Source organism: Agromyces agglutinans (assembly GCF_009647605.1).
GTDB lineage: Bacteria > Actinomycetota > Actinomycetes > Actinomycetales > Microbacteriaceae > Agromyces > Agromyces agglutinans.
Window position 1 is genome coordinate 507039 of the sequence record NZ_WJIF01000001.1, and the last position, 57671, is coordinate 564709.

Genomic DNA, 57671 nt, shown 5'->3' on the forward strand with positions numbered 1-57671 from the left:
ATGCCCCGGCGGATGCCCCGGGCTCGGGCGACGACTCCGCAGCCGCCTTCGCAGCAGTCAGCGCCTCGATCTCGCCGGCCACGTACGGGTCGTCGGGCTTGGCACGCGCGAGCTCGCGCTGCAGCTCGAGCGCCTCGTCGGTGCGGCCGAGCGTGCGCAGCGCACGTCCGACCGACCAGCGCGTGACGTGCTGCTGGTCGACCGTGCCGTAGCGGTCGGCGAACCCGACCGCGAGCTCGAACTGCTCGAGCCCCGCCGCGGCGTCGCCGCCGTCGTGCAGGGTCCAGCCGAGGTTGTGGTGCAGGGCGACGCCCCAGCGCAGCACGCGCGGCTCGCGGTCGGCGCGCAGCACCTCGAAGCCCTGCTCGGCCCACTCGCGCTCGTGACCGGTGTCGGTGAGGGCGAGCATGTGCAGCGCGTCGAGCACGAGGAACGTGCTGCCCGCGTGCGCCGCCTCGCGGACCGCTCGCGTGAGCTCGGGCACGGCCTCATCGGGCCTGCGCGCGGACGCGAGCAGCCGGCCTCGCTCGAGCGCGACCCGGGCGCGCACCTCGGCCGCCTCCGCCGCATCGGCCGCGTCGGCCGCGTCGGCCGGGTCAGCGACACCGGCCTGGTCAGCCGCTCCGGCCGCTCCGGCCGGGACCTCGGACTCGCCCGCCGCCTCCAGCTCGGCGCTCACCGCGTCGAGGACCGCCAGCCCCTCGTCGAACCGGCGCTGGATGCCGACGGCGCGCGCCAACTGCGTGGCCATCGCCTGCCGGATGTGGTTCGAGAAGGTGTCGTCATCGGCAGCCGCGCGGAACCGCTCCTCGCTCGCAGCCGGATCGGAGAAGTCCCACAGCCGGTCGATGACGTGCTGCTCCTCCCGCTGCGGGTGTCGGGACGGATCGGCGGGCACGGGGTCGGTCGAGGCATCCACCTCTCCATCATGGCAGCGCCCCCGGACGTGTCGCTGCCGGGGCGTAATAGGCTGCCGTGACCATGACTCGCATCATCGCCGGCTCCGCCGGGTCGCTCACCCTGCAGGTGCCGCGTTCGGGGACCCGCCCGACGAGCGACCGCGTGCGCGAGGCCATCTTCTCCGCGCTCGAGGCCCGCGACGCGCTCGACGACGCCCGGGTGCTCGACCTCTACGCGGGTTCGGGTGCGCTCGGCCTGGAGGCGGCCAGCCGCGGGGCATCCGACGTGGTGCTCGTCGAACGCGCCAAGCCGGCGGCCGAGATCTGCCGGCGCAACGCCGACGCGGTCGCGCGTGCGATCCGCCGCGGCGCGCCCCATGGGTCTGGCCCCCGGGTCCGGATCGCGGCACAGAGCGTCTCGGCGTACCTCGAGCACGCGGTCGGCCCGTTCGACCTCGTGTTCATCGACCCGCCCTACGACCTCGGCGAGCGCGAGCTCGCGCGTGAACTGGCCGCGCTGGCGCCGCTGCTGCACCCCGAAGCGGTCGTCGTCGTCGAGCGCAGCTCGCGCTCGCCCGAGCCCTCGTGGCCCGCGGGCATCGCACCGGAGCGCCGTCGCGACTACGGCGAGACGACGCTCTGGTGGGCGTCGCCGGATGAGCAACCGGATCAGCCCGCCCGGCCGTCCCAGCCCGAGTAGGGGTCCCAGCCGAGCGCGTCCGCGGCGACGCCGTCGACCCGCACGACGCCGGCGCCCTCGACCACCCGGCCGACCACCTCGAACGGCTCGGGCGGCACCGTGCCGGCGGGGAATGCCGCGAGCAGGCCGTGGTCCTCCGCGCCCGCCAGCGCGACCCGAGGATCGGCGCCCAGCCGGGCCGAGTCGAAGTCGAGGTCGACGCCGCTCGCGCGCGCGATGCGCAGCGCGTCGCGCGCGAGCCCGTCGGAGACGTCGAGCATGGCCGTCGCTCCGGCCGTCGCGGCGATGACGCCGGCCGAGACGGGCGGTCGCGGGGCGAGCTGGGCGGCGACGAGCACCGGATGCTCCGTGCGCACGCGTTCGGCGGCGGCGGCATCCGGTTCGCCCGTGGCATCCGTCGCCTCGTCGAACAGGAGCGCGAGCCCGCGAGCGGCGTCGCCGCGCGCGCCGGCGTGCGCGAGCACATCGCCCGGGCGCGCACCCGAGCGCAGCACCGGCGGCCGTCCCTCGAGGTCGCCGAACGCCGTGACGGCGATCGTCAGCACCGACGAGGCCGACAGGTCTCCGCCGACGACGCCGGCGCCCGGCGCGAGCTCGGCGAGGGCCTCGCGCAGGCCGTCGGCGAAACCCTCGAGCACGGCGACGGGCGTCGCGGGCGGCGCCGCCAACGCCACGACGAGCGCCGTCGGGCGCGCGCCCATCGCGGCGACGTCGGTGAGGTTCGTCGCGGCGGCCTTCCAGCCGAGGTCGAACGGCGACGACCAGGCCAGGCGGAAGTCGGGCCCGTGCACCATGAGGTCGGTCGTCACGACGTACCGGCCGTCGGCCGCGGCGAGGACGGCCGCGTCGTCGCCGGGCCCGATGAGGGCGGCGTCGCCCGACCGCAGGCGCGGCAGGATGCGCCCGAGCACCGCGAGTTCGCCCAGTTCGCCGACGGTCGCGTGCTCAGCCTGCTCCATGCCTCTCACGGTAGCCTGATCCGGATGCCTCACCGCCCCGCCTCCGCGCCTGTCCGAGCCCGTCGCGTCCGAGCTCGACGGGTCCGGGGCATCCGGCCCGTGCGACGCGCCGTCGCCGCCCTGTTCGCCGTCACCGGCGCGGTCGCGCTCACCGCCTGCGCGCAGACCGTCTCGCTCGAACGCGCCGAGGCCGGCACCGACGTGGCCTGCGCCGACGTCGTCGTTCGACTGCCCGACGCGGTCGCCGAGCTGGAGCAGCGCGACACCGACGCGCAGGGCACCGGCGCCTGGGGCTCCCCAGCAGCCGTGCTGCTGCGCTGCGGCGTCGAGCCCCCCGGACCCACTGAAGATCGCTGCGTGTCGGTCGACGGCGTCGACTGGGTGATCGACGAGACGGATGCCCCGCGTTACCGCTTCACGACGTACGGGCGCACGCCCGCCGTCGAGGTGATCGTCGACAACGACGTGGTCTCTGGCACGACCGCGATCACCGACCTCGCGCGCGCGGTGTCGGTGATTCCCGCCGAGGGCGCGTGCACGTCGATCGACGAACTGCCGGAGACGAGCGCTCCCGAGGCGACCGCGCCCGCCGAGTGACCGGCGGCGCTCGGCGCGGCTCGGCAGCGCACCTCAGCGGCTGCCCAGCGCGCCTCAGCGGCTGCCGCGCGCGACGCCCGACTCGATGAGCTCGGTGATCAGCTCGGGGTAGCTGAGCCCCGAGTTCAGCCAGCACGTCGGGAACATCGAGATCGGCGTGAACCCGGGCATGGTGTTGACCTCGTTGACGACGAAGCCCTCGTCGGTGAGGAACACGTCGACCCGCGCGAGCCCCTCGCCGCCGATCGCCTCGAACGCGCGCGCCGCGACGCGCTGCAGCTCGAACGTCTCGCCGTCGCCGAGGTCGGCCGGGCAGATCAGCTCGACGCCCGGGGCATCCAGGTACTTGGCCTCGAAGTCGTAGAACTCGCGCCCGGTGACGACGACCTCGCCCGCGACGCTCACGCGCGGCGGCTCGCCCGGCCGGCCCTCGAGCACGGCGCACTCGATCTCGCGACCGGTCATGGCACCTTCGACGAGCACCGTGCGGTCCTCGGCGAACGCGACGTCGAGCGCCGCGTCGAGTTCGGCCCAGTCGGCCACCCGGCTGACGCCGACCGACGAGCCCGCACGTGCGGGCTTCACGAAGACCGGCAGGCCGAGCGCCTTGACCCGACGCTCCCAGAGCTCGCGATCGGCGTCGAGCGCCGCACGGCTCACGGTCACCCAGGGCGCCACGGCGAGCCCGGCGCCCTCGAGCACGGTCTTCGTGACGTGCTTGTCCATGCCGATCGCCGAGGCGAGCACGCCGTTGCCGACGTACGGCAGTCCGACGAGCTCGAGCAGGCCCTGGATCGTGCCGTCCTCGCCGAAACGGCCGTGCAGGATCGGGAACACCACGTCGATCTCGCCCAAAGAGCGTTCGCCCGAGGCATCCGTCACCCGGAGTTCGCGCGACGCCGCCGAATCGGGCCAGCGCACGCGCGTGCCATTGTCGACGACCTCGGGCAGGTGCTCGGGGTCGAGGCCGAACCGGCTGGGCTCGTCGGATTCGAGCACGAACGCACCGTCGCGCGTGATCCCGACCGGGATCACGTCGAAGCGGTCACGGTCGATCGCGCCCAGCACTCCCCCCGCCGTTGCGCAACTGATCGAATGCTCGCTGGAGCGCCCTCCGAACAGCAGAGCCACCCTGAGCTTGTCCATGCTTCGTCCTTTCGCCCTGGGGCTCGTCGTCGGTCGTGAGGTGCGGGGCGATGTCACGCGGGTCGAGCGTGCCGGCGAGCACCTGGCGCACCTGCTCCACGATCGGCATGGCGACGCCCTTCGCACGGGCGAGTTCGAGGACCGGCCCGACGGACGCGAGCCCCTCGGTCGTCTGCTGCATCTGCTTGGTCACGTCGTTCAGCCGGTAGCCCTGCCCGAGCAGGCGACCGGCGGTGTTGTTGCGCGAGAGCGGCGACTGGCTCGTCGCGATCAGGTCGCCGAGGCCCGCGAGCCCCGACAGCGTCTCGGGGTGAGCGCCGTGCGCGACCGCGAAGTCGGTCATCTCGACGAGGCCGCGCGTGATGATCGAGGCCTTCGTGTTCTCGCCGTACCCGGCGCCGTCCACGATGCCGATCGCGACGGCGATGAGGTTCTTCAGCACGCCGCCGAACTCGGTGCCGATGACGTCGGTGTTCACGAACGAGTGGAAATAGCGGTTGCGCGAGACGGAGGCCACCGCCTGCGCCGTCTCGAGGCTCGACGACGACACGACGGCGGCCGTCGGCTGCTCCTTCGCGATCTCGAGCGCGAGATTCGGCCCCGAGATGACGGCGATGCGCTCCTCTTCGACGCGCAGCACCTCGTGGATCACCTCGCTCATGCGAAGGCCCGTCGACTTCTCGACGCCCTTCATCAGCGAGACGACGGATGCCTCGGCGTGCAGGTGCGGGGCGATGATCTTCAGGTTCTCGCGCAGCGACTGGCTCGGTACCGACACGAACACCTGCTCGGCGCCCGCGAGGGCGAGGTCGAGGCGGCTCGTGGCGCGCAACGAGATCGGCAGATTCACACCGGGGAGGTAGTCGCTGTTGCGCTTGCCCTCCTGGATCTCGCGGGCGAGTTCGGGCCGCCTGGCCCACACGACGACGTCGGCGCCGCCGTCGGCCAGGATCTTCGCGAACGTCGTGCCCCAGCTGCCCGCGCCGACGACCGCGACGCGCTTGCCGTGGCGCGCGGGCTGCCGGCGGCTCACGGCGCGCCGTCCTCGAGCCGGCCGGTCTCCTTCTGGCCGTGCACGACCGGGTCCCAGCGCTCGGCCGGCGGCTCCTCGCCACGGAGCTCGCCGACGAGCCCGGCAATCGCGTTCATCACGTCGTTCGTCGCCGCGGTGAGCACCGACGGATCGAGCGGCAGGCCGCGGTACGCCGACAGGTCGACCGGGTCGCCGACGATGACGTCGATGGTCTTGCGCGGGAACGGATGGATCTTCTTGCCGTAGCGCGGCATCAGCTCTTGCGTGCCCCAGTGCGCGACGGGGATCACGGGGATGTCGCCCTCGAGCGCGATGCGCACCGCACCGGTCTTGCCGCGCATCGGCCAGAGATCGGGGTCGCGCGTGAGCGAGCCCTCGGGGTACACCACGACCATGCGGCCGTTCTCGGCCAACTCCTCGGCGGCGCGGAGCGCAGCATGGCTTCGGCTGCCCGCGCGTTCGACCGGGATCTGCCCCGACGTCCGGAGGAACCAGCCGACGACCGGCACCTTGAACAGCGACGCCTTGGCGAGGAACCGCGGCAGCCGCTTCAGCTTCCACGACGCGACGCCGATGACGAGCGGGTCGATCTCGCTGTAGTGGTTCGGGGCGAGCACGAACGCGCCCGTCTTCGGCAGCGGTCGACCGTGGAAGCGGAACTTCACGGCGAGGCTGAACGGCGGGATGATCAGCGCCGCGAGCAGCCAGAAGAACGAGGGGCGGCTCGTCTCCGAGCGGACCTTCACGGGCGGCGTCGGAGTGGAGTCGTCGAGTGGCACTCCCCCATTATCCTTCGAGCTCGAAGTCCGCCCCGAGCAGTTCGAGCTTCGTGATGAAGTTCTCGTACCCGCGCGCGATGATGCCGACGTTCGACACCGTCGAGCGTCCCTCGGCCGTCAGCGCCGCGATCAGGTGGCTGAACCCGCCACGCAGATCGGGCACCTCGATGTCGGCGCCGTGCAGCTGCGTCGGCCCCGAGATCACCGCGGAGTGCTGGAAGTTGCGCTGGCCGAACCGGCACGGGCGACCGCCGAGGCACTCCTTGTGCACGTCGATCGACGCGCCCATCTCGACGAGCGCGTCGACGAAGCCGAAGCGCTGCTCGTACACGGTCTCGTGCACGATGGAAACGCCCTTGGCCTTCGTCAGGGCCACGACGAGCGGCTGCTGCCAGTCGGTCATGAAGCCGGGGTGCACGTCGGTCTCGATGATGACCGGCTTCAGCTCGCCGCCGGGGTGGTAGAAGCGGATGCCGTCCTCGTGGATCTCGAACGCACCGCCGACCTTGCGGTAGACGTTGAGGAAGGTCAGCATCTCGGCCTGGCGCGCGCCGCCGACGAACACGTCGCCCTCGGTCGCGAGCGCGGCGGCCGCCCAGCTCGCGGCCTCATTGCGGTCGAACAGGGCGCGGTGGGTGTAGCCGTCGAGCTTGTCGACGCCCTCGATGCGGATGACCCGGTCGGTGTCGACCGTGATGATGGCGCCCATCTTCTGCAGGATGTTGACGAGATCCATGATCTCGGGCTCGATCGCGGCCCCCGAGAGCTCGGTGATGCCGTCGGCGAGGACCGCCGTCAGCAGCACCTGCTCGGTCGCGCCCACGCTCGGGTACGGCAGCGAGACCTTCGCGCCGTGCAGGCCGTTGGGTGCCGACATGCGGATGCCGCTCGGCAGCTTCTCGACGATCGCGCCGAAGTTGCGCAGCACCTCGAGGTGGTAGTCGATCGGGCGGTCGCCGATGCGGCAGCCGCCGAGGTCGGGGATGAACGCCTCGCCGAGCCGGTGCAGCAGCGGTCCGCAGAAGAGGATCGGGATGCGGCTCGAGCCTGCGTGCGCGTCGATGTCGGCCATGTGGGCCGTCTCGACGGCGGACGGGTCGAGGATCAGCTCGTCCTCTTCACCCTCGGTGACGGTCACGCCGTGCACCTCGAGCAGGCCGCGCACGATGCGCACGTCGCTGATGTTCGGCACGTCTTTCAGGACGCTCGGGGTGTCGCCGAGGATCGCCGCGACCATCGCTTTGGTGACGAGGTTCTTGGCTCCCTTCAGCTCGATCCGACCCTGAAGGGGCTTCCCGCCGTTGATCGTGATCCGGTCGACCGAGAGGCCGACCGCCGATCCGTGCTGCTTGGCGTCGTCCACGAGTGTGTTCACAGGCTCCCTGGTCTCTTACTGCTGCCGGCGGACCGGAAGCGTCTTCGGCCGCCAGGCCTCACGATGAGTCTCGAATTCGGCGATGGCGTCGGCGTCCCGGAGGGTCAGACCGATGTCGTCCAGCCCCTCGAGCAGCCGCCACCGAGTGTAGTCGTCGATGTCGAAGGCCACCGTGAGCGACCCGGCGCTCACCGTTCGTGCAACCAGATCGACGGTCACGGCTATTCCCGGGTCGGCATCGACGACGTCCCAGAGCCGCTCGATGTCCTCGTACGCGACCTGGGCGGCCAGGAGGCCCTGCTTGCCCGAGTTGCCGCGGAAGATGTCACCGAATCGGGACGAGATGACGACGGCGAACCCGTAGTCGCGCAGCGCCCACACCGCGTGCTCGCGGCTCGAACCGGTGCCGAAGTCGGGCCCCGCGATGAGCACCCGTGCACCCGCGTAGGCGGGATCGTTCAGGACGAACTCGGGGTCCTGGCGCCAGCCGTGGAACAGTGCGTCCTCGAAGCCGGTCTTGGTGACGCGCTTGAGGAACACGGCCGGGATGATCTGGTCGGTGTCGACGTTCGAGCGGCGCAGGGGCACCGCGACGCCGGTGACGGTCGTCAGCTTCTCCATGGTCAGTTCCCCTCGGTGGTCGCGCCGACGGACTCTCGCGCGGGGTCCTGCTCGAGGTCCCACGGACTCGACAGCGTGCCGCGGATCGCGGTCGCCGCGGCAACCAGCGGCGAGACGAGGTGCGTCCGGCCGCCCTTGCCCTGCCGGCCCTCGAAGTTGCGGTTGGACGTCGACGCGCAGCGTTCGCCCGGCGCGAGCTGGTCGGGGTTCATGCCGAGGCACATCGAGCAGCCCGCGAAGCGCCACTCGGCGCCGAACTCCTCGAACACCTTGTCGAGCCCCTCGGCCTCGGCCTCGAGGCGCACGCGCGCGGAACCGGGAACGACCATGACGCGCACGCCGTCGGCCTTCCTGCGGCCCTGCACGATCGACGCGAACGCCCGGAGGTCTTCGATGCGGCTGTTGGTGCACGAGCCCATGAAGACCGCATCGACCGGGATCGCCTTCAGCGGGGTGCCTGGCTGCAGGTCCATGTAGTCGAGGGCGCGCTCGGCCGCGGCGCGCTCGTGCTGGTCGGCGATGGAGGCGGGGTCGGGCACGTTGTCGCTCAGCGACACGCCCTGGCCCGGGTTGGTGCCCCAGGTCACGAACGGCTCGAGTTCGTCGGCGTCGATGAAGACCTCGGCGTCGAAGGTCGCGCCCTCGTCGGTCGCGAGGGTCTGCCAGTACGCGACCGCTTCGTCCCAATCGGCGCCCTCCGGCGCGTGCGGGCGGCCCTTCAGGTAGGCGAACGTGGTCTCGTCGGGGGCCACCATGCCGGCGCGCGCGCCCGCCTCGATCGACATGTTGCAGATCGTCATGCGGCCGTCCATCGAGAGGGCGCGGATCGCGCTGCCGCGGTACTCGAGCACGTAGCCCTGGCCGCCGCCGGTGCCGATCTTCGCGATCACGGCCAGGATGATGTCCTTCGCGGTCACGCCCGGGCGGAGACTGCCCTCGACGTTGATCGCCATGGTCTTGAACGGCTTCAGGGGCAGCGTCTGCGTCGCGAGCACATGCTCGACCTCGCTCGTGCCGATACCGAACGCCATCGCGCCGAAGGCGCCGTGGGTGGAGGTGTGCGAGTCGCCGCAGACGACGGTGATGCCCGGCATCGTCAGGCCGAGCTGCGGCCCGACGACGTGCACGATGCCCTGCTCGGCGTCGCCCAGCGAGTGCAGGCGGATGCCGAACTCGGCCGCGTTGCGGCGGAGGGTCTCGATCTGGGTGCGGCTCGTGAGGTCGGCGATCGGCTTGTCGATGTCGAGCGTCGGCGTGTTGTGGTCTTCGGTCGCGATCGTGAGGTCGGGCCGGCGCACCGGGCGGCCCGCCAGCCGCAGGCCGTCGAAGGCCTGCGGGCTCGTGACCTCGTGCACGAGGTGCAGGTCGATGTAGATCAGGTCGGGCGTGCCGTCCTCGCCCTTCTTGACGAGGTGGGCGTCCCAGACCTTCTCGGCCAGCGTGCGCGGACGAGCGGTGGCTGCGGGGTCGGGGGTCGCGGTGCTCGCGGGGATCGTGCTGTTCGCGGGCACTGCGTCGTTGGCGGGATCTGCGGCGTTCATGCGGGATTCTTCCTCGGGATCAAGTCGGGTTCAGCCGTCGACGGACTCCGCGGCGGGGAAGGCCTAGGACGAGGCCCCGCCGCGGCACCGAAGGAGGAGTCGACGCGCGCGCATGCCCTACAGGCTACACCGTCGGCCGAGTCGCCCCGGCCACGAGCAGCCGGAACTCCCCCAGCAGCAGGGTGTCGTTCGCGGCGACCTCGGTGGGCGTGCCGGGGCGCAGTTCGCGCGTGCGACCGTCGGCGTACTCGATGCGCACGCCGTTCGTCGAGCCGAGGTCGGTGACCAGCAGCACCGCCGAGGCGGGCTCGACGAGCGCGTGCGTCTTCGAGACCGTGCGGGCCGGATCGTCGACGGCCACCGCGCGTGCGGCACCGGGTACCGCCTCGGCGTGCGGCGCGCGACCGAGCACCGTGCGGCCCTCGACGTGGACGACGGCGCCCGCAGCGTCGAGGAGCCGCCACGATGACGCCGCGGTCGGCGTCGGCGACGTGACGGCCTGGGCCGGCGGCACAGCCGGTGGCTTCGGCGGCACAGCGGGCGGGCTCGTCGGCACGGCCGCGGGCTTCGGCGGCGCGGCGAACGCGGGCGGCGTGAACGAGGGCAGCGCACGCTCGACGCGCTTGGGAGCCTGCCGCACGGTCGCCGCCGGCGGTGCTTCCGGAGTGCCGCCGGGGATGAGGCCGGGCGGCGGCTCGATGAAGTCGGACCCGTTCACGACCGACACTCTACCGAGCGTCGCGCCGGCCCGCCCGTCGCTCGGCACGCCGCGTCGCACGTGCGCGCCGTGAGAGCCGGTACCGGCTCACGAACCGCCGGATGCCACCCGCGGCCGACGCGATCGCCGCCGCCGCGGCATCCGCCTCGCTCCACCGGCGCTCGACCGTCTCATCGGCGACCTGCGCGCCCGAGAACACGTCGTCGTCCACGTCGACGGCCAGCGGCGCGAGCTGCCGCGCCGGATCCGCGAGCCCCTGCTCGACCGCCTGCCGCTCGAGGGCGGCCGCGATCTGCCGGCGGCTGCCGATGGTCGGCGGCTCGAACCCGAGCTCCGCGTATCGGTCGACGAGCTCGTCCCACGCGCCGGCGGCGCTGCGGTCGGCACCGGCTGCGAGGCGCCGCTTGCGGCGCGACGCCTTGATCAGCGAGACCACGAGCATGGGCAGGAAGACGATCGCGAGCGGGATGCCGATGCTGCCGGCCAGCACCCAGACCCAGCCCGGGATCTGGAACGGCCGGTCACGATCGTCGTCGTCGGTGTCGTCGATCTCGACGGTGGAGAGCAGGTCGTCCTCGACGGACTCGTTGCGGGGAGGCTGGCGCACCTGCGGCTGCGGCTCGCTCTTCGGCTTGGGAGTCTGCTCCTGCGGCACGTCGACCTGGTCGGGCGTCGGGCGGAAGCTCACCCAGCCGACACCCTCGAACGGCACCTCGACCCACGCGGTGACGTCGCCGCCGAGCACCTCGACCTCGTCCTGGCCTTCGGAGATCTCGGGCGCGAAGCCCATCACGACGCGCGCCGGATAGCCCAGGTGCTCGCGCACCATGAGCGCCATCGCGGCGGCGTACTGTTCCTCGTCGCCGACCATCTCGGACCTCGTGAACAGCTCGATGAGACGGTCGGCGCCGTGCCCGGCGCGCGAGGCGACGGCGTCGGACGCGAGCCCGTGGCTGAGGAATCCGTTCGTCTTCAGCCCCTGCTCGATGGCGCGGATCTGCTCGATCGCGCTCGCGGCGTCGCCCACGTACTCCTCGGCCTTCGCCGTGACGACGTCGGGCACGTTCTGCACCGACGGCAGGTCGACGTTCGCGACGGGCACGTCGACGAGGGCGTCGTCGTCGGGTTCGCGCTGCATGCGCGCGGTCAGTTCGTAGTGCGCTCCCTCGCCGAGTCCGCTCGTGAGCACCGCGGTGCCCGTGTCGGCGCTGTAGCGGAGGTCACCCGCGCGGGCGGCGGTGTCGGCGTCGAGCAACCGCAGCCGCTCGCCGTAGCCGACGGTCGGCACCCACACGTCGTCGTAGGCGAGCACGTCCACCTCGATGGTGCGCTCGGAGCCGAGGTCGGCCAGCGAGGGCTGCGGCAGGGTCTCGCCGACGATCGCGTAGCCGCCGTCGGCGGCCTCCTCGGGGCCCGCGACGGTCCAGAGCCGGCCCGAGTACGCGTCCATCGACGCGAGCCGGATCTGGTCGCCCGGTTCGAGCCCGGACACGGTGAACACGGGCTCCTCGACGAGATCCTTCGTGTAGTTGCGGAAGCCCGCGAGCGGACTCGGGAACTCGCGCGCGTCGAACGGGGGCACGACCTCGTCGCGCAGCACGAACCGGTCGGATGCCGCGGGCGCCCACGCGAGACCCGCGACGGCGCCGACCGCCACGGCGCCGGCGACGACGGCGGATGCCCCGCCGAGTCGCCGCACGGCGAGCCGTCGGTCGGGGGTGCCTGCGGTCTCGATCGTGCCCGAGCGCCGCCAGGCGAGCCAGACCAGCGCGATCACCGCGAACGCGATGCCGCGGACGGCGGCGAGGTACGCCTCGTCGGTGCCGAGCAGGATGCCCGAGATGTAGAGCACCACCGGGCCGATGAGCAGCACCGCCGCCCGCAGCGGCGAACGCCGCGAGGGCAGCCAGCGGAGCGCGAGCATGCCGCCGACGAGCGAGACGACCCAGGTCGCGACGTACGGCACGGCGGCGACGTAGTACGGGGCCTCGACGGGAGTGCCGATGGTGACGATGTCGGCCCAGCCGTACACCGCGCCGAGCGCGAGGCCCGCGAGCGAGGCGAGGCTCGGCAGCACGACGAGGATGCCCTGGTCGGGCATGGTGAACGGCGTGCCGAGCAGGAAGTACGCGGCGAAGCCGACGAGCACCGTCGTGAGGACGCCGAGGCGGAAGAGGGTGCCCACGACCGCCGCGGCCGTTCCGACGATGAGGCCTCCGATGGCGGCGAGCAGGAAGTCGGCGTCGCCGAAGCTCGTCTCGTAGCCGGCGACGGCCAGCAGCGACAGCACGGAGAGCACCGCGAGGTCGCCGACGCTGCGCATGGGGATGCGGTTCACGGCTTCACCCGCCTGACCACGGCCGGCAGTTCGCCGAGATCGCCGATCGTCGCGACCTGGGTGGAGCCGACGCGGGCGATGCGCGCGTCGGCGCCGCGGTCGACCCGGAAGGCGAGCAGCTGCGCCTCGGCGGGCAGGACCGTCTCGACCGCGCGGATCTCCGCGAGCGGGAGTTGCGAGCCGACGACGGCGAGCACGACGCTCGCCCCGGGCGTGCGGCGCAGCACGTCGCGCGCGAACTCGCGCAGCACCGGCGTGGACTTCGCCGGCTCGATCCGGCAGGTGTCGTCGAGCAGCGCCATGGTGGTCGCGGTGCGCAGTCGATGCTCTTCGGTGACCGCAGTCGCCGTCGTGCCGTCGCGGACGACCTGCACGCCGAGCGAGGCGAACACCGAGACGCCGAGTTCGAACTCGTCCTCGTCGACGTACTCCTCGGCGGCCGTCGCCTGCAGCAGCACGAGCTCCGACCGGCGGGTCTCCTCGTACTGGCGCACCATGAGCTGGCCCGTGCGCGCAGAACTCCGCCAGTGCACGTTCCGCAGCGGGTCGCCGGGTTCGTACGCGCGGAGGGCGTGGAACGAGATGTCGTGGTCGGTGATCGTGCGGGTGACCTCGCCCTCGAGGTCGCGCACGAGCCCGGCCGCCGACGGCTTCAGGCGCGCGGTGCGCGGGTGCACGAACAGCTCCACGGGCTCGCTCCATCGCACCGTGCGGCGCAGGAGCCCGAGCTCGTCGCCGCGCACCGAGATCGCGGGCCCGGCGACGATGACGGCGCGGCGCTCGGTCGGTACGGCGAAGAGCTCCTCGTGCTCGGCCGACGGCTCGATCGAGGGCAGCGGGAACACCGCGAGTCCGTCGCCGACCGGCAGCTCCATGCGCGAGGGCAGCGACGACGAGCCGCCGTCGTTCACGACCGAGAGCCGGCCGAGCGCCCGCTCGCCCGCGACCACGCGGCGGGGCTGCAGCTCGACGCCGACGCGGTACTTCATGCGACCGAACACGAACGGGATGGCGATGAGCACCGCGCCGACGAGGGTCGCCGCGAGGAACGCGAACTCCACCCAGTCGAGCACGAGGGCGAGGATCGCCGACCCGAGCGCGGCCGCGAGCACGAGCCATCCGATCGGGGAGATCACGCTCGTCACCGGCGCGGCGAACGCGGCGACGCGAGAGCCGGCGCCGGTCGCCCGTTCGCCGAGCGCCCGTGCCGTGCGCGCGGTCGAGCGGCCGATCGTGCGGAGCGCGATGCGCCCCTGCGAGACCGGCGCGGGGGTGCTGCGCGCTTCGACGCGCGTCATGCCGCCCGGTAGGCCGGCGGGGCGACCTCGGCGATGGCGCGCTCGACGATGTCGGTCGCGGTCGTGCCCGTGAACTCGGCCTCGGGGTCGACCAGCACGCGGTGCGAGAGCACGGGCAGCGCCAGTTCGCGCACGTCGTCGGGCGTGACGTACGTGCGGCCGTGCGCGATGGCCCAGGTCTTGACGGCGCGCGCGAGCGCGAGGGCGCCGCGCATGCTGACGCCGAGCGCGGCGTCGGGGTGCTCACGGGTCGCCGTGACGAGGTCGTTGAGGTACTCGACGACCGCGGGGTCGACGTAGACCTCGGCGGCCAGCGCCGACATGGTGGTGATCGAGCTCGAGGCGATGATCGGCGTGATGCCCGCGGCCCGCGAGCGGTTGGCCGAGTCCATGAGCACCGCGACGGCGGTCTGCCGGTCGGGGTAGCCGAGCGAGGTCTTGATGAGGAAGCGGTCGAGCTGCGCCTCGGGCAGCGAGTACGTGCCCGCCTGCTCGATCGGGTTCTGGGTCGCGACCACCATGAACGGCGGCTCGACCTCGTAGCTCACGCCGTCGACCGTGACGCGGCCCTCCTCCATGACCTCGAGGAGTGCCGACTGCGTCTTCGGGCTCGCGCGGTTGATCTCGTCGGCGAGGACGACCGAAGCGAAGATCGGGCCGCGGTGGAACTCGAACATCCCCTTGCCCTGGTCGTAGATCGTGACGCCCGTGACGTCGGAGGGCAGCAGGTCGGGCGTGAACTGGATGCGCGAGTTCGNGACGACCGAAGCGAAGATCGGGCCGCGGTGGAACTCGAACATCCCCTTGCCCTGGTCGTAGATCGTGACGCCCGTGACGTCGGAGGGCAGCAGGTCGGGCGTGAACTGGATGCGCGAGTTCGTGCCGTCGATCGTGTTCGCCAGGGCCTTGGCGAGCACCGTCTTGCCCGTGCCGGGCACGTCTTCGAGCAGCACGTGACCGCCGGACAGCATCGCGGTCAGCACGAGCGAGATCGCCTCGCGCTTGCCCATGATCGCCTGGTCGACGTTGTCGACGAGCTTGCCGAAGGCGTCCTGGAACCAGGCCGCCTGCTCTTGGGTCACTGCCATCTGTCTGTCCTCACTCGATTGCTCCGTCGGCCGCATGCGGCCGCGTCATGCTCACCACGGCCCGCCGGGCACGCCGTCGACCGTGACCCGGCCGACGTCGCCGCAGAAGCTCTGCGGGTTGCCGCCGCTCCAGCCGCCGACGTACCGGCCGGTGCCGTTTCCGTCGACGTGGATGTCGTAGCGTCCGCGCAGCGTGGTGCTGTTGCACTGCGGCACGACGGTCACCGTCGACCCCGGTGCGAAATTGTGGACGGTCACGTCGAAGAAGTAGCACGTGCCGTTGCAGTTGCCGTAGGTGCCGTGGTACGGACCCATCGCCGGGCCGCGCCGGAGCGTGACTGAGCGCGGGGGCGGCGGCGGGTTGGCCACCGAGATGGATGCGCGGTCGACGGGTCCGACGTTGCCACCGCCGTTGATCGCGCGCACCTCGACGGTGTGCGTGCCGGCGCCGACGCCGCCCCACGATTTCGCGCTGCCGGACACGTCTTCCCAGCCGTTGCCGTCGATCCGTGCCTGGTAGCGGATGCCCGGGCCACCGGTCTCCGAGGGCGCACTCCAGTCGGCGCGAATCGTCGTCGGCGCGTCGCCGCCCTTCTGCAGGCTGAGGCCGCGCGGCGCCGTCGGCGTGCCCCACGGCGTGACCGCAGCCGACTGGCCCGAGACGTCGCCCGCCCCGATCTTGTTGATCGCGCGCACCTGGAACCGGTATGTGGTGCCGTTGGCGAGGTTGTCGATCCTGTGGTTCTTCCCGGCCGCGTCGGCCGCGAACGACCTGGAGCCGCCGTTCCAGGTCACCTCGTAGCCGGTGATCGGCGAGTTGTTGCTCGCCGGGGCCGCCCAGCTGATGACCGCGGAACCGTCGCCCGGCGACGCCGAGGGCGCGCTTGGCCGGTCGGGCTTGTCGCGCACGACGATGTCGATGCGACCCTGCGCCTGGCGGGCCGGGTCCTTCGTGCCGTCCTCGATGCGGTAGATCACGCTGAGGTTGCCGACGAAGGCGGAACCGGTGCGAACGGTGACGTTGGACGCGGTGAACGTCGCGCTCGCACTGGATCCGACGCTCGCCTGGTCGATATCGGCCGCGATCACACGCAGCGGCACGCCGTCCTGTTGGAACGGGTTGAAGTCGTTCGCGAGCACGTCGACCACCTGCGAATCGCCGCGCGTCATCTCGATCTGGCCCGTGTTGGGGTCGTCGACCGCCCGCGGCTTCGCCCGCGTCGAAGACACGACCTTCACATCGACGTATCCCGGCACCGTGAACTCGTTGAATCCGACATCGAACGTGATGCGGGTCGACGCGCCCGGCTGCACGCCCAGCGGGGCCGAGAGCTGCAGCGTCGCTCCGTCGACGATCTGCGCCTTGATCTCGGTCGTGCTGCCGCCGAGGTTGGTGTAGGTGACCTTCTCGATGTTGTCGGGGTTCGGCTGGTCGGTCATGCCGCGGAGGTCGATCTCGCGCGGCGCCTCGCCGGCCTCGATCGTCTCGCTGCGCGGTGTGAACGTCGGGGGCACGTCGTCGAACTCCGGGTCGCCGACGGTGATCGGGATGGTGAGCACCGACTTGCGGCCGACCGGGTCGTCGGCGCTCTTCCCGTCGGTGACCTCGAACGTGAGCGTCGCCGGTCCGCGGAAGTCCTTCGCGGGCTCGTAGCGCAGCTGGGTCGCGCTCACGAACGGCTGCGAGCGAACGTTGGTCGCCGACGCCGAGAGGATGGTCGCCGGCTGCCCCGACGGCACCTCGACGAGTTCGTCGACCGACCACGCGATGCTGCCGTTCATGGGCACGATGATCTCGCCGAGGTCCTTCAGGTGCGGAGCGGGGAACTTGGCGCGTTCCTCGGCTTCCAGCTCCTCCTTGGTCTTGGGCCGCTGGGTCTCCTCGGTTGCGGGGTCGTCGTCGCCAGCCGGCACCGGCGGCACGATGACGAACGCCATCGCGGAGAGATCGTCGAGTTCGTTGGTCAGCCGGAAGGCGACGGCGTAGCGCTGACGGCCGGGCTCGACCGAGATGGTGCCGTCCGAGGCCACATCGGCACGGTCGGCATTGGGCCCCTCGGCCGTGACCACGAGGTCTTCCACGAGGCCGCCGGGGTTGGTGGCATCCTTCAGCGCATCGACGACGATCGCCTCGCCGGACGCGACCTCTTCGGGCTCGATCACCTGGTCTTCGGCGGTCGGCGGATCGATGACGGCGTCGTCGCTGACGGCGACCTGCAGGAACGCCGAGTCGGTGCCGCCGTGCCCGTTCGTGATGTCGTAGCGGATCGTGTAGGCGCCCTCGCCGTCGGGCGCGCTGACGACCACGCGACGCTTGTCGCGGATCTCGGCCTCGATGCCGTCGTCGACCTCGGGCAGGTCGGCAACGCTCAGCGGGTAGCCGTTGGGGTCGGAGTCGTTGAGCAGCACCTCGACGCCGACGGTACGGCCCGGCTTCATCTCGATGACGTCGTCGACGGCCGTCGGCGGCAACTGGGTCGCCGGCCGCGGCACGACGCCGATGCGGATGGTGCCCGTCGCGGTCGCGCCCTGCGCGTCTTCGACCTCGTAGTCGAAGGTGTCGGTGCCCGTCGAGCCGTCGAACGCCTGGTAGGTGAACGACGTGCTCGTGCGCTCGATGATGCGCCCGAAGGCCGGCTCGCTCACGATGTCGCGCAGGCGCACCGAGTCGCCGTCGGGGTCGAGTCCGTCGAGCGGCACGTCGATGACCACGGCCGAGCCGGCGAACGTGCGCGAGGTGAGCGGCAACGGCTGCGGCGGCCGGTTCTCGCCCTCGGGGCCGACCACCGTCAGCGTGAGGCTGGCCCGGGCGATCTGCTCGAAGTCGTCGGTGAGGGTGTACACGACGGTTTGGTTGCCCGGAGTGGTCGGCGCCTGGAACCGGATCGATTCGCCGTCGACGAACGCGAGGCCGCCCTGCACGCCGGTCTGGTCGAGCTCGGGCGAGAGGTGGAGCGTCGAGGCATCCGGGTGGTAGTCGTTGTCGAGCACCGGCACGGTGACGATGTCGCCCGCGCGCACGATCGCGGTGTCGTCGACAGCGACGGGCGGCTGGTGCTTCACGAGCGGCGGCACGGGCACGACGGTGACCGTCGCGGTCGACGTGTTCACGCCGTCGGAGACGGTGTACTCGAACTGCAGCTGGCGGTCGAGCGCCTCGGATGCGCTCACGCGCGTGACCGTGTTCGTCAGCAGCTCGACCGAGACGAGCCCCTCGGTCGCGGTGTCGTCGATCGACTGGACCGCGAGGACCCGACCCGATGGCGAGACGTCGTTGGCAAGCACCGACACGGAGACCGGTTCGCCGGGCCGCAGGTACGCCGTGTCCTTGACGGCGATGGGCGGCGGCGCGTCGTCGGGTGGCTCGACGACCTGCACGCGCACGAGGCCCTTGCTGACATTCGCGCCCGCCCCGACGTCGTAGAGGAAGATGTACTCACCGGGCTGGCTGCTCGAGAACGTGATCGTGCCGCGCTCCGTGTTCGCGGTGACCTCGGCGTTGTCGGGCGGCTCGGGAACGCCGAGCAGTTGCAGCGGGGCGCCCGACGGGGTCGTGTCGTTCACGAGCGGCTCGATCACGACCGACTCGCCGCGGAAGGCCTGGACGTAGTCGGGCGTTCCGACGGGATTCAGCGATCCCGCGGTCTTCACGTCGACCGTGAAGGTGCCGGTGGCGCTCGTCTGCCCGTCGGAAACGGTGTACGCGACCTCCTTCAGGCCGAGCTCCGCCGACTTGTGCTCGAACGTGATGTACCCGTCGGGGCTCGAGCGCACGACGTCGCCACCGGTGGGCGACGCGTCGATGAGGTACAGGTCGTCGCCGTCGGGGTCGTTCCAGTCGGCGAGCAGGTTGTAGCCGATCTGCTGGCCCTGCTCGACCGAGACCGCGCCGTTGCGCAGCGCGATCGGTGCCGCGTTCTCGGTCTCGGGCACGATGCGCACGTTCACGGATGCCTCGGCGACGCCGCCCCGACCGTCGTCGGCCGAGTAGCGGAACGAGACCGTGCCCGCCGCGCCGTCGCTCGGGGTGAACTGGAGTGCGCGCCCGCCGTCGATCAGCTCGAGCCGCCCCGCCGCCTCGGAGACCCCGGTCGTCGAGGCGATCGTGAGGACGTCGCCGTCGGGGTCGGTGTCGTTCTCGAGCACCTCGATCACGGTGCTGCGGCCCGGGCGCACGCCGTAGTCGTCGTCGCGTGCGGTCGGCGGCCGATTCTGGTCGGTGCGTTCGGCGAGGGTGTCCTCGAAGGTCTGCTGTGAGCTCTTCTCCTCGCCCTCCTGCTCGTCGCTCTCTTCGGGAGGGGTGACCTCCTCCCAGTTGTCGACGAGGCGCATGTCGGAGTCGATGAGCCAGGCGTCGCCGTTCGCGAGGTTGTTCAGCGCGATCACGTCCCGGTTCACCCGGAACTCGAGCCGCCCGCCGGTCGTCGACTGCTCGAGGTCGACCCCGCGCGGCTCCTCGCCGTCGCAGGCGGCCAGGTAGCGGCCGGCATCGGCCCACGCGCCGTGCGCGCAGTCGCCGAGGCGCACCGGCGCGGCCGGTCCGCCCTCGCCGGTGCCGGTGCCCTCGTGCGGGATCTCGCGGACGTCGCCGCCGAACGAGACCTCGAGCAGCGCGGATTCGGTGGCGACGAGGGCGTCGTCGCGCTCGGGACCCGACTGCTGCAGCCGCAGGCCGGGCGAGGGCAGCTCGACGGCCTTGCCGTCGACGCGCAGCACGTTCTCGTCTTCATCGAGCACGACCGCGCGCTCGCCCACCGCGGCGAGCTGGTGTTCACCGAGTTCGACGCCGAGCTCGGTGCGCGTCGGGTCGTCGGCGTCGCGCAGCAGGGTGACGAGCTCGCCGTCTTCGGCGTTCGTGGCGAACACCGTGCCCTCTTCGCTGACCGCGACGCGGCTGTCTTCGCCGACCTTCGCGACCGGGTCGGTGCCGCGCCAGTCGAACGAGAGCTCGCCGCCCGCGGGCACGCGCCACAGCTCGCCCTTCGGGGAGAGCACCGCGAGCACGTCGTCGCCGTACGCGATCTGCGAGGCCGGCGGCACGTCGACGCGTTCGACCAGCGTCGTGAAGGACGGGTCGATGCGCTCGACGGCCCCGCCTGATGGGTCGTAGAGGAAGACGTCGTCACCGTTCTGGAAGACGTCGGTCTCGCTCGAGGTCGTCGCGACCGCCGCGTCGAGCTCCTCGATCTGCCGGTTCAGACGACCCGCGAGCAGGTCTTGCGCATTGGTCACCCAGACGTCGCGGACGCGCAGGTCGGGGTCGGTGACGGGGAATCCCTGGTGCAGGATGGCGATGCTCAACGGGACGCCGGCAAGCACCGCGATCGCGGCGCCCGAGGCGATCGTCTTGCGCGCGGGAATGCGAGACGTGAAGGTCCCCATACGTCTCCCCAGTTCCGTGTGCGCGCGTCGTCGGCCGGAACACGCCGACCGGCCAACAAACTAACATGCTGGGCGCAAGCCCTAAAACGGGGAGCACTCCCCATGTGATTCGTCCAGCGGACTCCCGGCGTTCACTCAGGAGGCGTCGCCGGCATCGCCTTCGGAATCGAGCATGGGCAGATCCTCGGCACTCACCAGCCGCGTCGCGACCGCGTACTCGACCAGCCGGGCCCGGCGGTTGGTGGCGAGCTTGCCCCGTCCGCCGCGAAGCCCCTGCACGCCGATGCGGTCGAGCTTCTCGCACACGTTGTCGAGCTTGCGGTTGAACGTCGTCATGCTCCACCCGAGTCGCGCGGCCGCGTCGGCCGAGGTGGGCACGGTGGCCCGGCCAGCCGAATGCTGCAGCAGGATGGGCTCGGCCAGCGCGAGCACGAGCAGCCGCTGCCCGGTCGTCAGCGTCACGGGCATGATCGTCGTGCCGGCATCGGAGGCCGAGTGCGAGAGCGACGACGCGTAGTAGTCGGTCTCGGCGTGGATGGAGAAGTCGTACGTCGTCGATCCGGCGCTGAACATGACGTGCATCGTCTGGAAGACGATCGGCAGTCGCGCGCCCGGTGCGAGCCACGCCTGCACGCCGCCGGCCGTGTCGGCGACGGTCGCCGACAGCAGCTGGCCCACGTTGTGCAGCCACCAGAGCCCGTGCTCGGCGCTCAGCGTGAGGAACGTGCGGTGCAGGTACGGGTTGTCGTCGATCACGAGGTCGCCCTCGCGGCCGATGCCGAACGGACGCCCTGGATCGACGTCGTACCATTCGCCGCAGAACTCGACCTTGAGGGGCGTCATGCGGTGCACCCCCTCACCGGTTCGGAGGTCTTCGTCCCCCGCTGCACCGTGACGTCGACGCAGACCGACTGGCCGGGCGCGAGGCCGGTGACGACGACGTCGGGCCCCTTCGAGAGCTGCGTGTCGCCGATGCCGTCGACGCGCTTCCAGCGGTAGACGTCGCCCTCCTCCGCAGCGTCGTGCGAGACGGCGAACGTCGCCGACGTTCCGTCGGGGGCGACGACGCCGGGCGCCACCGTCGGCATGGGAATCGCCTCCTCGACGACCGCGTCCTCCGATTCGGATGCCTCCGGCCCGGGGTCGTCGGGCGACGGCGACGAGAGGCTGAGGGCGACCGCCACCGCGACCACGACGGCGACGATGCCTGCCGCGACACCCGCGACCACGACACCCACCCGCGTCCGGCGCCGCGCGGTCGTGGCGGCGGCGGCCTGCGCCGGGTCGGGCTTGGTGCGGATGACGGTCTCGTCGGTGACGCCGTGATGCGCCTCGTGCGTCGTGCCCGGCGGCCGGATGACCGTGCGATCGTCGACGGCCGGCTGCTGCGCCACGACCTGCTGCGGCGCGCGGTGCCTCGTCGCCTCCTCCTGCGGCTGCTGGGCCACGACGGACTGCACCGAGCGTGCCCGGGTCGCCTGGGCGTCACCCGGCTCGGGAGGCGCGATCGCGCCGCCGGCGTCGCCGGGCGCAGCCTGCTCCTCGACGAGCCGCGGCACCTCGATCGACGTCGTGGCGTAGCCGAGCTCGAGCTCCACGCGCTGCAGGGCCCGCGCGAAGTCGACCGCACTCGCGTAGCGGTCGTCGGGCCGCACGGCCATGCCCTTGCGCAGCACCTCGACGAGGCTCCGGGGCAGGTCGGTTCGCGTGAACGGCGTGATCGCGCCGCGCTCGATGCGACCCATCAGGTCGAGCGAACCGTTCGGCCGCCCGGCGATCTCGAACGGCGAGCGACCCGCGAGCAGGGTGTGCACCGTCGCCGCGAGCGAGTACACGTCGCTGCGCACGTCGGCGCGCGCCTCGTCCTCGAACAGTTCGGGCGGCGACCACGGCACACTCAGGCCCACCGCCGACTGCCCGGTGCTCGTCGCAGCGTCGCCGGCGCCGCGCGTGAAGGTCATCGTGTGCACCGGCAGCTCGCCCTCGAGGTTGCTCGAGATGCCGAAGTCGCTGAGCGCGGGCCATCCGTACGCGTTGGTGAGCACGTTCGCCGGCTTGATGTCGCGATGCAGGATGCCGGCGGCGTGCGCCGTCGCGACGGCGCCCGCGAGCCGGATGCCGGTGCGCAGCGCGTTCTCGACGCCGAAGGGCGCCTGCTTCAGCTGCGCCGCGAGGCTCGGCCCCGGGCAGTACTCCATCACGAAGTACGGGCGCCCGTCGCCGGCGACGTCGGCGTGGAAGATGGTGACGATGTACGGATGCGCCGACAGCTGCGCCATCAGGTTCGCCTCGGCGACGAACTGCGACCGGGTGTCGCGCGAGAGGTCGTCGGCGAGGAGCACCTTGACCGCGACCTGGCGGCGCGGCAGGCGCTGCTCGTAGAGGAAGACGTCGGCGAAGCCGCCGGATCCGAGGATGCCGACGTGCCGGTAGCCCGGGAGTTCGGGCGGCTGCGAGGGGGCGCGGCGCATCAGTCGCCCTCCTCGACCTTGACCGACCAGCCGCCGCCGAGGTCGATCACGGTGCCGACGAGGACGGGCGTGTCCTCGCCCGCGCGCAGCCGCACCGGCGGGCGCCCGGGTTGGATGATCACCGTGCCGTTGCGCGAGTCGAGGTCGGTCACGACGACCGTGCCGCCGTGCAGCCCCACCTTCACGTGGCTGCGCGAGATGTCGGGATCGCCGGCGCCGATCGTCACCAGTCGAGGCAGTCGCCCGCCGACCGCGCGGGTCACCCCGGGCGAACGGCCCAGCACGATCTCGCCGGTCAGCGCCTCGCGCGCCTGGCCGGGCAGCGCGAGATGGATGCTCGGCGTCGACGCCGCGCCAGGTGACGACGTCGGTGCCGATGCCGATGACGTCGCGGCCGGCATCGCCGCTGCGTCGATCGTCTTCGCTCCGCCGCCCGAGGCGGTCCCGCGCTCGCGTCGAAGGCGCTGGATCGACGGCAGCGCGATCGTGCCGTCCTCCTCGAGGGAGTCGTCGGCGACCGGAGCGGGCTTGGCGCCGCGGGCGATCACCACGGTGCGGTCCTCGACCTCGTCGTCGACGGAGAGCAACGTCTGCTCGGGAATGAGCGTGGCCTCGACCGGCGCGGTCACGGGTGCGACCGCGGCGGGCGGGTTCGCGGAGGTCTGGTTCGCAGCAGGCGGCTTGCCGCCGGCCGGCGCGTCCGCGCTCGGCGCTGCGGCGACGGCCGGGGCTGCCCCGGTCGGCTTCACCGCTTCGGCGGCGGCCTCCGGCTCGGGAAGGGCCTCCGCGGCGGCGGCGGGGGCATCCGGTTCGGATGCGGTCTTCGCCGCAGGCGTGGCATCCGCCGCCCCGGTGGCCTCCGACCCCGTGGCATCCGAACCGGCGGCGCCCGCGGCGGGCGACGCGGTCGCCGCGCGCTCGCCGACCCGCACGCATCCCGTGGCGACGACGCCCTCGACCAAGCGCCATCCGGCGCCTGCGGCGCGGGCGAACGGGGCGACGACCTCGAACGAGCCGTCGGTCTCGAGCACGTGCTCACTCCAGGTCGACACTCGGGCACCCGTCATCGCTTCGCCGCTGCCCCGCACCCGGAACCCGCCGCGCACGACCGCGTGCACCTCGGTCGCGCCGACCGGGACGGCCAGCGCGAACTGCGGCGCGTCCTGGATGCCGTCGCGCGTCATCACCTCGAGCACGGCCGGCACGGGCTCGGTCGCGGCCACCGCCTCCCAGAGCGCCTCGATGAGCGGAGAGGAAGCCGAGGGCACCATGAGCACCCGTCCGCGACGCACGACGCCGATCCACTTCGAGCCCTGGTCGGGCACGTACTCGATCACGCAGCTCCTCCATCGCGCGGTGCGGTCTCTTCCGGGAACCGGCCGTCGCGGTCGCGGGTCGTCTCGCCGTCGTCGTCGATGCCGGTGTCGGATTCGACGAGCACGGCCGTCACGTTGTCGCGACCGCCGCCGGCCAACGCCGAGGCGATCAGCTCGTCGGCGCGCCCGCCCTCGGCGAGGATGCGCGAGATGTCGTCGACGCCGACCTCCTTGGTCAGCCCGTCGGAACACACGAGGAACGCCTGTCGACCCCCGACCGGCAGGATCCACACGTCGGGTTCGACGTACTCGTCGGCACCGAGGGCGCGCGTGATGACGTTGCGTTCGGGGTGCCGCTCGGCCTCGGCCGCCTCGAGGAGGCCCGCGTCCACGAGCTCCTGCACGGCCGAGTGATCGACGCTCACCTGGATGAGCCGACGGCCGTCCCACGAGTAGACCCGCGAGTCGCCCACGTTGAAGGCCATCCACTTCAGGCCCTGGCCCGCGCCCGCATCGATGAGCGCGACCCCGGCGAGCGTGGTCCCGGCTACGGCCACGCCCTCATCGCCCGCCTCGCTGAGCGCGCGGACCGCGTCGTTGGACGAGTGGATGGCGTCGAGGACCTGCTCGGGCGTCGAGGCCTCCCCCGTGCCGAGATGGCGACGGAACGTCTCGACGACCGCTCGGCTGGCCGCGTCGCCGCGGGCGTGCCCGCCCATGCCGTCGGCCACCAGGAACACGGGCGCCTCCGCCAGGAACGAGTCCTCGTTCACCTGACGCACGCGGCCGACGTCGCTCGCCGCGCTGTGCACCACGACGACCGCGGAGTGGCCGTCGTGCGCGAGCGTCTCTCTGCCGTCAGCCGACACGTGACTCCTCGATGGTTCCGAAGGCGGGCTCGCGCCCGGGCCCCTCATCGGGGCCGGACACCCACGCTAGCAAGGCACGAGGCCGCGTTTCAGCCCCGCGGCGTCGACGCGGCCCGTGGACGGCATGCGGGGTCGGCCCGCCGGTGGCCGGCCCCGACCGGCTCAGCCCTGGCGCGACGACGAGTCGTCGGTGAAGTGGGGCACCTCGTCGAGCAGCTTGTGGCCGCGGGTCTTCGCGTCATGGCGGGCCTTGATCAGGCTCGCCACCGTGGCCACCGCCATCGCCGCGAGGATCACCCCGAGCGACATCCACGTGGAGATCTCGGGTGCCCACTCGATGTGCTCGCCGCCGTTGATGAACGGCAACTCGTTCACGTGCATCGCGTGCAGCACGAGCTTCACCCCGATGAAGGCGAGGATGAACGCGATGCCGTACTTGAGGTACTCGAGGCGTTCGAGGAGGCCTCCGAGGAGGAAGTACAGCTGACGGAGGCCCATGAGCGCGAACACGTTCGCGGTGAACACGATGAACGGGCTCTGGGTGATGCCGAAGATCGCGGGGATGGAATCGAGCGCGAACAGCAGGTCGGTCGTGCCGATCGCGATGAAGACGATCAGCATCGGCGTGAAGAACCGCTTGCCGTCGATCGTGGTGCGCAGCTTCACGCCGTCGTACTCGTCGGTCAGGTTCACGCGCTTGCGGATCATCCGCACGACGAAGGTCTCGCTGTCTTCAGCTTCGTGGTCGCCGCGCACCTGCTGGATGGCGGTCCACACGAGCCACGCGCCGAAGATGTAGAAGATCCAGCTGAAGTTCTCGATCAGCGAGGCGCCCAGCAGGATGAAGATGCCGCGAAGCACGAGCGCGATGATGATGCCCACCATCAGCACCTCCTGCTGCAGCTTCCGCGGCACCGAGAACCTCGCCATGATGATGACGAACACGAAGAGGTTGTCGATCGAGAGGCTGTACTCGGTCAGCCAGCCGGCGAGGAACTGGCCGCCGTGCTCAGCATCGCCGAGCACGAACATGAGGCCGGCGAAGACCAGGGCGAGCACTACGTAGAAGACGACCCAGAGGGTCGACTCCTTGAACGAGGGCACGTGCGGGCGCTTCAGCACCAGCAGCAGGTCGCCGATGAGGATGAGCGTCAGGACGACGAGGGATCCGACTTCGAACCAGACGGGGAGCTCGAGCACAGGCTGCCTTTCGGGGAGAACATGGAAAGTGGGTACGACAGGACCCGAAAGTCTCTCCCCTTCGCACCGATGGTGCTCGGCCACGCCCGGAGCGGCTACTGCGGCGCTCGTACTGACGATCGTGGCCCGAGGCTCCTCGCCCCGCGGGATACTCCCCTTCGCTCCCGGAAGTCTAACGGATGGTGCCGCCTAGGCTGGAGGCCCGCATCCGAAGGAGAACCGTGAGCGCCAAGACGACGCCCCCACCCGCCCCGACGACCTATCGAACCGCCCCGTGGTCACGCGCCGTCGGCGGACTCATCTTCACCAGCCGCTGGCTGCAGGCGCCCCTGTACCTGGGCCTCATCGTCGCCCAGGTGATCTACGTCGTGGTCTTCGTCATCGAGCTCGTGCACCTCGCCGAGACGGTGCTGCACGATCCGACGCACATCGACGAAGCCGACATCATGCTCGCCGTGCTCGGCCTGATCGACGTCGTGATGATCGCGAATCTGCTCATCATGGTGATCATCGGCGGCTACGAGACGTTCGTCTCGCGCATCCAGGTCGACGGGCACCCCGACCAGCCCGAGTGGCTGAGCCATGTCAACGCCAACGTGCTGAAGGTCAAGCTCGCGATGGCCATCATCGGCATCTCGTCGATCCACCTGCTGAAGACGTTCATCGAGGTCGGCGACATGACCGACGGGCGGGCCGCAGGCACCGAGACCGGGCAGAGCTACACGTGGGACGGCGTGCTCTGGCAGGTCGTCATCCACTCGGTCTTCATCCTGAGCGCCCTCGCGCTCGCCGCGATCGACCGCATGTCGTACCACAAGGTCGCCCCCCACGAGGTGCACGACGGGGTGCCGGTGGCGTACCCGAACGCCCGCCAGGGGCTCGGCGACGACCCGTCGGATCTCCCGGAGCGGGCGCCCGCGACGCCACGCGCCTGAGCCGCTGCGAACGTGCGAGCCCGGTCGAGACACCCGGCCGGGCCCGCGCCGCGCAGGGATGCGAATCGGCACCGACTGCGCGACGTGCGACGCGGCGCCGAATCGACCCGTGAAACGACGAACGCCCCCGCGATCGCGGGGGCGTTGCGCCGTGTTGCCGTTGGTGACCCCAGCGGGATTTGAACCCGCGCTACCGCCGTGAGAGGGCGGCGTCCTAGGCCGCTAAACGATGGGGCCGTGTCGTTCGGAATCTCGTTCCGTTTCCGGCAACTCGAAGAGTATGACACATCTCGCGGGGCGTTTCCAAATCGGGCGCCGACCGTCCGCGCACGGCTCCGAGCGCCCGGAGACGGCCGCTCAGACGAAGACCGACAGCGCTCCCGGCACCACCTCGATGTCGACCGGGAGCGCCCCGAGACGCTCGCCGTCGGCGAACGCGACGACGTCGGATGCCTCGATCCGAACCGACCTCGCGCGCACGAACTCGACCGCGGGATGCTCGACGTGGGTGCCCGAATAGACCTTCGGGAACACCCGCAGCAGGCCGACTCGGCCGAGCGGGTGGACGATGAAGACGTCGAGCGCGCCGTCGGCGAGGTCGGCGTGCGGCACGATCCGCATGCCGCCGCCGATCGACCGGTTGTTCGCCACGGACACGAGCATCGCCCGTTGCTCCCGCCGCACGCCGTCGATCGTGATGACGTACGCGCGGGGGCGGAAGATCAGCAGCTCGCGCACGAGCGCGAGCGTGTAGCGGCTCGGCCCGCGAGGGCGGAGCATCCGGTTCGCCCGCTCGTTGACGACCGCGTCGAACCCGGCCGACAGCACCCCCGCGTACCAGGTCGTGAGCGCACCGTGGCGCACGCGCGCGGCGTCGATGCGGCGCGGGGCGCGGCGCAGGGCGTCGACGAGCACCTCGATCGACAGCGGCGGGTCGTCGAACGGCAGGTCGAGCCCGCGCGCGAGGTCGTTGCCGGTGCCGGCGGCGACGATGGCGAGCGGGATGTCGGTGCCGGCGACGAGGTTCACGCCGAGCGACACCATGCCGTCGCCGCCGACGACCACGAGGCCGTCGGTGCCGAGCGCGACCGCCTGCTCGGCCTCGCGCCGCAGCAGTTCCACGTTCGCCTCGCGGAGCATGGTCACGTCGTAGCCCTCGCGGGTGAGTCGATCGACCACGGCTGGCCCGACGGCGCGGTTGCGCCCGAAGGATGCCGCCGGGTTGACGGCGACGGCGAGTCGCTTCGGGGTTCCGGTCACCCTGCGATTCTGGCAGTCGCCCAGTGCACATGACGCCCGATGCACGTGACGCACGGTGGGCCCGTGCCATCGGCGGCGCCTGCCGCACGCAGGGCCTTGCCATCGGAAGGCCGGCTCGTGTTGGCTCGAGACATGCGACTCACCAAGCTCGAGCACTCCGCCCTCGTGATCGACGACTCGGGGGCCCTGCTGTTCATCGATCCCGGCAAGTTCACGACGCCGATCACCGAGGCCGCGGGCGCGGTGGCGGTCGTGATCACGCACCAGCACGACGATCATTGGACACCCGAGCAATTGCGCCGCATCGGCGACGTGAATCCCGACCTGCGCGTGTTCGGGCCGGCCGGGGTCGTGCGCGCGGCCCGCGAGCAGGGCATCGACGTCGAGGAGGTGCACGCCGGCGACCGGGTCGAGGTCGGGCCGTTCCGCCTCAGGTTCTTCGGCGGGCAGCACGCGGTGATCCACGCGTCGATCCCCGTGATCGACAACCTGGGGGTGCTCGTCGACGAGAAGCTGTACTACGCGGGCGACTCGTTCACGGTGCCCGAAGGAGTCGAGGTCGACGTACTGGCCGTGCCCGCGGCAGCCCCGTGGATGAAGATCGCCGAGGCGATCGACTACGTGCTCGAGGTCGCACCGAAGCGCGCCTTCCCGACCCACGAGATGCTGCTCTCACGCGCGGGCAAGGACCTCTCGAACACCCGGCTGACGTGGGCGGTCGAGCAGGGCGGCGGCACATTCGCGCCGCTCGAACCCGGCGACACGCTCGACTTCTAGTCGGCTCAGCCGCCGCCGCGACCTCCGCCACGGTCGCCGCCGCCGCCGTCACCGCCACCTCCACCGCCGCGGCCACCACCACCGCCGCCATCACCGCCCGGGCCATCCCCGCCGCCGCCGCCGAAGTCACCATCGCCGCCGCCGTCGCCCCAGCCGCCGTCGGCGGGCGGATCGACCTGCGCCGGTGCCGGCTCCGGAGTCTCACTCTGAGGCTCGTCGAGCGGCGGCGTCGGCGTACCCGGACGCGAGACCACCGGTCCCGGCCCCAGTTCGCTGAAGCCGTCGCCGCCGTACTTCGCCGATGCAGCGGACATCACGATCGGCCACATGCGATGCCGTGCGGTCGCGGCCGAGCCGCTGTCGAACCTGACGGCCCGCTGGTTCGCCTCGCCGGTGACGCTCACGACGCCCACCGCGGTGGCGACCTTCGTGCTCGCACCCACCATCCACGTGTCCTTCGCGCCGTCCGTGGTACCGGTCTTGCCGATGAGCGGCACCGACGGAACGGTGTTGCGGTTGGACTCGCCACCGGTGCCGCTGGTCATCACGCGCCGCATGCCGTAGTGCATGCCCGCAGCCACCTCGGGCGAGACGGCCTGGGTGCAGGTCGACTTCGGCGGCGGGACCTCCTGGCCGTCGCTGCCGGCGATGCGGTCGATCGCGACCGGCGAGCACGACAGGCCGTTGTTCGCGATGCCCGCGAACGCGACCGCGAGGCTGAGCGGCGCGACCTCGTTGATGCCGAGCACCGCCGACGGGTACTGCACGAGCGGGTTGCCGTCGGCCCGGTGCACGCCGAACGCCTCGGCCGTCTTCGCGATGCCGCACTGGTCGAGCAGCTTCGCCATGCCGAGGAAGCCCGTGTTGATCGACCCGATCGTCGACTCGAGGGCCGTGTAGTTGGCCCCGGGCTCGTTGGCGTCGTTGCGCGGGTTCCATCCGGGATCGGCGTACTGGGTGCCGAGGCAGCTGTCGCGGAACGCACCCCAGTTGGACTTGCGCCGCGAGTCGACGCGCTCGCTCAAGCCGTGACCCTCGTTCAGCCACTGGGCCAGCGTGAACACCTTGTACGACGAACCCGGCTGGAACCCGCTCGAGCCGCCGTAGTCGTAATCGGTGTTGTAGTTGATGCCCGTGTACTGCGGTTGCCCGTTCACGACCGCCGGATCCTGGCTGTAGGACTTGTTCTGCGCCATCGCGAGCACGCGCCCGGTTCCCACCTGCACGCTCGAGACGACCCCGCCGACGTCCCAGCCGGGATAGGTCTGCGGCACGTTCTCGGCGATCGCGCGCTCGGCGGCGGCCTGCAGGTCGAGGTCGAGGGTCGTGTAGATCTGGTACCCGCCGCGGCGGAAGTTGAGCATCCGCTCCTCGGGGTCCTCGCCGAAGACCGGGTCGTTCTGCAGGATGTGGATGACGTAGTCGCAGAAGTATGCGGCACCGCCGGCGGTCTGGCATCCGGTACTGGGTTCGGTGATCGCCGGTTGCACCGGCGTCGCGATCGCCTCGTCGTACTGCGCCTGCGTGATCTTCTTGAAGTGCAGCATCCGCTCGAGGATGTAGTCGCGGCGCCCGTGGTTGGCGGCGTACCCGTTCGCCGCTCCGTTCTCGGCGTCGTCGGGCCGGTCGAGCTGGAACTTCACCGGGTTGTTGACGATCGCGATCAGCGAGGCCGCCTGCGCGAGCGTGAGGTTCGCGGCCGTCGTCGAGAAGTAGTAGTTGGCCGCAGCCTCGATGCCGTAGACCGTGCCGCCGAAGCCCGCGATGTTGAGGTATCCGAGGAGGATCTCGTCTTTGGTGTATCGCTTGTCGACGCCGATCGCGAGGCGCATCTCCTTCAGCTTGCGATCGATGGTCGTCTCGGTCGCGGAGTCGTAGCAGGCGAGCTTCTCCTCCTCGATGAGCGCGAACCGCTCGTCGGGCGTCAGCGCCGTCTGCTCCTCCTCGGTGAGGCGGCCGAGCGCGACGGAAGCGGCCTCGCGTTCGCACTCCTGCACCCGCACGTTCTTGACGTACTGCTGCGCGATCGAGGAACCGCCCTGCGTCTCGCGGCCGGTCGCGGTCGTCACCGCGGCGCGGAGCGTGCCCTGCAGGTCGATGCCGCCGTGATCGTAGAAGCGCGGATCCTCGCCGGCGACGGCCGCGTCCTTCGCGAACTGGCTGACCTGGTCCCAGCCGACCATGATGCGGTTCTGGTCGTAGAACGAGGCGAGGTGCACCGGCGTGCCGTCGCTGCTCGTCGCCCAGATGTCGCTCTTCTCGGAGAGATCGCCGATCTCGAGGTATCCCGGGAGGTTCTCGAACATGCCGATCGTGCTCGACGCGGTCACGCCGACCACCGAGAGCGCGGGCGTCGCCGCCGTGACGACCAGCGCGCCGGCCGCCACACTCGCCACGACGAGGCCGAGGAACCCGCCAAGCACGCCCGCGGGCGTTCGCGTCTCCTCGAAGTCGCGGGCCCGCTTGTTGCGGAAGCGCCCCGGCTTCACCTCGCCGTCATGCTCGGCATCCATCTGCAGACACCACCCCCAGTTCGCGTTGCGTGTTCAATCGAACCTCAGCGCGACGGAGATGTCCAGCCACCGCGGCGACGACGGGACTGACGAGGATGCCTCGATTCGAGCCGTCTCGAACGGGCGGGCGACGTCGCGCGGCGAGCCGGCGTCACCCGCGCGGCGCGACGTGCGTCGACGGCGCCGGCTGCGGCATCCGTCGCACCGTGCCGGAACGCTCCGCGAGCGGTGCGAGCACGAGAGGCCTCGCGAGCACCCACCCGGCGACCATCACGACCAGCGACCCGGCGAAGACGGCGAAACCGATCCAGTCGTCGGCGTCGCGCGACGCGTACATGTGGTTCAGGTTCCGCAGCGCCCCCGTCGTCAGCACGAGCACCACGTGCACGAATGTGAAGAGCAGGAAGAACAGCATCGTCGGGAAGTGCACCGCGCGCGCCGAGCGCTCGCTCGGCAGATTCGCCCAGCGACCCTGCATCGGCCAGGTCGGCGAGAGCCGCAGGCCCGTGATGATCGCCACGGGCGACGCGATGAAGACGACGGCGAAGTACGCGAGCACCTGGGCGTCGTTGTACGACACCCAGGAGTTCTCGACCGGCCATTCGAGCGAAAGGTACTGCAGCACCACCGAAAGCGCGTTGGGCACCACCGACCAGTCGGTGGGCACGATGCGCACCCAGTGACCGGTCGCGAACAGGAGCACGACGTAGACGACGCCGTTGAGCACCCAGAGGGCGTCGACCCAGAGGTGCAGCCACACCGAGATGCCGAGCCGCCTCGGCGTGCCCTTGGTGCGCGGGAAGCGCGAGGTGTCGCGGGTCCAGAAGGCGGGCGGGCGCTGCTTCGAACGGATGATGAGGCCGGTGCGCACGATCATCACGAGCAGGAACGCCGTGAAGAAGTGCTGCCAGCCGAGCCACGCCGGGATGCCGACCGGCGCTCCCTCGGGCAGGTCGCTGTGGCCGGGGTACTCCTCGATGAAGTCCTGCACGGCCGTCAAGCTGCGCAGGCCGCGCGCGGCGAGGACCGCGACGGCGAGCAGCACGAGCGCACCGACGACGAGCCAGGCGAGCCGTTTCCACGAGACGTTCTGGAACGCGGGGCGAAGGGGCGACGGCACGCCCTCAGCGTGACAAACGGCGGCTGCCGATGCAACTCGACGGATGCCCCGGTGTCGCGAGGTTACCGGCGGTCAGCGCTCGTCCCGGAAGAACTCCCCCAGTGCGGATGCCACGTCCTCGGGCGCCTCTTCGGCCAGGTGGTGACCGGACTCGATACGGCGGCCCCGCACCTCGTCGGCCCAGTCCCGCCAGATCCGGCGGGGGTCTCCGTACAGGTCCTCGAGGTCGTCGCGGCTCGACCAGAGCACGCAGACCGGCATCTCGAGGCGTCGACCCGCGGCGCGGTCGGCCTGTTCGTCGCGAAGGTCGACGGTGAGCCCGGCCCGGTAGTCCTCCAGCATCGCTCGAACGGTCTGCGGATCCCGCACCGCGGCCATGAGTTCGGCGTGGTTGGCGGCGCCCATCTTCGCCGGGTCGGCCTTCGGCCGGTACCACGCCTCGGGATCGGCCGTGATGACGCGCTCGGGGATCTCGGGTTGCGCGAAGAAGAACCAGTGCCACCACGCGGTGGCGAATCGGGCGTCGGCCCGAGCGAGGTGCTCGCTGATGGGGATGGAGTCCATCACGGCCAGGCGCTCGACGAGGTCGGGATGGTCCAGCGCGAGCCGGAACGCGACGTAGCTGCCCCGATCGTGCCCGGCGAGGAGCATCCGCTCGTGGCCCAGTGCTCGGGCGACCGCCCGGATGTCGGCGGCGACCGCGCGCTTGGAGTGCGGTGCGTGGTCGGCGGCGGGAGCCGGACCGCGCGACCGGCCGTACCCCCGCAGGTCGGGGCAGACGACGGCGAACCCCTGCTCGAGCAGCAGCGGTGCCACGCGATGCCAGGTCGCCGACGTGCGCGGGTGCCCGTGCAGCAGGTACACCGCCGGCCCGTCACCGGCGTGGCGCACGAAGATCCGTGCCGCCCCGGTGTCGACCTCGGTGGCGTCGAAACCCTCGAACACGCGCTCGCCCCGGGCGTATCGGCTCAGGGCGTCGGCTTGCCGCCCGTGACCCCGAGCGTCTCGCCGGCGACGTAGCTCGACTCGGCCGACGCGAGGAACACGAATGCGGGCGCGAGCTCGGCCGGCTGGCCCATGCGGCCGAGCGGCGTGTTCTCACCGAACTCGTCGAGCTTCTCGGGCGGCTGCCCGTCGGTGACCTGCAGCACCGTCCAGACCGGGCCCGGCGCGACGGCGTTGACCCGGATGCCCTTCGGCGCGAGCTGCTGCGCCAGCGCCTTGGTGAACGCGTTGATGGTCGCCTTCGTCGAGGCGTAGTCGACGAGGATCGGCGACGGCTCGTAGGCCTGGATCGAGGTCGTGTTGATGATCGTCGAGCCCGGCGGGAGGTGAGGCACCGCGGCCTTCGTGATCCAGAACATCGCGTAGACGTTGGTCTTGAACGTGTCGTCGAACTGCTCGTCGGAGAGGTCGGCGATCTCCTCGACGTAGACCTGCTTGCCGCCGTTGTTCACCACGAGGTCGAGCCCGCCGAGCGCTTCGACAGCGCGCTCGACGAGGTCTCGGCAGTAGGCGGGATCGCGCAGGTCGCCCGGGACCGTGACCACCTGCACGCCCGCGTCCTGCGCGATCGCGGCGACACGCTGCGCGTCGGGCTCCTCCTCGGGCAGGTACGACATGACGACGTCGGCGCCCTCGCGCGCGTACGCGATCACCGTCGCCGCGCCGATGCCCGAGTCGGCGCCGGTCACGAGCGCCTTGCGCCCCTGCAGCCGGCCGCTCCCCCGGTACGTGTCCTCGCCCAGGTCGGGCTTCGGGTCGAGCTTCTGGTCGAGTCCGGGCTCGGGCTGGTGCTGGCGCTTCGGGTCGTACCCGGCGTACAGCTTCGACGGGTCGGTGAACGTGTACTGGTCTCGCGTCTCTCGCGTGCGGTCGCTCATGCGACGACCGTAGATCCCTCCGAGGGCGGCCGGCAGGGCCTTGCGCGGTGCGGTGATCGGGGTTAGCGGATCGCTGGACCCTGGGCCCTTCACGCGAAGCGGTCCGGCATCCGACCTGGTCGGATGCCGGACCGCGGAGTGTCGGCTCGCGCGTCGATCAACCGCGAGTCGACGTGGGCGCGGCGGTGCCCGCCGACCCGCCGCCCGAGGCGTGCTGCTGTGCCGCCTGCTGCGCTTCCGCCTTGACCTCGGATGCCGCGGCCCCGCCCTCCTCGCGGACAGTGCCGACCGCTTCGGCGGCACGCTCCTTGACCGCCTCGGCCGCGTCCTTCGCGGGTTCGCGCAGGTGATCGGCCGCCTCGGCGGCGACCTCCTTCGCCTGGTCGACGAGCGGTGCCGCGGCATCCTTCGCCTGCTGCGCGGCATCGCGCTCGAGCTTCGAGGCCGGGATGAGGGAGGCGGCGAGCAGGCCGGCGCCGAACGCGATCAGCCCCACTGCGATCGGGTTGCCCCGCGCCGTGGACGCGAGCCGGTGCGGCGCGTCGGCGACGGCCTCGCCCGCGTGGCCGAGTGCGGCCTGCGTCGAGTCCGTGGCATCCGATGCCGCGCCCATCACGCGGTCCTTCAGCGAGCCGACGGCCCGACGCATGCGGCGCGTCTGCCGCTCGGCCATCTTGGTCGGCGAGACCTTGTCGGCGAGCGCGTCGACATCCTGGCCGAGTTCGGCCCTGGTGCGCTCGATGTCCTCGCGGATCTCATCGGGATTGCTCATCGGTTCTCCTCATTCCTCTTCAACGTCTCCGGGATCTCCTTGACGGTCTCGACCGTCTGCGGCACCCCCGAGATCTCCTCGATCTGCTTCTTGCCCGTGAGCGCCAGCACGAGCGCGACGACGCCCCAGATCACGGCGACGATCACGGCCGACCAGGCGTTGCCCATCAGGTAGCCGAGCGCCCACCAGAGCGCGATCGACAGGAAGACGAGCGCGAGCATGCCCGCGACGCCGGCCCCGCCGAGCAGGCCTGCACCTCGGCCGGCCCGCTTCGCGGACTCGCGCACCTCGGCCTTGGCGAGCTCCACCTCCTGCCGCATCAGGGTCGAGACGTCGCGGGAGACCTCGGCGAGGAGGTCGCCGAGCGAGGTCGTCTCCGCCTGGCGTTCCGACGGCGTCTGGTCGGGCGACATGTGGCGTGGATCGGTCATCGCGCACCGCCCGTCGTCGGGGTGGTGCCGGGTGCGCCGGACGTGCCGGGTGCGCCGGCACCGGTGACCGGCACGCCGGTCGCGCCGGTGGTGCCGGTGGTGCCGGTGGTGCCGGCGGTGCCGCCCAAGCCTGCTCCGACGGTCGTGGTCTGCGGCGGCACGCCCTCGGTCATCGGCGGCACGGGCGGCGTCGCGAAGCCGACATCCGGCGACGACACGTCGCGCGAGCCGGATGCCCCGACCGTGCGGTCGCGGCCGGTCGCGCCTGCGGAGGCATCCGTCGTCTCGCCGGACGATGCGATCGCGCGTGTCAGGCGACCGACGACGACGCCCGCGCCGACCGCGATGGCGATGAAGACGCCGGGACGGCGGCGCGCGAAGCCCTTGACCTCTTCGAGCAGCGAGCCCGGGTCCCGGTCGCCGAGCCAGCGGGCGGCGGACTCGACGCGCTCGCCCGCGCCCCGGACGAGCTGGGACGCGAACCCGGACTGCTCGGACCGGTCGGCCATGTCGGCGAACTCGGAACCCACGGAGTGGAGGCCCTCGGCCGCCTTGGATTGCTGGGTCGACGCTTGGCTGCGCAGTTCGTCGCCCACCTTGCCGAGGAACTGCTTGGCCTGGCTCTTGGTCTCGGAGGCGACGGAACGCGTCTCCTGCTTCGCGACGTCCACGACGTGGCGGCCGGCGTCGCCGGCGTCGGACGCGAGGTTCGCGGCGTCGTCGCGGAGATCGCCCGTCGCGCGCGGCTGCGTGCCTTGGACGGTACCGCCGGTGCTGGACTGGAATGGTTCGCTCATCGTTGAGGCTCCTCACGGATCTGCGATCGAAGGCGTCCGCCACACGGATGTTGGCGAGCCCCACCGGTCGGTGGGCGTCCACGGTAGGCATCCCGACGGAGGCGCCTGAAGAGTCTTCCTCCGGGAGGATGCGGCGCGTATAATCCCGCGCGAGCCGGCCGCGTGCCGGATCAATCCGACGCGGACTCGAGCGCTGTGCGGGCGGGCCGGGGCCTCCGCCAGCGCGGCTGCACCGGGCGCCGTCCCGCGTCGATGGGCGGCGGGGTCGCCATCGTCGTCGCCTCCCCCGGCACGAGAACGACCACCTCGCCGAAGTGGCGCACCCGGATCGCCGGGCCGCTGGCGAGCCGGTACGTGGTCGCCTCCGGTCGCACGTCGAGACGCAGCGTGTGCCCGGCGACCTTCACGCCGAACACCATCCTCGTCATCGGAGGTGCCAACCTCGGTGCGAAGCTCAACCCGTCGGCCGCGTCGCGCATGCCGCCGAATCCGGCCGCGAGCGCGATCCAGATGCCCGCGAGCGAGGCGAGGTGCAGGCCTTCGGCGGTGTCGTCCCGCAGGTCGTCGAGGTCGAGCGTGGCGACCTCCGCGAGGTAGTCGACGGCGAGGTCGAGATGACCGACCTCGGCGGCGATCACCGCCTGCACCGCCGCCGACAGCGAGGAATCCCGCACGGTGAGCTCCTCGTAGTACGCGAAGGCCCGCGCCTTCTCATCGGGCGTGAACGCGTCGTGGGCGACCAGCAGGGCCAGCACGAGGTCGGCCTGCTTCACGACCTGCTTGCGGTAGAGGTCGAAGTACGGGAAGTGGTCCTGCAGCGGGTACTGCTCGCGCGCCGTGCCCTCGAAGTCCCAGCGCTCGCGGCGCGTGAATCCGGCGGACTGCTCGTGCACGCCGAGCCGCTCGTCGAAGGGCACGGCGACGGCGTCGGCGGTGGCGGTCCACCGGCCGATCTCCGAATCGTCGACGTGCTCGGCCCGCGCGGCCGCCGGGTGACGGCGCGCCGCCTCGGCTGCCGCACGCAGGTTCCGCTGCGCCATCAGGTTCGTGTAGACGTTGTCGTCGACCACGGCGGAGTACTCGTCGGGACCGGTCACGCCGTCGAGGTGGAAGACGCCCCGATCGTCGTGATGTCCGAGCGACATCCACAGCCTCGCCGTCTGGACGAGGATCGGGAGGCCGCACTCCCGCTCGAACCGCTCATCACCCGTGACGCGCGCATGGAGCGCGGCAGCGGCCGCGATGTCGGCGCTGACGTGGAACGCGGCGGTGCTCGCCGGCCAGTAGCCCGAACACTCGCGGCCGTCGATGGTGCGCCACGGGAAGGCGGCCCCTTCGAGGCCCAGGTGCTCGGCCCGCTCTCTCGCCACGTCGAGCGTCGCCCGGCGCCACAGCAGGGCCTGGCGGGCGGCATCCGGGGCGGTGTACGTGAGCACCGGCAGCACGAAGGCCTCCGAATCCCAGAACGCGTGACCCTGGTACCCGGCGCCGGTCAGGCCCTTGCCCGGTATGGAGCGCACCTCGAGCCGGGCAGCGGCCTGGAAGACGTGGAAGAGCGCGAACCGAACCGCCTGCTGCAATCGCAGGTCGCCCTCGATGACGACGTCCGCGCACGACCAGTAGTCGTCGAGCCGGGCGCGCTGGCCGGCGACGAGGTCCTCCCACCCCGCGTGCACGGCGTCGGCGACCGCGGCGTCCGCGCGGTCGCGGAGGGCGGATGTCGACAGCGAGGCAGACCATTCGTGGCCGACGAGCTTCAGCACGTCGAGGCGCTCGCCCGGATCGAGCCTCGAGGTGATGGTGGTGCGGGCGAGGTCCTCGGCGACCTCGACGCGAACATCGGCCTCGGTCGGGGCATCCACGAGGTGGTCCATCGAGACCGCGATGGCGAGTTCGCTGCGACGCGTGCGGTGGACGAGGGTCGCCCGCGTGCCGATCGCGTCGTGCGCGATCGGCTCGAGCGGGTCCTCCAGCACCGCCTTGACGCGCGGATCGTGGTGCACGTCGAGCAGGTCGATGTTGGCGACGACCTCGGACTGCACCGCGACCGTCGCCGCCGAGTCGATCGGCTCGACCACGTACCGCACGGCGCCGATCGAACGATGCTCGAACGAGACGAGCCGAGTCGACTCGATGCGCACGCGTCGGCCCGCGGGCGAGGTCCACTCCACCTCGCGATGCAGCGTGCCCGCCCGGAAGTCGAGGCGCTGCTCGTGCCGGTGCAGCTCGCCACGACGGACGTCGAACGGCTCATCGTCCACGAGGAGGCGGATCACCTTGCCGTCGGGGACGTTCACGACGCTCTCCCCGGTCTCCGGGTAGCCGTAGCCCTCCTCGGCGTACGGCATCGGAAACCGCTCGAAGACGCCGTTCAGGTAGCTGCCCGGGATGCCGCACGGATCGCCCTCGTCGAGGATGCCCCGCCAGCCGAGGTGCCCGTTCGAGAGCGCGAAGACGGACTCCCGCCGCTCGAGCTCGTCGACGTCGACGCCGCTCAGGCCGATGCTCCAGGGGTCGAGGTCGAACGAGAGTGAGCTGCTCATGCGGTGACGCCTCCGGGGTCGATGCGAGTGGGCCGGGCGCTTCGTGCGGCCGGCCGATGTGCCCAGCCTCGCGCAGGCGCCGGTCGCGGGTCGATCCGTTGACGCGCCGCACGGTGCATGGCAGGCCTCCTCAGCCCGTGGCGATCTCGTGCTCGGCCTCGGCCAGGCGGGTGACGGCGGCGCTCGCGCCGACTTAGGCTGGCGCGGTGAGCCGAACGCTGGATGAGGGTCCGTTCTTCCACGGCACGAAAGCCGACCTTCAGGTCGGAGATCTGCTGAGCGCGGGATTCCGCTCGAACTATCGACCCGAAGTCGTGATGAACCACATCTACTTCACCGCGCTTCGCGACGGCGCCGGTCTCGCCGCCGAACTGGCCGCAGGCGACGGCGAGCCCCGCGTCTACGCCGTCGAACCGACCGGGCCCTTCGAGGACGACCCGAACGTGACCGACAAGAAGTTCCCGGGCAATCCCACCCGTTCGTACCGCAGCTCCGCCCCGCTCAGGATCGTCGGCGAGGTCACCGATTGGACACGGCTGACGCCCGAGGCGCTGCAGGAATGGCGCGAACGGCTCGCGGCCCTCCGGGCTGACGAGCGAGGCGAGATCATCAACTGACCCTGCCCGTCACCGGACGCCGGATCGAACCCACACGTCAGCCGGGAGATCCGGGCGCCCGGGTACCTGACGGTAATCGAGCGCCCATCGATGGTCGGCCTCAACCGCGACGGTCCGCCAGAACCGTGCCGCGACGGCGTTGCGCTCCTGGAAGGCGACGGCCCAGGGCCCTGGCCGCCCTGACTATCGGGCAAGGACCCGGTGAATGCAGACAGGTCGTGCTGGAACATCGTCCAGAGTCGTTCGAGTACCGGGCGATGCTCCTCGCCGACGGCGCTGATATCGAGCGGGTTCCGTGAAGTGGTCATACGAGAAACCTCCACCCGTGGGTGGAGGTTTCGGTATCGACAGTGCTGGGGTACCTGGACTCGAACCAAGAACAACTGAATGATGGATCGACCATGTAACTGTCGCCCGCGAGGGCGGGAATTCCGCGGATTTCCGCGGATCTCATGCGTCCATTCTACCGGTGAATACGGATTGATTCGGGCGCATTCTGGTACCGCTCGAGGGGTTTGTGGTTCGTTTGTGGTCAGCGAGAGCGCAGCCCGTTCCGCCGAGCCGAATCCCGCGCGAGCCGCGCGTGCGCATGGAGATTGCGCTGGCGCCGATCGGGTTTCCATCGCTCCCTCAATCTTCAGCGGACCACGAGTACCCGGTGAACGGCGCCCGAGGCAGATCGCCTCGAGCGCCGTTCATCGGGTGTCACGTGCGTCTGCGACGGATCGAGCGAGATAGTGAGCTTGGCGACGTCGAGCGTGTGGCCGGCGCGCACCGCCGCCGATCCTTCGCGCAGCCCGGGGTGCCCGGTTGGTGCCGGCGAGGCCCCGGTCGACATGAATGTTCTCGTCGTCGACGTCGTGCGCCCGGCGTCCGCCGCGTCGTTGTAGTGCCATCATGCGTGTTCGCTGAGAAGCTGGCGCAGCCGATGACGACGGTCGAGCAATCGCGGTGAAGGCACGTTCACCGCGCCCTCGTGCGTGCGGGTCATACGGGAATATGGGAGTGCGAGGATGTGCGATCACCGGCGCACGACTCAGATCAAGCAGGTTTCCCGATGATGGACCGGCTGTCGAGCATCGGGTCCGGTGCTCGCATCGCGCCGCTAGGCTCGGCGACGTGGTGGAGGTGAAGTTCTCGCTGAGTCGAAGCGAAGCCCTGGTGCTATTCGACTGGCTTTCCCGGTTCAACGAAACGGGTGATCCGGCGTTCGCAGATCAGGCTGAGGAACGAGTGTTGTGGGACATCGAAGCTTTCCTGGAACGTCAACTCCCCGAACCTTTCGACCCGGATTATGAACGCCTCCTCGCGACCGCACGCGAGGCCGTCCGAGACTCAACCGCGTAGGCCGTCGCGACCGGGTGGTGGCGGCTCGCTACTCACGTTAGTGGTCGCAAGCGGACCGGCTTGCGGGTGGCGGCTAGTGTGTGGGCATGCCGCGGATCGAACGACTCACCTCGGAAGCATCGAGTGGCGCGCCGGTCGCTCTCGTCCTGCCTGGAGCTGGATACACAATCCAAGGCCCACTGCTCTATTGGCCGGTCCTCGCTCTCGAACAGGCAGGGTGGGATGTGTGGTCGGCCAACTGGCATACCGAAATCACGGATTCGGTTCGGCGCGATCTCGCGAAGTTCATTAAGGAGACTCTCTCGCAGGCGGACGACGTGCTACCCGGCCCCCCAAACGTCGTGATTGGTAAGTCGCTCGGTACGCATGCGCTGCCCTACTTCGTCGATCGTGCTGTGCGCGCGGCGTGGATCACGCCGTTGTTGACCGTCCCGGCAATCGCTGACGCGGCACGGGTCGCCTCAGCCAGCCATCTCCTCGTCGGTGGCACCGCTGACCCTTCTTGGGAACCCGACGCTATCCGCGGCACCCGCGCCGAGATCGTCGTGGTGCCATCAGGCAACCACAGTCTCGAGACCGACGGTGCAGGATGGGAAGCGTCGGCCAAATCTCAGCTCGACGCCCTGGCCCGGGTCATCGCTCACATCCTCTGAAGGCATACAACTAAGCGCCTCCGTACGCCGAACGATCCCCCACTGATTTCGCATCGGTGCGAGGTTGAGACGCTTCCTCTTCGCGGACAAGCCCTTACCTTTGGGTACCTCTCCCCATTCCGTGACCGCGCTCAACCAGGAGAGGATGTGGCCGTCGGACCATGAGTGTGAGAGGGGGTAGGTGATGAGCGTCGCTTCCGATCCGCCGACCAGACGCCGGCTCGTTCGGTGGCCGGTCGTTGCGGCCGGCGCGGCGTTCGGGGCATTTGCGCTCCCCGTCGGCTACGCCGTCGCGGGTGCTGTGGTGCACGTGATCACCGACCTCGGGCTGGTCGTGATCACCGCCGTTCCGACGGTGCTCGTCGCCACCACGGTGCTGGTTCCACGTTGGCGTCCGCTTGCGCTCAGCCTCATCATCGGGACTGCGGCGGGCACCCTGCTGGTGATCTTCTCCTTCGTCGCGGTCATCACCGCGCTCACCTCACTCTTCTCCGACCCTGTCTCGGGGTGATGCCGGGTCGGTGACGCGGTTCGCGCGGGCCGTGAGCGCCCTGCGAACAACCGCTCGCGCCCACCCATTGAGGCTGTCGCCCGGGTCAGCGTTCAGTCAATGCGTCGGCGATCGCCGCGGTGAACGCGGCGGGCTGGTCGACCCACGGGAAGTGTGCGCTGTCGGGCAGCATGGTCACGGATGCTCGCGGGAACAGCGTGACCAGTTCGGCCGCAACCAGTGGCCCGGGCGCGAGATCCCTCTCGCCGATCAGGAACCGCACGACGGCATCCATCCGCAGCACTGCGGCTCTGATGGTCTCGGGGTCGACCTGCCAGCGCCAGAATGCCGCGGCTGCCTCGGGATGCCGCTGGCCGGGATCGGCGTGAGCGGGGCCGCGGTGAGATCGTTCCAGTCCCCGTACGGGAATGGCGACATCGCGAGGCTTCGCTCAGGGGTGAAGCCGTCGCGCTCGATCTCGCGCAACGCGTCGAGTGCGCCAGGGAACCAGGTCTCCTGAGCCCGGGACTGGATGCGCCGTTCCCATTCGTCCTCGGATTCCTCAATGCCGAGCCCTTCGCGTGCTCGGCGTCACGAGGAGGAGCCGTTCGATCCGTCGGAGGTGGTTCGCCGCGTAGGCGAGCGCGACTTCGCAGCCGGCCGAGTGGGCGAGCAGGTCCATCCTGTCCAGTTCGAGGCGGGCTAGGAACGCCTCGAGGACTTCGGCGGTGCGTTCGACCGAGTACTCGTCCGCGCTCGGTGAGCCTCCGGTGCCGCGCGGCTCGAGGACGGCGATGCTCCGATCGATCCGTGGGGCCAGCCCACCGAGATCGGCCAGGTATTCCGCATCCCGATCGGGACCGCCGGGAACGACGACGAGCGGCCGGCCCGAACCCCAGCGGAGCGCGTTCACGGATGCGCCGTCGTGACTCTCGGATCGTCCCATAGGCCCACTCTTGCAGTCGCAGCCCCTGCCGTCATGCCGGGACCGCCCGTTGCACACGCGATGGAGCCGAATCGCCTGCCGCGTCGGACGTTCCGGCGCGCCCCGGACATCTCTCCTTCAGGACCCGATGAACTGGAGGAGTCCATGGAGCTGGACAAACTACTCGATCGAGTGCGGGAGCAGACCCGCCCACCGGCCGACGCCGAACGGATTGCGAGGAGCCTTGCCGCAGATATTGCGCGAGCACCACGCCGATCCCGCCGTCGCCGTGCCGTCGGCGCGGGGATCGGCGTGGGTGCCCTGGTGCTCGGTATGGGCGGAGCGGCGATCGCCGCGGAGTCGAACCTGTTCCCGTGGCTCGACTGGACGCCTGACCGGGAGATGTCGTACTCGGTCGTGCTCGCCGACGGGTCACGGTACTCGTGTCCGATTGCGCTGCGGATCACGCCCGCGGCAGCCGAGAATCGCGCCGGAGGGCTGGGTGAGGGCGCTGAGCGCGCCAGCGTCGACGAGGCGGTCGCAGAAGCCCGCCTGTACTTCGACTCACCCGACCTCGACAGCATCCGAATCGATCCGGTTCGGCTCGCCCAGGAGCGCGAAAAGCTGGAGTCCGAGGCGTATACGTCGCTCGAGTTGAGCGACGCCGATGAAGTCATGGGCGCTTGGCAGTCGACCGTCTCCGACATGGTCTTCACGTATCTCGAGAAGCACGACCTGGACGGCGTCTCCATCGAGGCCGCCGGCACGACCTGCGAGCCCCGGTCATGATCGAGGCGGAGTTCACCAGGCTCGTCGAGGATTCGGCGCCGCGCCTGCTCGCATACTTCGCCCGCCGGGTCGAGCCAGCCGCGGACGCCGCCGACCTGTTGAGCGAGACCCTCACGGTTGCATGGCGGCGCAGGTCGAAGATCCCTGCAGCGCCCGATGAGCAGCTGAGCTGGTTGTTTGGGGTGGCTGCATACGTCCTGGCAAACAGTCGGCGCAGCCGCCGGCGCCAGTCCGCCCTCGTCGCCGAGCTTCGCTCAGCCCTCACCCTGCGCACCGACCACGACCCGACCGAGGCCACCGACCTGCAACTGCTGGTCCAAGACGCGATGGCCGCAATCTCGCCGCAGTCGGCTGAGATCGTTCGCCTCATCCACTGGGACGGGCTATTAATCGTCTAGGCCGCCCGTGTACTCGGCATCACGCCGTCGACCGCGAGGTCGCGGTACGCGACCGCTCGGGCCCGCCTTCAGCGACAACTCGGCGACGCACTCGCGGCAGCTGACGTGCCAGCAACAACAACGCAGTCGTCCCCGGCCATGTCGGTACTGCGGAACGTGATCGGATGAACGCACTCGGGATGAGTCCGAGGGATCCGATCGGACTTTCGGGAGAGGGCCGATGCATCAATCGACGATCTCGGCCCACGTCCAGCGAGAGCCGGGATCGCAGCCGAGGGTGATCAGGGCTCGGACCGCGGCAACGGCGGCGTCCGGAGCTGCCTCCAAGTCGAAGCTACGGACGAGGTTCTCAGTCGGGTACTCTCGCAATGTGTTCGGCTCATGCCATCCTGCCGCGACCAGCTCGGCCTTCTGTTCGGTGGCCATCGACGGCCAATAGGCATCGCTGACGCATTCGACGACGAGCGCGTCCTCCAACCGGAGAAACTGGACGTACCGCACGGGAACTGGACGGCGGCCGCGGCGAGCGAAGAACCCGCGCGGCGATGCGGACGCCTCGGAGTCTGGCTCACTGAGGACCAGCGCCTGGCCGGTGAGGAGCGATCGAAGCCGCCGTTCGAGCTCGACCCGAGTCGCGCCCCATGGATCCGTCATCGGTACGTCGTTCTCTCTGGTCCTCTGGCGCAGGTGGCGGGATAAGTCATCGTTCGCCGCGATCCGGTGTTCTCGTGCGGCGGGTCGGGTTGCGCATGCGCCGGTATGCACCGGCGAATCCGAAGATCGTCAGGATGACTGCGGCAAGGGTGAGCAGGGGGAGTCCGACATCGATTCGCCAGCCGTCCGTCGCGACCCCGAGCATCAGCAACGCCCACAAGACGGCGCAACCGACGAGCGCGAGGACGGCGCAGATACGCACGAGAACATCGCCGCCCTGATCGCCCACCGCCAGGGCCGCTGAGTTCCATGAGCCGACGATCAAGACGAGGGCCAGCCCAAGGATTCCCAGTCCGATCATGAAGCTGAAAGGGTCACCAGGGTCGGATCGGCCCGACAGCACGAGTACGGCGTATTCCGCGATACTGACACTCGCCGGATCTCCGGTGATCCGACCCGTCGTGAACGGGACGAGCAAGCCAAAGCCCGTCAGCGTGCCGGCGACTGCGGCCGTCCAGAGCGTCGTGATGCGCTCGAGCTGCCGCACCCGTCGGTGGATCCCGTCCTCGACCTCGACGTCATCCGCACTGCCCATGTCCACCGTCCCATCCTTCGTCATCGCGCCCACGATACGCCCGGCAGCGCCTTCGTACCTCCGCCGCGTCAGCCCAATGGCGCGTCCCGATCCTCACCGCCCCATTCTTCAATGGCTCCTTTGAACATCGCTTGTATCCCGCACCGCCCGCGGGCGGGCGGGAGGGAGGGAGGGAGCACTCTAAGCCGCGCCTCATTCCAGACATGCGTGAGACGGCCACCGCGGCCGGCTGGGACGAGCGCGACTGCCCGGGCGGGACTCGGCAGGATACGCCTTGGGCATGATCTAAGCCCCTCAGTGAGAGCCCGATCGACCGCAAACCGACGACTCACCGACCGCCCGGATCTAACGAAGTGAACGGCCCAGCCATCCAGAGCAGGAGCATCCGGCGGAGCAACGCGAAGGCACGTCGGTCGGGCCGAGAAACCGATCGCTCCGCTGCGACTCATCCCGGGGTGATCCGCAGTGTGACGACCTGGAAAGGACGCAACCCGAGCTCGATCGTCCCGCCGTCGACCGCGAGATACCGTGACCGCGGTGCGTTCGAGGTGAGCGCATTCTCTAGCAGGTCGACCTCTCGGACCGCGCCGATCGGGAACCCTGCCGTGAAGGTCGTCTGAGCGCGATGCCCGAGCGCCTCGTAGACCCGCACCACGACATCGCCGGAACGGTCGTCAGCGAGTTTGATCGCCTCGATGCGCACTCCGGACTCAGACGAGCTCAGGAAGCTCCAGTCCTGCACCGCCGCGGGGGACGCGGGAACACGAAGGGGAAGGTTCTGCTCATAGCCGCTCGACACGACGTCCGCGATCGAAGCGCCGGGGTGCACGGCGTATGCGAACGAGTGGTGTCCGGCGTCCTGCTGAGGATCCGGCGAGTTGGCCGCCCTGACGAGGGTCAGCCGCACCTCTGTCTCGACCTCGCCGGACATGCCCACCCCCCGTGTGATGTCGTGGCCGTACGTCGCCGCGTTGCTGACGCCGATGCCATACCCGGGCTCGCCCACGTGGACCCAACGGTGGGCCATGACTTCGAACCGCGCGTCATCCCATGAAGTGTTCGTGTGCGTTGGTCTGCGGACGTGCCCATACTGGATCTCCGCGCTGTGATGCTGTGCATGCACGACGAACGGCAAGGAGGCCTTCAACAGCTTCTCGCGCTCGTTCCAGTCGAGTTCCACACCGAGGTGGACCCGGACGTCATCGGCGTGCACGGCAATGGTCTGCTCGACGCGGGAGGTGCCGAACGTGCGCGTCACCTTCACCCGCGCACGGAGGACGCCGTCCTGGACGACCTCAATGCGGTCGCTCGCGTCGAGGTTGCGGACAGTGTGGCGGTAGTGGGCGTCGATGTCCCAGGCGTCCCAGGCGTTCGGCAGGTCCTCGTGCAGCTGCAGCAGATTCGCCACGCGACCGGCCGGAACAAGCTCGCGGCCGTTCACGACATCCACGATCGATGTCACGTGGCCCCTGGCGTCGATGCGGACGCGGACGAGGCCGTTGTCTATCAGGACGCCCTCCGCGTCCTGCACCGCGGCGACCGGGTACCGAGGCGCGACGATCGTGAGGGACGAGATGCCCAGACCCGGAGTGTCGACAATCCCCAGCGGCACGTTCGCGCTGTCCACCACGAGCGAGCGACGTGCGTGATCTGCGGAGTTGGCGACAGCACCCGAGAGGCCTGCCGCATCAAGCCCGCCCACGATCAGTTCCTCGAGCTCACCGAGAACGCGCGCGTAGTCAGCTTCGTTCTCCTCGTGGACCCACTGGATCGATGACCCCGGCAGGATGTCGTGGAACTGCTGGAGAAGGACGGACTGCCACAGCCTGTCCAGCCGCTCGTAGGGATACTCGGCGCCACGGAGGGCGGCAACGCTCCACCAGAGTTCAGCCTCGCGGAGCCGGTGTTCGGCCTCGCGATTGCCGCGCTTCTCGCGCGCGTGCGAGGTGAACGTGCCGCGGTGCAGTTCCAGGTAGAGCTCGCCGACCCACACGGGCGCTTCCGGGTACTCTGCTTCGGCGCGAGCGAAGAAGTCATCGGGGTGTTCGATCTCGACGCGCGGGGAGCCCTCAAGCGACTGCACTCGACGCTGACGCTCCATCATCTCGCGGGTCGGGCCCCCGCCGCCGTCACCGTAGCCGAAGGGCACCAGCGACATCGTCGCATGGCCCTTGTCGCGGAATCGCCGCACGGCGTGGTGCAACTCCGCTCCTTCGAGCGTGGCGTTGTACGTGTCGATGGGTGGGAAGTGCGTGAAGATCCGGGTGCCGTCGATGCCTTCCCACCAGAATGTGTGGTGCGGGAAGGGGTTGGTCTGGTTCCAGGAGAGCTTCTGCGTAAGGAACCAGTCCAGACCGGCCAGGCGCGCGATCTGCGGGAATGCTGCCGTGTATCCGAAGGAGTCTGGCAGCCAGATGCCCCGCGTCTGAACCCCGAACTCGTCGCGGAAAAAGCGCAGACCCTGAGTGATCTGGCGGGTCATGGCTTCACCGCCGGGAAGGTTGCCGTCGGCTTCTACCCACTGCGAGCCGACCACGATCCATTGGCCGCGTGAGATGGCGGCTTTGATGCCATCCCAGAGTGAGGGGTATCGTTCTTTCACCCACGCGTATTGCTGCGCGGAGGATGCCGCGAAGCGGAACTCGGGGTACTGCTCAGCCAGCGTGAGCACGTTCGAGAACGTCCGCGCCGTCTTGCGCCTTGTTTCGCGAATCGGCCACAGCCAGGCGGTGTCGATGTGGGCGTGCCCGATCGCGGAGAGTCGATGGGCGGAGGCGTGCGCAGGCCGTGCGAGGACGTCGGCGAGCTCGCCGCGAGCACGCGCTGCGGTGCCCGCGATGTCATCGAGCTGGAGCACGTCGAGAGCGCGTTCCAGCGCGCGGAGCACCTCATGTCTGCGAGGTTCGGTATCGGGGATCGCTTTCAGGAGCTGAAAGAGAACCTCTACGTCGAAGTGGAGCGCCCAGACCTCGTGCTCGAAGACGGCCAGTTCTGCAGTACGGAACGTGTAGATCGGAGCGACGGGTGCGGTCCGCTTCGTGCCTAAGGCCGTCGGACGGAACCCGTCCTTCAGGATGTCGGGATTGGCTGCGGCCTCCACATAGAAGTGCACGTGCTCGTTGCCCACGGCGGCTTCCGTGACGCGCACATAGCCATTGCGAGGGTGGATGCCCTTGACCGGTACCCCTTCGCTCGTGTGGACGAGTGCTTCTGCCTGGTTGCCGGGCCAGTCGCCTTGAAACCCCGGGTCGAAGAGGAGCTCGACCGTCCTACCTGCCCACTCGGCCGGTACGCGCCCGCGTACCTCGAACCACCACGTCGACCAGGCACGTCCCCACCTATCCCCCGGGGCGAACGGCTCGTAGGTGGCGGCGATCGCCTCGGTCGCGGACACGGGCTCGTCAGGGACCTCCCAGGCGCGAATATCCAGCGGCACCCGTGAGGAGTAGATTGCTGGGGCTATGCGCTCCGCGAGCACACGGAGGATGCGCCCTTCAACGAGCTTCTGGTTCTGATGCATGGGATTCCTCGAGGGTTTCGCGTGGCGGGTCAGCGCAGGTAGGCCAGGTCTGGAAAGCTCGCGCACGCGTCATCGAAGAGCGCATGTGCAACTCTCACCGAGTCGATGAGGGGATGGTGCGCGAGAGCACGAAGGGCGGCCGTCCGCGAGGCCGACAGCGCCGCTTCGATCGTCTGCTGCTCGACATACTTCACTGTCGATACGAGTCCGGCGCCGAAGGACGGGACGCGAGCGCCTTCGATTGGACGCGGTCCGTCGGCGCCCACGATGCAAGGCACCTCGACGACCGCGTCCGGGTCCAGGCCGGCGAGGGCTCCGCCACCGCGCACGTTAAGGATCAGTCGTGCGCTCTGGTCATATGCGATCGCCCGCATCAGGGCGATCGCGACGTCTTCGTAACCACCCGAGCTAAGGTCGTTCTCGGCTCTCTCGCCCATCCGCGCCACGTCACGATTCGTCGACATGTAGGTCGACTCGCGCTCGTGTCGGCAGTGCTCCCATACTGCGTAGGGCCGCGAAGCTGCGGCCGCCTCGCGCCAGAAAGACTCCTGTTGCCCAAGCAGGTAGCGCCCGCGAGAGTGCGCCGCGATCTGATCGGCCTGCAATACGTCGCGACGATAGGAGAAATAGTGCAGGTACTCGTTGGGCAACGCGCCGAGCGCATGCACCCACTCCGCTCCAAAGAGACGCCCTTCCTCGAAGGACTCGATCTGCTTCGGCGCGGCGAGCAGCTCAGGGAGTCGGTCCACACCGCGAACCCGTAGAGCGGTGAGCCAGCCCAGATGGTTCAATCCGGCGTACTCGACCTCGACGTCCCCCTCATCGGCAAGGCCCAGAGCACCGAGCGCTCGCCGCGCGAGACCGACCGGTGAGTCGCAGATGCCGATCACCCGTTCGCCGAGCACGCGGCCCATCGCCTCAGTCACCACACCCGCCGGATTTGTGAAGTTGATCACCCACGCATCGGGGGCGACGCGACGGATTAGATGCGCGAGCGCCGTGACGACCGGCAACGTGCGTAGAGCATAGGAAATCCCGCCGAAACCCACGGTCTCCTGACCGATCACGCCATGCGACAGCCCGATACGCTCATCCGTCGCGCGACCCTGCATGCCGCCCACCCGGATGGCGGAGAACACAAAGTCCGCGCCGCGCAGGCCCTCCTGCGCGTCGGTGTGGGCGCTGACGCGCGGCGCATCCGCAACACCCTCTGCCTGGTCTGTGAGGATGCGCGCCATCGTCCTCAGTCGTGAACCGTCGACGTCGATGAGCGCGACTTCGTCGACGCGGCCGGCGCCGCGGTCACGCAGGAGCGCCTGGTAGACGAGCGGGCTGCGGAACCCTCCCCCGCCGATCATCGCCAGCTTCATACGATCGCGACCTCCACGTCATGCCGAGCGAACGCTTCGGCGGTCGGTCCGGGCAGTGGAGCATCGGTGATGACGCGGCGCAGCGCGCGAGGCAGGTCGATGCGCCCGGCTCCCGTGCCGGGGAACTTGTCGTGGTCGGCGAGGACGGTCGCGCGATCACAGGCCGCGACCATTGCCTGCTTGATCGGCACCTGCGCAAGCGTCGTGTCACGAAGGTCACCATCTTCGGTGATGCCGCTGACGCCTAAGAACGCCTGATCCGCGCGTATGAGGCGAAGGGACTCCGTCGTGAGGAAACCCGAAACGCTGCGATAGACCCGGTCGTAGTCACCCGGCAGCAGAACGAGGTGCACTTCCCGCTCGTCGCGCAAGACCTCGTATACGGCCATGTTGGGCGTGATAACCGTGACCCGCCGGCCACGAAGCAATTGCGCGAGCCGAAGCGTCGTCGTCCCGATGTCCAGAATGATGGTCTGGCCGTCGTGCACACTTTCCGCCGCCGCGCGCGCGATGCGCTCCTTGGCGTCACGATTCACAGACTCGACTGCGCCGAACGGGGCGTCGCCATCGCTCACCACCGCGCCACCGTGAGTGCGCTTGAGCAGACCGGCGTGGTCGAGACGCTGCAAGTCGCGCCGAATGGTGGCGATGCTCGATCCCGTGGCCTGCGCGAGTTCGCTGACCGTAGCCGCCCGCGAACTGCGTAGGTGCTGCAGGATCGCTTGATCACGCACGTCTCTCATTGGACCCCAATCTCTACCCACAATCGCTCACAACCCGCTCAGGACCGATCAGATTCTAGCGCGATTCTGAGCGATTGTGCTATAACAGGGACGAACCGCTCGCCGACGAGACGGAGGACCCATATGGCAGCTGTAGCTGAGGATGCGCCTGCCCCGCGGATGCTCGCCGCAGGGCAGCTCTTTCTCGACGTGGTGTTCTCCGAACTCGCCGAAGCACCGCGGCCGGGCGAAGAGTGCTGGACCACCTCCTTCGGGTGGGGCCCGGGGGGCGTCGCCAATTACGCCATCACCGCTGCGCGACTCGGCGTTCCCACGGTGCTGTGTGCCGACGTCGGCAGCGATCCCATCTCGGCGCTCTTGTGCGCGCGATTGGCGGATGAGGGGATCATCGACGGGACGCGCGCTCGCACGGATTGGTCGGTCCCGGTGACCGCTGCCATGAACTTCGACGGCGATCGCGCGTTGGTCACCGGCGGTGTTCCCGCCGCACCGTTGGCAGCACTGTTGGATTCCGCGCCCGTCACGGAGGTGGCGACGCTTCACCTCGACGGCTCAGTGGCGGCGTGGGTACGATCACGCGCGGCACGCGGTACCCGGGTGATCGCCGATGTGGGCTGGGACCCCAGTGTCAGCTGGGATCCCGCGCTCCTCCGGATGCTCGACGGATGCTACGCATTCGTCCCGAATGAGGCGGAAGCCCTCGCATACACGCGTGCCGACGACGCCCTCGAGGCGGCACATCGGCTGAGCGAGCGGGTGCCGCTGAGCGTGGTAACGCGTGGAGTTCGGGGCGTCGTCGCCGTCGATTCCTCCACGGGCGACGAGGTCACCACCACGGCTGTTGATGTCCCCTTCGTGGACGCCACCGGGGCTGGAGATGTTTTCGGAGCGGCGCTGGCCGCGGCGACGTTGGTCGATTGGACTCTGCGCGAGCGTGTCGACTTTGCGTCGCTCGTGGCGGCGATCACCGTTTCACGACCAGGCGGTGCCGGCTCAACACCGCTAGGACGCGAGCTTCTGCCGTGGCTCGACGCACATGTAGGAGCGGCTGAGGAGGGCCGCTTCGACTACCTCCGCGACGCGTTCTCCGACGGCGCGCCGCCCTTCGACACTCGAACCACGTCCTAGCTCCCAGCGAAGGCGTCACTCCCTTTTCATCGAAAGGAATCTCAATTGAGTTGTCAAGCTGCGGCGAGTGAGGTCGAGGCTTCCTGATGCATGGTCGTGCCGTCGCCCAGGAGCGTCCATATCACGTTGATGCGTCCACGTGCGAGGCCGAACATGGCTTGCTTGTGGTCCTTCTGCTGACGGCCGCTGCGCTCCCAGCAGGCGCCGGATTCGGGGCGGGATCGGGCGGCGACGCCGGCGAAGAGGTATCAGGTGCGCAGCAGGCGCTTGTTGTAGCGCTTCGCGCGGCGAAGGGTCCCGCTGATGCGGCCGGAATCACCGGGGGTCGTGTCGGCCTCCACTCCGCTTCACCGTCGCGGCATCCGCGTGTCCGTGCTTTCAGATGCTCCCGCCCCAGCGAACAACCACGCCGCCTCGTCCGTACACACCGATCAGATCTCGTCACTCATCAGCGGCCGAGCCGTTGCGGGGCATCGGGCGACTACCTCCCAGGCGTCGAACTGGCAACCGCATGGAGCCACACCCGCGATCCCCGGGGCGGCCAGAGGCCTACGACGCTCCGAACCCACACAACAGTAAAGGACCGCTCATGTTAATCAGAACCCGCCGTACCCGCTGGGCGGCCGCCCTTGCCGCCATCGCGGTCGCAACTCTCGCCCTCACCAGCTGCAGCGACTCCGGCGCCGAAGGCGACGAGGAGATTACGCTGTGGACCTGGCCGGGCGGCCTAAGCGAAACCGTGACCTCAGCGGCCGTGAGCGAGTTCCCTGAAGCCGACCTCGAGGTCTCAACGATCGGCGACGATTTCAAGCAGAAGCTTGTCACAGCCTTCACCGGACGCAGCGGCATTCCCTCCATTACCGGCGTCAAGGGTGAGGACATGCCCTACTTCCTGCAGGAGGCCGACCTCTTCACCGATCTCAATACGCTGGACATCGACGATCTGCTCGATGATTTCCCCGACTGGAAGATCGAAGAAGCCACGACAGCCGACGGCAAACTCATCGGTCTGCCGACCGATATCGGCCCGACCGCGCTGTTTTATCGCACCGACATCCTCGCCGAGGCGGGCCTACCCACCGACCCCACTGAAGTCGCCGCGGCGACCTCCACCTGGGAGGACTACTTCACCTGGGGTGAGCAGCTGAAGGCTCGCACGGGAACGTTTCTCGAGGTCTCTCTCAGTGATGTTTTCAACAAGGCCATGGGGCAAGGCGAAACGAAGTTCGTCGCGGAGAACGGCGATTTCCTCGGCGACACCGACACGGTTCGCGCCGCGTGGGATCTGGCAATCGATGCGTGGGACCGAGGCATCGTCGCCGGCATCCAAGACGGGAGCACCGATTGGGCGTCAGCGGTCAGCAACGGCACCCTCCCCACCCTTCTCGGCGCGGCCTGGTACCAAGGCGACATCAAGAGCAACGCTCCCGACACCAGCAGTTTGTGGAAGGTGACAGCGATGCCGGGCGGTCCGGCCAACATCGGCGGGTCGTTCCTCACGATCCCCGCTGCCACAGAGGACAAGGAAGCGGCGCTGGAGATCATCAAGTTTCTTGTGAGCCCCGAGAATCAGGCGACCACGTACAGCGAGATCGGTAACTTTCCCTCGTCGATCTCAGCGATCGACGCCCCTGCGCTGCAAGAGCCAGACGAGTTCTTCGGCGGGCAGGTCACGACCGACGTCTTTCGCGAGGCCTCCGAGAACATGCCCACGAACTACACCAGCCCCATCGACAACGAGGTATCCGCGCCTTACTTCACTGAACTGATCAACATCGAATCTCTCGGCAAGGATCCTGAACAAGCCTGGGACGACGCCGTCGCGGCCGCGAAGCAGGTGTGGGAGACCGCCCAGTGACGTCCATCACCCGGATCACGGCTGCAGGAATGCGGCCGCGAGGAGGCCCGCCTCGCCGCGGGGCGATCCGATACTGGCCAATGTACGCGGCCATCGCTCCGTTCTTCCTTCTCTTCCTCGCATTCGGAGTCTTCCCGACCGCCTATTCGCTCGTCCTATCGTTCCAGGACTGGAACGGGCTCGGCGCCCCCGAGTGGGTCGGGACCAGCAATTTCGAGCGGCTGTTCACGGACGGGACATTCTGGCTCGCGGTACGCAACACCTTCGTGATCTTCGTCCTGTCGACCTTTCCGATGCTCGCAATCGCCATCACGATCGCCGCCATGCTGAACAACGCCGTCCGCTACAGCACAGCATTCCGTATCGCCTATTTCGTTCCGAACATCACGTCCGTGGTCGCGATGGCGGTACTTTTCGGGTCGATCTTCAGCGACAACTTCGGCCTGGCCAACGCGGCACTCAACGCCGTAGGACTCCCCGACATCCCGTGGCTGTCGACGCCGCTTGGCATCCAAGTGACGATCGCCATCCTCATCACGTACCAATGGACCGGCTACAACGCCATCATCCTCCTTGCTGGTATGCAGTCGATCGGGACCGAGATCTATGAGGCCGCGAAGCTCGACGGCGCCGGTCCGATCCGGAGTTTCTTCTGGATGACGCTCCCGCTCCTGCGCCCCACCATCCTCTTCGTGCTCGTCATATCAACGATCACCGGTCTGCAGAGTTTCACCGAAGCGCAGGTGTTGACCTCCACCGCGAGCACCACTAACCCCAACAGCGGCGGCGCGGGTCAGGGCGGCCTCACGATGGTCCTGTACTTCTACCAGCAGGCGTTCAGCTACTCCCGATTCGGCTACGGCGCCGCGATCGCGTGGGGCGTCTTCTTGATCGTGGTTGTCTTCACCATCATCAGCTGGCGTTTTGTCGCAGGGCGCAGAGAGGACAAGCTCAGCGGATGACCTCCACACGGCTTCCGGTCACGGTGACCGAGAGTATCGTCACGGCCTACGAACCCCGGAGGTCGCAGCGACGATCGACGCCACCTCAGATCGTCATGTACATCGTGTTGACTATCGGGGCAGTCGTGTCGATCTTCCCCCTCTACTGGCTGCTCGTCATGGCCAGCAACGCCACCGGCGACATCTACAAGTCGCCCCCGACGTTCGTCCCCGGCCCGCGGCTCTTCGAGAACGTCGCCATGGTGTTCACGCGTATCGATTTCGCCGGCGCTCTCCTGAACACCATTATCGTCGCGAGTTCAGTCACCTTCCTCGTCTTGGTGCTGGACTCCCTCGCAGCTTTCGCCTTCGCGAAGTTCGACTTTCCGCTCCGGCGGACCCTGTTCACGATCACGCTCGTGACGTTCATGCTCCCCATGCAATTGGCCGTCATCCCCCAATTCATCACGATGACCAACCTGGGCTGGGTTGGGGAACTCCAAGCCCTTATCGTGCCGGCCGCGGCGAACGCGTTCGGAATCTTCTGGCTGCGGCAGTACATAGTGTCCGCCATCCCCGACGAGCTGATGGACGCTTCGGTTCTCGACGGCGCGGGGTTCTTCCGACAGTGGTTCGCCGTCTGTCTTCCGCTGATTCGGCCAGGTCTGGGCTTCCTGGGGATCTACACATTCATCACGGCATGGAATGACTACATGTGGCCACTCGTCGTCCTCACTGACCCTCACCGTCTCACGCTCCAGGTGGCGACGGCTCAGCTCAAGTCCGCCTTCGGGCAGGACTACGGCATGGTCATGGCCGGCGCACTGCTCTCCGTGCTCCCGCTGCTGGTCGTGTTCCTCCTAGGCGCTCGACAGTTCGTTGGCGATATCGCGAAGGGGGCCATACGATGACCCGCAACAGCCGTGCGATGTGGCGAGGGGGGCTTTCATGACTCCGGTGGAGATCGCCCGCGGTATATGGCGCATCGCAGACACCTGCGCGGTATACCTCATCATCGACCCCGATAAACCCTCGGGGGAACGCGATGCGATAGCCATCGATTTCGGGTCGGGGCGTGCCCTCGACCATCTCGCTGAACTCGGTATCCGCTCGCTCACCGACGTGCTCATGACCCATCATCACCGCGACCAGGGGCAAGGGCTGCCGCGCGCGGTCGCAATAGGCGCACGCATCCACGTCCCGCCAGTCGAGGTGGAGTTGTTCGAACAAGTCGAGTTGATGTGGGAGGGCCGCCAACTCGACAACGACTACAACCTCCGCCAGGACCGATTCTCGCTGCTGGAATCCGTTCCCGTCCACGCGACGGTTCCCGAGTATCGCGCGTTGGTGTTCGAGGCCGCCACCTTGCGTGTGCTCCCCGCTCCGGGGCACACCATCGGATCCGTGGCCTACCTTCTCGAGCGGGACGGCGAGCGTATCGCGTTCACCGGTGATCTCATCTACGCGCCAGGAAAGGTTTGGTCCCTCGCCGCAACCCAGTGGTCCTACCGGTTCAACGAGGGGCCCGCGATGACTGTCCTCAGCTGCATCCTGCTCGAGCGTGAGAAGCCATCGATGCTCGCCCCCTCGCATGGCGACGTCATTCGCGACGCACAAGCCGCTCTCGCACGACTCGCCGATGCGATGCAGGACTATGTCGACAGGCGCAGCGCTGAACCCTGTAACCTCGCCGATCTCCTCGACCATCCCTTCGTCACGCTTGCGCCGCATCTCTTGCTCAACCGCACCTCGATGTCGAGTTCCTACGTGCTGCTGTCGGACACCGGCGAGGCGCTCGTTGTCGATTACGGCTACGACATGTCGACCGGTATCGCACCCGGCCAGGAGCGAGCGGCGCGGCGCCCTTGGCTCGCTTCATTGGCAGCGCTGCGGCGTGACCACGGCGTGACGAAAATCACGGTCGCGCTCCCGACGCACTATCACGACGACCACGTCGCGGGAATGCCGCTCCTCCGCGACGTCGAGGGGACTCAGCTGTGGGTCCCCGAGAACGTCGCACCGACGATGGCGAACCCCTGGCGGGAAGATCTCCCGTGCCAGTGGTACGACCCGATCGTCGCGGATCGCGTCCTCGCGCTCGACGCGCCTTTCCGGTGGAACGAGTACGAGTTCACTGCGCACGCACTCCCCGGGCACACTCTCTACGCCGTCGCCTATAGCCTCGTCGTGGACGGCATCACGGTTGCATTCACGGGAGACCAGACCGAGAGACTGGATGACCCCGACAGCCATCGCGACATCACGAACTATCAGTACCGCAA

The 57671-nt window shown here is 69.7% G+C and carries 49 protein-coding genes and 1 tRNA gene (2 of these 50 cut by a window edge); 15 read left to right on the plus strand and 35 right to left on the minus strand.

Going from position 1 to position 57671, the window contains the following annotated elements; translation table 11 throughout:
• Positions 1-919: the 5' portion of a hypothetical protein gene (locus tag GE115_RS02395; RefSeq protein ID WP_153683162.1), read on the minus strand. Its footprint begins 32 nt before the window's first position; only the first 919 of its 951 coding nucleotides appear in the window; it begins with the start codon at positions 917-919; its stop codon lies off the left edge, out of view.
• A 62-nt stretch (positions 920-981) separates the two neighbouring features.
• Between GE115_RS02395 and rsmD the strand changes: the two genes are divergently transcribed.
• The gene (gene rsmD, locus GE115_RS02400) at positions 982-1599 is read left to right on the plus strand and encodes a 16S rRNA (guanine(966)-N(2))-methyltransferase RsmD (RefSeq protein ID WP_153683163.1); all 618 of its coding nucleotides are present in this window, start codon (positions 982-984) and stop codon (positions 1597-1599) included.
• Here the strand turns inward: rsmD and thiL are convergent.
• Positions 1569-2558 (minus strand): thiamine-phosphate kinase, encoded by a 990-nt coding sequence (gene thiL, locus GE115_RS02405; RefSeq protein ID WP_153683164.1) that lies wholly within the window; start codon positions 2556-2558, stop codon positions 1569-1571. The genes rsmD and thiL overlap by 31 nt on opposite strands.
• A gap of 99 nt (positions 2559-2657) precedes the next feature.
• On the opposite strand from thiL, the gene GE115_RS02410 reads away from it, so the two are divergent.
• Positions 2658-3155, plus strand: a complete 498-nt coding sequence (locus GE115_RS02410) for a DUF3515 family protein (RefSeq protein WP_312854823.1) — start codon at positions 2658-2660, stop codon at positions 3153-3155.
• A 54-nt stretch (positions 3156-3209) separates the two neighbouring features.
• On the opposite strand, the gene GE115_RS02415 is transcribed toward GE115_RS02410, so the two are convergent.
• From GE115_RS02415 to GE115_RS02490, 16 genes are all read right to left on the minus strand, one after another.
• Positions 3210-4301 carry a D-alanine--D-alanine ligase family protein gene (locus tag GE115_RS02415; protein ID WP_153683166.1) on the minus strand — a complete coding sequence of 364 codons (1092 nt, stop codon included), beginning with the start codon at positions 4299-4301 and terminating at the stop codon, positions 3210-3212.
• Positions 4201-5334: an NAD(P)H-dependent glycerol-3-phosphate dehydrogenase gene (locus tag GE115_RS02420; protein ID WP_312854824.1), complete on the minus strand. Its 1134-nt coding sequence runs from the start codon at positions 5332-5334 to the stop codon at positions 4201-4203. Before GE115_RS02420 ends, GE115_RS02415 begins: the two co-directional genes overlap by 101 nt.
• Positions 5331-6113, minus strand: coding sequence for a lysophospholipid acyltransferase family protein (locus GE115_RS02425; RefSeq protein WP_312854825.1), 783 nt, complete (start codon positions 6111-6113; stop codon positions 5331-5333). Before GE115_RS02425 ends, GE115_RS02420 begins: the two co-directional genes overlap by 4 nt.
• Before the next feature lie 7 nt (positions 6114-6120).
• Positions 6121-7488 carry a UDP-N-acetylglucosamine 1-carboxyvinyltransferase gene (gene murA / locus GE115_RS02430; protein WP_312854826.1) on the minus strand — a complete coding sequence of 456 codons (1368 nt, stop codon included), beginning with the start codon at positions 7486-7488 and terminating at the stop codon, positions 6121-6123.
• Between the two features lie 15 nt (positions 7489-7503).
• A complete protein-coding gene (gene leuD, locus GE115_RS02435) occupies positions 7504-8109 on the minus strand; it encodes a 3-isopropylmalate dehydratase small subunit (protein WP_153683167.1) in 606 nt (201 codons plus the stop codon).
• Positions 8110-8111: 2 nt separating this feature from the next.
• Complete coding sequence (gene leuC, locus GE115_RS02440; RefSeq protein WP_246190464.1) at positions 8112-9650, minus strand: 3-isopropylmalate dehydratase large subunit; 1539 nt, start codon at positions 9648-9650, stop codon at positions 8112-8114.
• Between the two features lie 124 nt (positions 9651-9774).
• Entirely contained in the window at positions 9775-10368 is a 594-nt protein-coding gene (locus tag GE115_RS02445; RefSeq protein WP_153683168.1) for an FHA domain-containing protein, read from the minus strand.
• 10 nt (positions 10369-10378) lie between these two features.
• Positions 10379-12706 carry a transglutaminase-like domain-containing protein gene (locus GE115_RS19190; RefSeq protein ID WP_153683169.1) on the minus strand — a complete coding sequence of 776 codons (2328 nt, stop codon included), beginning with the start codon at positions 12704-12706 and terminating at the stop codon, positions 10379-10381.
• Positions 12703-14004, minus strand: a complete 1302-nt coding sequence (locus tag GE115_RS02455) for a DUF58 domain-containing protein (RefSeq protein ID WP_153683170.1) — start codon at positions 14002-14004, stop codon at positions 12703-12705. The genes GE115_RS19190 and GE115_RS02455 overlap by 4 nt, the downstream gene beginning before the upstream one ends.
• Positions 14001-15092, minus strand: coding sequence for an AAA family ATPase (locus GE115_RS02460; RefSeq protein WP_172979639.1), 1092 nt, complete (start codon positions 15090-15092; stop codon positions 14001-14003). Before GE115_RS02460 ends, GE115_RS02455 begins: the two co-directional genes overlap by 4 nt.
• Positions 15093-15143: 51 nt before the next feature.
• The gene (locus tag GE115_RS02465) at positions 15144-20474 is read right to left on the minus strand and encodes an Ig-like domain-containing protein (protein WP_153683172.1); all 5331 of its coding nucleotides are present in this window, start codon (positions 20472-20474) and stop codon (positions 15144-15146) included.
• Positions 20475-20609: 135 nt separating this feature from the next.
• Entirely contained in the window at positions 20610-21317 is a 708-nt protein-coding gene (locus tag GE115_RS02470) for a hypothetical protein (protein ID WP_153683173.1), read from the minus strand.
• On the minus strand, positions 21314-22945 hold the full coding sequence (locus GE115_RS02475; protein ID WP_153683174.1) for a serine/threonine-protein kinase: 1632 nt from the start codon (positions 22943-22945) through the stop codon (positions 21314-21316). The genes GE115_RS02470 and GE115_RS02475 overlap by 4 nt, the downstream gene beginning before the upstream one ends.
• The gene (locus GE115_RS19195) at positions 22945-24282 is read right to left on the minus strand and encodes an FHA domain-containing protein (RefSeq protein ID WP_153683175.1); all 1338 of its coding nucleotides are present in this window, start codon (positions 24280-24282) and stop codon (positions 22945-22947) included. The genes GE115_RS02475 and GE115_RS19195 overlap by 1 nt, the downstream gene beginning before the upstream one ends.
• A complete protein-coding gene (locus GE115_RS02485) occupies positions 24279-25130 on the minus strand; it encodes a PP2C family protein-serine/threonine phosphatase (RefSeq protein WP_312854827.1) in 852 nt (283 codons plus the stop codon). The genes GE115_RS19195 and GE115_RS02485 overlap by 4 nt, the downstream gene beginning before the upstream one ends.
• 162 nt (positions 25131-25292) lie before the next feature.
• A complete protein-coding gene (locus GE115_RS02490) occupies positions 25293-26330 on the minus strand; it encodes a TerC family protein (protein WP_312854828.1) in 1038 nt (345 codons plus the stop codon).
• A gap of 221 nt (positions 26331-26551) precedes the next feature.
• Here GE115_RS02490 and GE115_RS02495 point away from each other — a divergent pair, with 221 nt between their 5' ends.
• Complete coding sequence (locus tag GE115_RS02495) at positions 26552-27265, plus strand: TIGR00645 family protein (protein ID WP_312854829.1); 714 nt, start codon at positions 26552-26554, stop codon at positions 27263-27265.
• Positions 27266-27426: 161 nt separating this feature from the next.
• Here GE115_RS02495 and GE115_RS02500 read toward each other — a convergent pair.
• Positions 27427-27502, minus strand: a tRNA-Glu gene (locus tag GE115_RS02500).
• Between the two features lie 120 nt (positions 27503-27622).
• The gene (locus GE115_RS02505) at positions 27623-28525 is read right to left on the minus strand and encodes a diacylglycerol/lipid kinase family protein (RefSeq protein WP_312854830.1); all 903 of its coding nucleotides are present in this window, start codon (positions 28523-28525) and stop codon (positions 27623-27625) included.
• Positions 28526-28657: 132 nt separating this feature from the next.
• On the opposite strand from GE115_RS02505, the gene GE115_RS02510 reads away from it, so the two are divergent.
• Positions 28658-29302 (plus strand): MBL fold metallo-hydrolase, encoded by a 645-nt coding sequence (locus tag GE115_RS02510; RefSeq protein ID WP_153683178.1) that lies wholly within the window; start codon positions 28658-28660, stop codon positions 29300-29302.
• A 5-nt stretch (positions 29303-29307) separates the two neighbouring features.
• On the opposite strand, the gene GE115_RS02515 is transcribed toward GE115_RS02510, so the two are convergent.
• From GE115_RS02515 to GE115_RS02550, 8 genes are all read right to left on the minus strand, one after another.
• Positions 29308-31815, minus strand: a complete 2508-nt coding sequence (locus tag GE115_RS02515; RefSeq protein WP_153683179.1) for a transglycosylase domain-containing protein — start codon at positions 31813-31815, stop codon at positions 29308-29310.
• Between the two features lie 151 nt (positions 31816-31966).
• Positions 31967-32935: a cytochrome b/b6 domain-containing protein gene (locus tag GE115_RS02520; RefSeq protein WP_312854831.1), complete on the minus strand. Its 969-nt coding sequence runs from the start codon at positions 32933-32935 to the stop codon at positions 31967-31969.
• Between the two features lie 72 nt (positions 32936-33007).
• Positions 33008-33880, minus strand: coding sequence for an alpha/beta fold hydrolase (locus tag GE115_RS02525; RefSeq protein WP_312854832.1), 873 nt, complete (start codon positions 33878-33880; stop codon positions 33008-33010).
• A 23-nt stretch (positions 33881-33903) separates the two neighbouring features.
• Complete coding sequence (locus GE115_RS02530) at positions 33904-34818, minus strand: SDR family oxidoreductase (RefSeq protein ID WP_153683181.1); 915 nt, start codon at positions 34816-34818, stop codon at positions 33904-33906.
• A gap of 157 nt (positions 34819-34975) precedes the next feature.
• Positions 34976-35590 carry a DUF3618 domain-containing protein gene (locus GE115_RS02535; RefSeq protein ID WP_153683182.1) on the minus strand — a complete coding sequence of 205 codons (615 nt, stop codon included), beginning with the start codon at positions 35588-35590 and terminating at the stop codon, positions 34976-34978.
• Positions 35587-36003: a phage holin family protein gene (locus tag GE115_RS02540; protein ID WP_153683366.1), complete on the minus strand. Its 417-nt coding sequence runs from the start codon at positions 36001-36003 to the stop codon at positions 35587-35589. Before GE115_RS02540 ends, GE115_RS02535 begins: the two co-directional genes overlap by 4 nt.
• 14 nt (positions 36004-36017) lie before the next feature.
• Entirely contained in the window at positions 36018-36818 is an 801-nt protein-coding gene (locus GE115_RS02545) for a hypothetical protein (protein ID WP_153683183.1), read from the minus strand.
• A 170-nt stretch (positions 36819-36988) separates the two neighbouring features.
• Positions 36989-39361, minus strand: a complete 2373-nt coding sequence (locus GE115_RS02550) for a glycoside hydrolase family 65 protein (protein ID WP_153683184.1) — start codon at positions 39359-39361, stop codon at positions 36989-36991.
• A gap of 206 nt (positions 39362-39567) precedes the next feature.
• Between GE115_RS02550 and arr the strand changes: the two genes are divergently transcribed.
• The 4 genes from arr to GE115_RS02570 all read left to right on the plus strand — a co-directional run bounded on the left by arr (position 39568) and on the right by GE115_RS02570 (position 42489).
• Entirely contained in the window at positions 39568-39978 is a 411-nt protein-coding gene (gene arr, locus GE115_RS02555) for an NAD(+)--rifampin ADP-ribosyltransferase (RefSeq protein ID WP_312854833.1), read from the plus strand.
• A 1119-nt stretch (positions 39979-41097) separates the two neighbouring features.
• On the plus strand, positions 41098-41325 hold the full coding sequence (locus GE115_RS02560; protein ID WP_312854834.1) for a hypothetical protein: 228 nt from the start codon (positions 41098-41100) through the stop codon (positions 41323-41325).
• Between the two features lie 86 nt (positions 41326-41411).
• Positions 41412-41978, plus strand: a complete 567-nt coding sequence (locus GE115_RS02565) for a hypothetical protein (protein WP_153683185.1) — start codon at positions 41412-41414, stop codon at positions 41976-41978.
• Between the two features lie 184 nt (positions 41979-42162).
• Positions 42163-42489, plus strand: coding sequence for a hypothetical protein (locus GE115_RS02570; RefSeq protein ID WP_153683186.1), 327 nt, complete (start codon positions 42163-42165; stop codon positions 42487-42489).
• A gap of 85 nt (positions 42490-42574) precedes the next feature.
• Here GE115_RS02570 and GE115_RS02575 read toward each other — a convergent pair whose 3' ends face one another.
• Together GE115_RS02575 and GE115_RS02580 are read right to left on the minus strand one after the other, a co-directional pair.
• Complete coding sequence (locus tag GE115_RS02575; RefSeq protein WP_153683187.1) at positions 42575-42751, minus strand: alpha/beta fold hydrolase; 177 nt, start codon at positions 42749-42751, stop codon at positions 42575-42577.
• Positions 42752-43030: 279 nt separating this feature from the next.
• Entirely contained in the window at positions 43031-43414 is a 384-nt protein-coding gene (locus GE115_RS02580; RefSeq protein ID WP_153683188.1) for an alpha/beta fold hydrolase, read from the minus strand.
• Positions 43415-43558: 144 nt separating this feature from the next.
• Between GE115_RS02580 and GE115_RS02585 the strand changes: the two genes are divergently transcribed.
• Together GE115_RS02585 and GE115_RS02590 are read left to right on the plus strand one after the other, a co-directional pair.
• A complete protein-coding gene (locus GE115_RS02585) occupies positions 43559-44182 on the plus strand; it encodes a hypothetical protein (protein WP_153683189.1) in 624 nt (207 codons plus the stop codon).
• Positions 44179-44580: an RNA polymerase sigma factor gene (locus tag GE115_RS02590; protein ID WP_153683190.1), complete on the plus strand. Its 402-nt coding sequence runs from the start codon at positions 44179-44181 to the stop codon at positions 44578-44580. The genes GE115_RS02585 and GE115_RS02590 overlap by 4 nt, the downstream gene beginning before the upstream one ends.
• Before the next feature lie 225 nt (positions 44581-44805).
• On the opposite strand, the gene GE115_RS02595 is transcribed toward GE115_RS02590, so the two are convergent.
• The 5 genes from GE115_RS02595 to GE115_RS02615 all read right to left on the minus strand — a co-directional run bounded on the left by GE115_RS02595 (position 44806) and on the right by GE115_RS02615 (position 51462).
• Positions 44806-45234, minus strand: a complete 429-nt coding sequence (locus GE115_RS02595; RefSeq protein ID WP_153683191.1) for a TY-Chap domain-containing protein — start codon at positions 45232-45234, stop codon at positions 44806-44808.
• A 46-nt stretch (positions 45235-45280) separates the two neighbouring features.
• Positions 45281-45853 carry a hypothetical protein gene (locus GE115_RS02600; protein WP_153683192.1) on the minus strand — a complete coding sequence of 191 codons (573 nt, stop codon included), beginning with the start codon at positions 45851-45853 and terminating at the stop codon, positions 45281-45283.
• A 421-nt stretch (positions 45854-46274) separates the two neighbouring features.
• Complete coding sequence (locus GE115_RS02605) at positions 46275-49349, minus strand: alpha-mannosidase (protein ID WP_153683193.1); 3075 nt, start codon at positions 49347-49349, stop codon at positions 46275-46277.
• A gap of 29 nt (positions 49350-49378) precedes the next feature.
• Positions 49379-50719, minus strand: a complete 1341-nt coding sequence (locus GE115_RS02610; RefSeq protein WP_153683194.1) for a 6-phospho-beta-glucosidase — start codon at positions 50717-50719, stop codon at positions 49379-49381.
• Positions 50716-51462 carry a DeoR/GlpR family DNA-binding transcription regulator gene (locus tag GE115_RS02615; RefSeq protein WP_153683195.1) on the minus strand — a complete coding sequence of 249 codons (747 nt, stop codon included), beginning with the start codon at positions 51460-51462 and terminating at the stop codon, positions 50716-50718. The genes GE115_RS02610 and GE115_RS02615 overlap by 4 nt, the downstream gene beginning before the upstream one ends.
• 159 nt (positions 51463-51621) lie before the next feature.
• Here GE115_RS02615 and GE115_RS02620 point away from each other — a divergent pair, with 159 nt between their 5' ends.
• The 5 genes from GE115_RS02620 to GE115_RS02640 form a co-directional block, all read left to right on the plus strand.
• Positions 51622-52590, plus strand: coding sequence for a carbohydrate kinase family protein (locus GE115_RS02620; RefSeq protein ID WP_246190465.1), 969 nt, complete (start codon positions 51622-51624; stop codon positions 52588-52590).
• A 589-nt stretch (positions 52591-53179) separates the two neighbouring features.
• Positions 53180-54448, plus strand: coding sequence for an ABC transporter substrate-binding protein (locus tag GE115_RS02625; protein WP_172979641.1), 1269 nt, complete (start codon positions 53180-53182; stop codon positions 54446-54448).
• Positions 54449-54528: 80 nt separating this feature from the next.
• Positions 54529-55410 carry a carbohydrate ABC transporter permease gene (locus GE115_RS02630; RefSeq protein WP_216648730.1) on the plus strand — a complete coding sequence of 294 codons (882 nt, stop codon included), beginning with the start codon at positions 54529-54531 and terminating at the stop codon, positions 55408-55410.
• The gene (locus GE115_RS02635) at positions 55407-56300 is read left to right on the plus strand and encodes a carbohydrate ABC transporter permease (RefSeq protein ID WP_153683198.1); all 894 of its coding nucleotides are present in this window, start codon (positions 55407-55409) and stop codon (positions 56298-56300) included. Before GE115_RS02630 ends, GE115_RS02635 begins: the two co-directional genes overlap by 4 nt.
• A 37-nt stretch (positions 56301-56337) precedes the next feature.
• On the plus strand, positions 56338-57671 hold the 5' portion of the coding sequence (locus tag GE115_RS02640) for an MBL fold metallo-hydrolase (protein WP_153683199.1). It continues 619 nt past the right edge of the window; only the first 1334 of its 1953 coding nucleotides appear in the window; its start codon is at positions 56338-56340; its stop codon lies beyond the right edge, outside the window.

Bases quoted from the DNA above. Each gene is read 5' to 3' on its own strand.
- GE115_RS02615 (WP_153683195.1), bottom strand. From the start codon at position 51,462: ATGAGAGACGTGCGTGATCAAGCGATCCTGCAGCACCTACGCAGTTCG.
- leuD (WP_153683167.1), bottom strand. From the start codon at position 8,109: ATGGAGAAGCTGACGACCGTCACCGGCGTCGCGGTGCCCCTGCGCCGC.
- GE115_RS02475 (WP_153683174.1), bottom strand. From the start codon at position 22,945: ATGCGCCGCGCCCCCTCGCAGCCGCCCGAACTCCCGGGCTACCGGCAC.
- GE115_RS02635 (WP_153683198.1), top strand. From the start codon at position 55,407: ATGACCTCCACACGGCTTCCGGTCACGGTGACCGAGAGTATCGTCACG.
- GE115_RS02570 (WP_153683186.1), top strand. From the start codon at position 42,163: ATGAGCGTCGCTTCCGATCCGCCGACCAGACGCCGGCTCGTTCGGTGG.
- GE115_RS02535 (WP_153683182.1), bottom strand. From the start codon at position 35,590: ATGAGCAATCCCGATGAGATCCGCGAGGACATCGAGCGCACCAGGGCC.
- GE115_RS02515 (WP_153683179.1), bottom strand. From the start codon at position 31,815: ATGGATGCCGAGCATGACGGCGAGGTGAAGCCGGGGCGCTTCCGCAAC.
- thiL (WP_153683164.1), bottom strand. From the start codon at position 2,558: ATGGAGCAGGCTGAGCACGCGACCGTCGGCGAACTGGGCGAACTCGCG.
- GE115_RS02585 (WP_153683189.1), top strand. From the start codon at position 43,559: ATGGAGCTGGACAAACTACTCGATCGAGTGCGGGAGCAGACCCGCCCA.
- rsmD (WP_153683163.1), top strand. From the start codon at position 982: ATGACTCGCATCATCGCCGGCTCCGCCGGGTCGCTCACCCTGCAGGTG.
- GE115_RS02630 (WP_216648730.1), top strand. From the start codon at position 54,529: ATGTACGCGGCCATCGCTCCGTTCTTCCTTCTCTTCCTCGCATTCGGA.
- GE115_RS02545 (WP_153683183.1), bottom strand. From the start codon at position 36,818: ATGAGCGAACCATTCCAGTCCAGCACCGGCGGTACCGTCCAAGGCACG.
- GE115_RS02610 (WP_153683194.1), bottom strand. From the start codon at position 50,719: ATGAAGCTGGCGATGATCGGCGGGGGAGGGTTCCGCAGCCCGCTCGTC.
- GE115_RS02605 (WP_153683193.1), bottom strand. From the start codon at position 49,349: ATGCATCAGAACCAGAAGCTCGTTGAAGGGCGCATCCTCCGTGTGCTC.
- GE115_RS02625 (WP_172979641.1), top strand. From the start codon at position 53,180: ATGTTAATCAGAACCCGCCGTACCCGCTGGGCGGCCGCCCTTGCCGCC.
- GE115_RS02415 (WP_153683166.1), bottom strand. From the start codon at position 4,301: ATGGACAAGCTCAGGGTGGCTCTGCTGTTCGGAGGGCGCTCCAGCGAG.
- GE115_RS02465 (WP_153683172.1), bottom strand. From the start codon at position 20,474: ATGGGGACCTTCACGTCTCGCATTCCCGCGCGCAAGACGATCGCCTCG.
- GE115_RS02530 (WP_153683181.1), bottom strand. From the start codon at position 34,818: ATGAGCGACCGCACGCGAGAGACGCGAGACCAGTACACGTTCACCGAC.
- GE115_RS02580 (WP_153683188.1), bottom strand. From the start codon at position 43,414: ATGGGACGATCCGAGAGTCACGACGGCGCATCCGTGAACGCGCTCCGC.
- GE115_RS02510 (WP_153683178.1), top strand. From the start codon at position 28,658: ATGCGACTCACCAAGCTCGAGCACTCCGCCCTCGTGATCGACGACTCG.
- GE115_RS02470 (WP_153683173.1), bottom strand. From the start codon at position 21,317: ATGACGCCCCTCAAGGTCGAGTTCTGCGGCGAATGGTACGACGTCGAT.
- leuC (WP_246190464.1), bottom strand. From the start codon at position 9,650: ATGAACGCCGCAGATCCCGCCAACGACGCAGTGCCCGCGAACAGCACG.
- GE115_RS02595 (WP_153683191.1), bottom strand. From the start codon at position 45,234: ATGACGGATCCATGGGGCGCGACTCGGGTCGAGCTCGAACGGCGGCTT.
- GE115_RS02565 (WP_153683185.1), top strand. From the start codon at position 41,412: ATGCCGCGGATCGAACGACTCACCTCGGAAGCATCGAGTGGCGCGCCG.
- GE115_RS02590 (WP_153683190.1), top strand. From the start codon at position 44,179: ATGATCGAGGCGGAGTTCACCAGGCTCGTCGAGGATTCGGCGCCGCGC.
- GE115_RS02600 (WP_153683192.1), bottom strand. From the start codon at position 45,853: ATGACGAAGGATGGGACGGTGGACATGGGCAGTGCGGATGACGTCGAG.
- GE115_RS02550 (WP_153683184.1), bottom strand. From the start codon at position 39,361: ATGAGCAGCTCACTCTCGTTCGACCTCGACCCCTGGAGCATCGGCCTG.
- GE115_RS02620 (WP_246190465.1), top strand. From the start codon at position 51,622: ATGCTCGCCGCAGGGCAGCTCTTTCTCGACGTGGTGTTCTCCGAACTC.
- GE115_RS02540 (WP_153683366.1), bottom strand. From the start codon at position 36,003: ATGTCGCCCGACCAGACGCCGTCGGAACGCCAGGCGGAGACGACCTCG.
- GE115_RS02455 (WP_153683170.1), bottom strand. From the start codon at position 14,004: ATGACGCGCGTCGAAGCGCGCAGCACCCCCGCGCCGGTCTCGCAGGGG.